The organism is Aeromonas sp. FL131 (assembly GCF_049860615.1).
Classification (GTDB): Bacteria; Pseudomonadota; Gammaproteobacteria; order Enterobacterales; family Aeromonadaceae; genus Aeromonas; species Aeromonas hydrophila.
Genome location: NZ_CP187595.1, coordinates 3,101,090 through 3,157,593, shown reverse-complemented (window position 1 = coordinate 3,157,593; position 56,504 = coordinate 3,101,090). Strand labels below are relative to the sequence as shown.

General features: G+C 58.0%; 51 protein-coding genes, 8 tRNA genes and 1 pseudogene (2 of these 60 running past the window's edge). 38 read left to right on the top strand and 22 right to left on the bottom strand.

The features are described from left to right. Positions 1-398 carry the 5' end (the start) of a hypothetical protein gene (locus ACPW75_RS14580; protein ID WP_077096000.1) on the bottom strand. Its footprint begins 457 nt before the window's first position, so 398 of the gene's 855 nt are visible here — the first part of the coding sequence; the start codon lies at positions 396-398; its stop codon lies beyond the left edge, outside the window. A 176-nt stretch (positions 399-574) separates the two neighbouring features. Here ACPW75_RS14580 and ACPW75_RS14575 point away from each other — a divergent pair, with 176 nt between their 5' ends. Further along, positions 575-1,351 carry a BPSS1780 family membrane protein gene (locus ACPW75_RS14575; RefSeq protein WP_077095999.1) on the top strand — a complete coding sequence of 259 codons (777 nt, stop codon included), beginning with the start codon at positions 575-577 and terminating at the stop codon, positions 1,349-1,351. An 82-nt stretch (positions 1,352-1,433) separates the two neighbouring features. Here the strand turns inward: ACPW75_RS14575 and ACPW75_RS14570 are convergent, their stop codons facing one another. Beyond that, on the bottom strand, positions 1,434-2,333 hold the full coding sequence (locus ACPW75_RS14570; protein ID WP_077095997.1) for a LysR family transcriptional regulator: 900 nt from the start codon (positions 2,331-2,333) through the stop codon (positions 1,434-1,436). Positions 2,334-2,459: 126 nt separating this feature from the next. Between ACPW75_RS14570 and ACPW75_RS14565 the strand changes: the two genes are divergently transcribed. The 4 genes from ACPW75_RS14565 to oxyR all read left to right on the top strand — a co-directional run bounded on the left by ACPW75_RS14565 (position 2,460) and on the right by oxyR (position 6,950). Beyond that, positions 2,460-3,320 carry a Vmh family MBL fold metallo-hydrolase gene (locus tag ACPW75_RS14565; protein ID WP_016351638.1) on the top strand — a complete coding sequence of 287 codons (861 nt, stop codon included), beginning with the start codon at positions 2,460-2,462 and terminating at the stop codon, positions 3,318-3,320. Between the two features lie 79 nt (positions 3,321-3,399). Then, a complete protein-coding gene (locus ACPW75_RS14560; protein WP_043121173.1) occupies positions 3,400-4,035 on the top strand; it encodes a DsbA family protein in 636 nt (211 codons plus the stop codon). A 222-nt stretch (positions 4,036-4,257) separates the two neighbouring features. Next, positions 4,258-5,898, top strand: coding sequence for a methyl-accepting chemotaxis protein (locus tag ACPW75_RS14555; RefSeq protein ID WP_029299360.1), 1,641 nt, complete (start codon positions 4,258-4,260; stop codon positions 5,896-5,898). 155 nt (positions 5,899-6,053) lie between these two features. Then, positions 6,054-6,950: a DNA-binding transcriptional regulator OxyR gene (gene oxyR / locus ACPW75_RS14550; protein WP_017409206.1), complete on the top strand. Its 897-nt coding sequence runs from the start codon at positions 6,054-6,056 to the stop codon at positions 6,948-6,950. Between the two features lie 75 nt (positions 6,951-7,025). Here oxyR and ACPW75_RS14545 read toward each other — a convergent pair whose 3' ends face one another. Then, positions 7,026-9,515 carry a penicillin-binding protein 1A gene (locus ACPW75_RS14545; protein WP_077095994.1) on the bottom strand — a complete coding sequence of 830 codons (2,490 nt, stop codon included), beginning with the start codon at positions 9,513-9,515 and terminating at the stop codon, positions 7,026-7,028. Between the two features lie 286 nt (positions 9,516-9,801). Here ACPW75_RS14545 and tapM point away from each other — a divergent pair, with 286 nt between their 5' ends. The 23 genes and pseudogenes from tapM to ACPW75_RS14430 all read left to right on the top strand — a co-directional run bounded on the left by tapM (position 9,802) and on the right by ACPW75_RS14430 (position 32,485). Further along, complete coding sequence (gene tapM / locus ACPW75_RS14540; protein ID WP_077095993.1) at positions 9,802-10,872, top strand: PilM family type IVa pilus assembly protein TapM; 1,071 nt, start codon at positions 9,802-9,804, stop codon at positions 10,870-10,872. After that, a complete protein-coding gene (tapN, locus tag ACPW75_RS14535; RefSeq protein ID WP_077095991.1) occupies positions 10,860-11,438 on the top strand; it encodes a PilN family type IV pilus biogenesis protein TapN in 579 nt (192 codons plus the stop codon). Before tapM ends, tapN begins: the two co-directional genes overlap by 13 nt. Then, positions 11,435-12,034, top strand: a complete 600-nt coding sequence (gene tapO, locus ACPW75_RS14530; RefSeq protein ID WP_011706968.1) for a PilO family type IV pilus biogenesis protein TapO — start codon at positions 11,435-11,437, stop codon at positions 12,032-12,034. Before tapN ends, tapO begins: the two co-directional genes overlap by 4 nt. After that, positions 12,031-12,561: a pilus assembly protein PilP gene (locus ACPW75_RS14525; protein WP_011706967.1), complete on the top strand. Its 531-nt coding sequence runs from the start codon at positions 12,031-12,033 to the stop codon at positions 12,559-12,561. Before tapO ends, ACPW75_RS14525 begins: the two co-directional genes overlap by 4 nt. Positions 12,562-12,575: 14 nt before the next feature. Further along, positions 12,576-14,778 (top strand): annotated as a pseudogene (locus ACPW75_RS14520) (type IV pilus secretin PilQ). A gap of 191 nt (positions 14,779-14,969) precedes the next feature. Then, entirely contained in the window at positions 14,970-15,488 is a 519-nt protein-coding gene (gene aroK / locus ACPW75_RS14515; protein ID WP_005298388.1) for a shikimate kinase AroK, read from the top strand. A 15-nt stretch (positions 15,489-15,503) separates the two neighbouring features. Next, positions 15,504-16,586 (top strand): 3-dehydroquinate synthase, encoded by a 1,083-nt coding sequence (gene aroB, locus ACPW75_RS14510; protein WP_077095990.1) that lies wholly within the window; start codon positions 15,504-15,506, stop codon positions 16,584-16,586. Next, the gene (locus ACPW75_RS14505; RefSeq protein WP_077095989.1) at positions 16,576-18,183 is read left to right on the top strand and encodes an SPOR domain-containing protein; all 1,608 of its coding nucleotides are present in this window, start codon (positions 16,576-16,578) and stop codon (positions 18,181-18,183) included. The genes aroB and ACPW75_RS14505 overlap by 11 nt, the downstream gene beginning before the upstream one ends. Positions 18,184-18,253: 70 nt before the next feature. Further along, entirely contained in the window at positions 18,254-19,126 is an 873-nt protein-coding gene (locus ACPW75_RS14500) for a Dam family site-specific DNA-(adenine-N6)-methyltransferase (RefSeq protein ID WP_011706963.1), read from the top strand. Between the two features lie 270 nt (positions 19,127-19,396). Continuing rightward, on the top strand, positions 19,397-20,071 hold the full coding sequence (rpe, locus tag ACPW75_RS14495) for a ribulose-phosphate 3-epimerase (RefSeq protein WP_016351625.1): 675 nt from the start codon (positions 19,397-19,399) through the stop codon (positions 20,069-20,071). Continuing rightward, on the top strand, positions 20,058-20,726 hold the full coding sequence (locus ACPW75_RS14490) for a phosphoglycolate phosphatase (RefSeq protein ID WP_077095988.1): 669 nt from the start codon (positions 20,058-20,060) through the stop codon (positions 20,724-20,726). The genes rpe and ACPW75_RS14490 overlap by 14 nt, the downstream gene beginning before the upstream one ends. Before the next feature lie 39 nt (positions 20,727-20,765). Then, the gene (trpS, locus tag ACPW75_RS14485) at positions 20,766-21,770 is read left to right on the top strand and encodes a tryptophan--tRNA ligase (protein WP_005298400.1); all 1,005 of its coding nucleotides are present in this window, start codon (positions 20,766-20,768) and stop codon (positions 21,768-21,770) included. Between the two features lie 123 nt (positions 21,771-21,893). Then, positions 21,894-22,109, top strand: a complete 216-nt coding sequence (locus ACPW75_RS14480; RefSeq protein ID WP_011706959.1) for a hypothetical protein — start codon at positions 21,894-21,896, stop codon at positions 22,107-22,109. Positions 22,110-22,129: 20 nt separating this feature from the next. Beyond that, positions 22,130-22,711 carry an aminodeoxychorismate synthase component II gene (locus ACPW75_RS14475; RefSeq protein ID WP_045527830.1) on the top strand — a complete coding sequence of 194 codons (582 nt, stop codon included), beginning with the start codon at positions 22,130-22,132 and terminating at the stop codon, positions 22,709-22,711. 277 nt (positions 22,712-22,988) lie between these two features. Further along, positions 22,989-24,206: an aspartate aminotransferase family protein gene (locus tag ACPW75_RS14470; RefSeq protein ID WP_077095987.1), complete on the top strand. Its 1,218-nt coding sequence runs from the start codon at positions 22,989-22,991 to the stop codon at positions 24,204-24,206. Positions 24,207-24,281: 75 nt separating this feature from the next. After that, a complete protein-coding gene (astA, locus tag ACPW75_RS14465; RefSeq protein WP_042064928.1) occupies positions 24,282-25,301 on the top strand; it encodes an arginine N-succinyltransferase in 1,020 nt (339 codons plus the stop codon). A gap of 70 nt (positions 25,302-25,371) precedes the next feature. Next, the gene (gene astD, locus ACPW75_RS14460) at positions 25,372-26,841 is read left to right on the top strand and encodes a succinylglutamate-semialdehyde dehydrogenase (protein ID WP_077095986.1); all 1,470 of its coding nucleotides are present in this window, start codon (positions 25,372-25,374) and stop codon (positions 26,839-26,841) included. 109 nt (positions 26,842-26,950) lie between these two features. Further along, entirely contained in the window at positions 26,951-27,748 is a 798-nt protein-coding gene (locus ACPW75_RS14455) for a DUF1338 domain-containing protein (RefSeq protein WP_077095985.1), read from the top strand. 230 nt (positions 27,749-27,978) lie between these two features. Further along, positions 27,979-28,401 (top strand): ABC transporter ATP-binding protein, encoded by a 423-nt coding sequence (locus tag ACPW75_RS14450; protein WP_077095984.1) that lies wholly within the window; start codon positions 27,979-27,981, stop codon positions 28,399-28,401. A gap of 230 nt (positions 28,402-28,631) precedes the next feature. Continuing rightward, positions 28,632-29,498 carry a leucine-rich repeat domain-containing protein gene (locus tag ACPW75_RS14445; protein WP_143238976.1) on the top strand — a complete coding sequence of 289 codons (867 nt, stop codon included), beginning with the start codon at positions 28,632-28,634 and terminating at the stop codon, positions 29,496-29,498. Between the two features lie 545 nt (positions 29,499-30,043). After that, positions 30,044-30,703: a hypothetical protein gene (locus ACPW75_RS14440; RefSeq protein ID WP_143238975.1), complete on the top strand. Its 660-nt coding sequence runs from the start codon at positions 30,044-30,046 to the stop codon at positions 30,701-30,703. A gap of 496 nt (positions 30,704-31,199) precedes the next feature. Then, positions 31,200-31,835 (top strand): hypothetical protein, encoded by a 636-nt coding sequence (locus ACPW75_RS14435; RefSeq protein ID WP_143238974.1) that lies wholly within the window; start codon positions 31,200-31,202, stop codon positions 31,833-31,835. Between the two features lie 299 nt (positions 31,836-32,134). Continuing rightward, complete coding sequence (locus ACPW75_RS14430; protein ID WP_077095982.1) at positions 32,135-32,485, top strand: hypothetical protein; 351 nt, start codon at positions 32,135-32,137, stop codon at positions 32,483-32,485. A gap of 478 nt (positions 32,486-32,963) precedes the next feature. On the opposite strand, the gene ACPW75_RS14425 is transcribed toward ACPW75_RS14430, so the two are convergent. After that, positions 32,964-33,560 (bottom strand): HAD family hydrolase, encoded by a 597-nt coding sequence (locus ACPW75_RS14425; RefSeq protein WP_024945922.1) that lies wholly within the window; start codon positions 33,558-33,560, stop codon positions 32,964-32,966. A gap of 177 nt (positions 33,561-33,737) precedes the next feature. Between ACPW75_RS14425 and ACPW75_RS14420 the strand changes: the two genes are divergently transcribed. Then, positions 33,738-35,102: an MDR family MFS transporter gene (locus ACPW75_RS14420; RefSeq protein ID WP_024945923.1), complete on the top strand. Its 1,365-nt coding sequence runs from the start codon at positions 33,738-33,740 to the stop codon at positions 35,100-35,102. Between the two features lie 67 nt (positions 35,103-35,169). Here ACPW75_RS14420 and nifJ read toward each other — a convergent pair whose 3' ends face one another. The 8 genes from nifJ to pnuC all read right to left on the bottom strand — a co-directional run bounded on the left by nifJ (position 35,170) and on the right by pnuC (position 46,321). Beyond that, positions 35,170-38,706 (bottom strand): pyruvate:ferredoxin (flavodoxin) oxidoreductase, encoded by a 3,537-nt coding sequence (gene nifJ / locus ACPW75_RS14415; protein ID WP_425904320.1) that lies wholly within the window; start codon positions 38,704-38,706, stop codon positions 35,170-35,172. A 486-nt stretch (positions 38,707-39,192) separates the two neighbouring features. Beyond that, complete coding sequence (locus tag ACPW75_RS14410; RefSeq protein WP_077095980.1) at positions 39,193-40,983, bottom strand: hypothetical protein; 1,791 nt, start codon at positions 40,981-40,983, stop codon at positions 39,193-39,195. Positions 40,984-41,407: 424 nt separating this feature from the next. Continuing rightward, entirely contained in the window at positions 41,408-43,048 is a 1,641-nt protein-coding gene (locus tag ACPW75_RS14405) for an alpha-glucosidase (RefSeq protein ID WP_077095979.1), read from the bottom strand. Positions 43,049-43,247: 199 nt separating this feature from the next. Then, positions 43,248-43,649 (bottom strand): DUF1622 domain-containing protein, encoded by a 402-nt coding sequence (locus ACPW75_RS14400; RefSeq protein ID WP_024941888.1) that lies wholly within the window; start codon positions 43,647-43,649, stop codon positions 43,248-43,250. A gap of 67 nt (positions 43,650-43,716) precedes the next feature. Further along, positions 43,717-44,034, bottom strand: a complete 318-nt coding sequence (gene yqfB / locus ACPW75_RS14395) for a N(4)-acetylcytidine aminohydrolase (protein WP_425904319.1) — start codon at positions 44,032-44,034, stop codon at positions 43,717-43,719. 43 nt (positions 44,035-44,077) lie between these two features. Beyond that, on the bottom strand, positions 44,078-44,749 hold the full coding sequence (locus ACPW75_RS14390) for a Crp/Fnr family transcriptional regulator (RefSeq protein WP_179101388.1): 672 nt from the start codon (positions 44,747-44,749) through the stop codon (positions 44,078-44,080). A gap of 127 nt (positions 44,750-44,876) precedes the next feature. Further along, positions 44,877-45,602: a nucleoside phosphorylase gene (locus ACPW75_RS14385; RefSeq protein WP_077095975.1), complete on the bottom strand. Its 726-nt coding sequence runs from the start codon at positions 45,600-45,602 to the stop codon at positions 44,877-44,879. Next, on the bottom strand, positions 45,599-46,321 hold the full coding sequence (gene pnuC / locus ACPW75_RS14380; RefSeq protein WP_077095974.1) for a nicotinamide riboside transporter PnuC: 723 nt from the start codon (positions 46,319-46,321) through the stop codon (positions 45,599-45,601). Before pnuC ends, ACPW75_RS14385 begins: the two co-directional genes overlap by 4 nt. Before the next feature lie 262 nt (positions 46,322-46,583). Here pnuC and ACPW75_RS14375 point away from each other — a divergent pair, with 262 nt between their 5' ends. Beyond that, positions 46,584-48,416, top strand: coding sequence for an SLC13 family permease (locus ACPW75_RS14375; protein ID WP_252410853.1), 1,833 nt, complete (start codon positions 46,584-46,586; stop codon positions 48,414-48,416). 242 nt (positions 48,417-48,658) lie between these two features. Here ACPW75_RS14375 and ACPW75_RS14370 read toward each other — a convergent pair. The 8 genes from ACPW75_RS14370 to ACPW75_RS14335 all read right to left on the bottom strand — a co-directional run bounded on the left by ACPW75_RS14370 (position 48,659) and on the right by ACPW75_RS14335 (position 49,595). After that, positions 48,659-48,742, bottom strand: a tRNA-Leu gene (locus tag ACPW75_RS14370). A gap of 8 nt (positions 48,743-48,750) precedes the next feature. Continuing rightward, positions 48,751-48,827: transfer RNA gene (locus ACPW75_RS14365), tRNA-Met, on the bottom strand. 36 nt (positions 48,828-48,863) lie between these two features. Further along, a tRNA-Gln gene (locus tag ACPW75_RS14360) sits at positions 48,864-48,938 on the bottom strand. A 45-nt stretch (positions 48,939-48,983) separates the two neighbouring features. Continuing rightward, a tRNA-Met gene (locus ACPW75_RS14355) sits at positions 48,984-49,060 on the bottom strand. A 38-nt stretch (positions 49,061-49,098) separates the two neighbouring features. Then, positions 49,099-49,173: transfer RNA gene (locus ACPW75_RS14350), tRNA-Gln, on the bottom strand. Between the two features lie 41 nt (positions 49,174-49,214). Continuing rightward, positions 49,215-49,289, bottom strand: a tRNA-Gln gene (locus ACPW75_RS14345). A 146-nt stretch (positions 49,290-49,435) separates the two neighbouring features. Next, positions 49,436-49,510, bottom strand: a tRNA-Gln gene (locus ACPW75_RS14340). Positions 49,511-49,518: 8 nt separating this feature from the next. After that, positions 49,519-49,595: transfer RNA gene (locus ACPW75_RS14335), tRNA-Met, on the bottom strand. 493 nt (positions 49,596-50,088) lie between these two features. Between ACPW75_RS14335 and ACPW75_RS14330 the strand changes: the two genes are divergently transcribed. Both ACPW75_RS14330 and ACPW75_RS14325 read left to right on the top strand, forming a co-directional pair. Continuing rightward, positions 50,089-50,301 (top strand): helix-turn-helix transcriptional regulator, encoded by a 213-nt coding sequence (locus ACPW75_RS14330; RefSeq protein WP_077095973.1) that lies wholly within the window; start codon positions 50,089-50,091, stop codon positions 50,299-50,301. Between the two features lie 41 nt (positions 50,302-50,342). Further along, complete coding sequence (locus ACPW75_RS14325; RefSeq protein WP_425904318.1) at positions 50,343-51,359, top strand: replication protein RepA; 1,017 nt, start codon at positions 50,343-50,345, stop codon at positions 51,357-51,359. 455 nt (positions 51,360-51,814) lie between these two features. Here ACPW75_RS14325 and ACPW75_RS14320 read toward each other — a convergent pair whose 3' ends face one another. After that, a complete protein-coding gene (locus ACPW75_RS14320) occupies positions 51,815-52,045 on the bottom strand; it encodes a helix-turn-helix domain-containing protein (protein ID WP_077095972.1) in 231 nt (76 codons plus the stop codon). 115 nt (positions 52,046-52,160) lie between these two features. Between ACPW75_RS14320 and ACPW75_RS14315 the strand changes: the two genes are divergently transcribed. Genes ACPW75_RS14315 through ACPW75_RS14300 form a run of 4 tightly spaced genes read left to right on the top strand, consistent with a single transcriptional unit; the run spans position 52,161 to position 54,290 of the window. After that, entirely contained in the window at positions 52,161-52,841 is a 681-nt protein-coding gene (locus tag ACPW75_RS14315; protein WP_205744194.1) for a hypothetical protein, read from the top strand. A gap of 19 nt (positions 52,842-52,860) precedes the next feature. Next, entirely contained in the window at positions 52,861-53,505 is a 645-nt protein-coding gene (locus ACPW75_RS14310; RefSeq protein ID WP_077095971.1) for a hypothetical protein, read from the top strand. A gap of 34 nt (positions 53,506-53,539) precedes the next feature. Next, on the top strand, positions 53,540-54,019 hold the full coding sequence (locus ACPW75_RS14305; RefSeq protein WP_218668660.1) for a putative molybdenum carrier protein: 480 nt from the start codon (positions 53,540-53,542) through the stop codon (positions 54,017-54,019). Beyond that, positions 54,006-54,290 (top strand): hypothetical protein, encoded by a 285-nt coding sequence (locus ACPW75_RS14300; protein WP_077095970.1) that lies wholly within the window; start codon positions 54,006-54,008, stop codon positions 54,288-54,290. Before ACPW75_RS14305 ends, ACPW75_RS14300 begins: the two co-directional genes overlap by 14 nt. A gap of 25 nt (positions 54,291-54,315) precedes the next feature. Here ACPW75_RS14300 and ACPW75_RS14295 read toward each other — a convergent pair whose 3' ends face one another. Next, positions 54,316-54,900, bottom strand: coding sequence for a hypothetical protein (locus tag ACPW75_RS14295; RefSeq protein ID WP_143238972.1), 585 nt, complete (start codon positions 54,898-54,900; stop codon positions 54,316-54,318). 795 nt (positions 54,901-55,695) lie between these two features. Between ACPW75_RS14295 and mads1 the strand changes: the two genes are divergently transcribed. Next, positions 55,696-55,911 (top strand): methylation-associated defense system helix-turn-helix domain-containing protein MAD1, encoded by a 216-nt coding sequence (mads1, locus tag ACPW75_RS14290; protein ID WP_077095968.1) that lies wholly within the window; start codon positions 55,696-55,698, stop codon positions 55,909-55,911. After that, on the top strand, positions 55,904-56,504 hold the start of the coding sequence (gene mads2 / locus ACPW75_RS14285) for a methylation-associated defense system DNA methyltransferase MAD2 (RefSeq protein WP_218668659.1). 1,442 nt of this gene lie beyond the right edge of the window; the window shows 601 of its 2,043 coding nt (coding positions 1-601); the start codon lies at positions 55,904-55,906; the stop codon falls past the right edge of the window. The genes mads1 and mads2 overlap by 8 nt, the downstream gene beginning before the upstream one ends.

Genomic DNA, 56,504 nt, shown 5'->3' with positions numbered 1-56,504 from the left:
TGGACCTGGCCGCGCACGTCTTCCACTATGTCGAGCCGGTCGAAGACGGTGGTGAGTTGGCTGCCCTGTTCGGCGTCATAGAGCCGCTCAATCAGCACGGATCCTTCGCTCGACTGGCTCCACTGGCTGATGGCGGCTTCCAGCTCGGGGTTGGGAGGCAGCACCTCCTGGGCGGGGGCGGGCTCGTTCTGACTTCCCTTGCCGGGCAGCTTGGCCAGCAGACTCTGCCCGGTGCTCTGGCCGCTGTTCTGGCTGGTGGCCGAATCGCATTGTGACGGGCTGTTGGCGGGGCTGGCGGTGTCGGATCCCGGCTGAGGTGCGACAGGGGCGGTCTGCCACTGCCAGAGGTTGAGCAACAGGGAGGCCAGCAGAATTGGCGCCAGGTGAGATGTACGCATCTTGGATTCTCTTGAATAAGTGAATGCCCCTTGCAAAGGGGTCTCTTATGATAACCGTAACGTCTGATACAAGCAGCCATGACATGCAAAACTGGCCTCGGCGGTGACCCGCCATTGAGTCAGTCGGCCCATGGCTCTAGAATCGGCAACCAGCCGTTTTGAACCGAGGAAATGTTATGAATGGATTGTCCCCCCTGCGCGCAGAACCTGCTCGTCACCCCATCGGGCGTGGCTGGGTCTGGGTGCGATCCGGTTTCGATGTCTTCAACAAGGGGATGGGGGTCAGTGTCGCCATGGTCCTCATCTGGTTTGCGGTCGGTCTGCTGCTGGAGCGTCTGCCGGCGGGCAGCCTCATCTCCCAGCTGCTTTACATGGTCTGGGGTGCCGGCTGGGTGGCGGTGGCCCGTCACGGTTATGAAGGCAATCCGCTGCGCTTTGCCGATTTCTTCTCCGGTTTTCGCCACAAGCTGACCCCGCTGATGCTGGGGGGCCTGCTGGTGCTGGCCCTGTTCAGCCTGATCGGCCTCATCTGCCTGGGACTGCTCTCCATGTGGGGGCTCACCTCCCTGCTGACCCAGGAGCCCGAATCTCTGGTGGTGACGGCGGCCCAGGCCCAGGCGCTGCTGCTCTGTCTGCTGCTGGGGCTGGCGCTGCTGATCCCGGTGCTGATGGCCATCACCTTCGCCCCCGCCCTCATCTTTTTCCACGATGTAGGGATCCTGCAGGCGGCCAAACTGAGTTTCAAAGGCTGCCTGACCAACATGTGGCCCTTCCTCTGGTGGGGGGTGGTTGCCGCCATCCTGATGCTGTTCGGTGCGGCGCTGATGCTGGTGGGTCTGCTGGTGGTGATCCCGGCGCTCAACTACTCCATCTATGTGGCCTACCGGGATATCTATCTGGACGTGACACAGGAGACGCCTGCCGAAGCCCCGCTGACTGGCTTCGAAGCCTGACGCCAACGAATGGGTGTGACATATGCGCGAAAGGGGCCTGCCGGCCCCTTTCGCATGTTTGCGTTGTCTCTTATTCCCGCCGCTACTCTCGCCACATGGGGTCGATGGCCATGCGTTCCACCAGAAAGTCGAGGAAGCTGCGCAACAGTGGTGACATCTGCTTGCGGGTGCCGTAGACGGCGTAGACGCCGAGTCGCTTGGGCTGCCACTGCGCCAGCAGCGGCACCAGGGTGCCGGTATCGAGGTGGGGTTGGACCGAGTAGCGGGGCTGCAGGCTGATGCCGGCCCCCTCCAGAGTCGCCTCCAGCAGCAGGTTGGAGATGTTGGCGCTGAGATTGCCGCTCACCGGTACCGATTCGGGTCCGTCCGGTCCCTGAAATTCCCACAGGCTCTTGCCGAAATAGGTGTAGGTGAGGCAGTTGTGCAGGGCGAGATCCTGCACCTTGTGCGGGGTCGGGTGCCTGGCCAGATAGGCCGGGCTGGCACAGACCACCGAGTGACAGGTGCCGAGCCGGCGGGCCACCAGGTTGGGGTCGAGGTCATTGGTGATGCGAACGGCGAGATCGATCCGCTCCTCCACCAGGTTGACGGTGCGGTCCAGCAGCAGAATGTCGATGGCGGTGCCCGCAAAGCGCGCCAGGTAGTCGTTGGCGGCGCCCACCAGCAAGGCTTCCGAGAGTGAATAGCTGCTGGTGATGCGCAATTGCCCCTTGGGGGCCTCGTCGCCGCGCACGGCGATCTGCTCCATCTCTTCCCCCAGCGCCAGCATGGCCCGGGCCCGGTTCAGCGCCTCTTCCCCAGGGCCGGTCAGACTGAGCCGGCGAGTGGTGCGGTGCAGCAGCCGTGCCCCCATCCACTGCTCCAGTTCCGCCAGGTAGCGCGTCACCATGGCGCGCGACATCTCCAGTTTCTCCCCGGCGCCGCTCAGGCTGCCCTGTTCGACTACGCTGACAAAGACCCGCAATGCGGTCAGTCGATCCATTTCAGACTCTCTATATGCTCGATTAATGCAACAGTGATGCGCTTATTATGCTGTATTTGTACCGTAATCGATCCAATAAACTGTGTCCATCTGATGAACCCCTGATGACTTGATGAGGAATACCCGATGAACAACACCCTGATCCGCAACCTGACCCTGGCCACCACCCTGCTGAGCGGTGCCGCCATGGCCGCCCCGCTCACCGTGACCGTCTACAACCCGGGCGAGAAGGCAATCTTCCCGGTCTCCTCCTCCCTGGTGACCGGCGACAAAGAAGCAATCCTGATCGATGCCCAGTTCGATGTGCAAAACGGCCAGGCGCTGGTCGACATGATCAAGAAGAGCGGCAAGAAGCTGACCACCGTCTATATCAGTGCCGGTGACCCCGACTTCTACTTCGGTCTGGAGCCCATCAAGGCAGCCTTCCCGGACGTCAAGGTACTGGCAGACCAGCATGTGGTCGACCATATCAACCAGACCAAGGACGCCAAGCTGAGCTACTGGAGTCCCATCCTCGGCAAGGGTGCACCGAAGAGCCTGACCGTGCCGCAAGTGATGACGGCCAGCCATCTGACACTGGATGGCGAGAAGATCGAGATCAAAGAGATGAACACCCCGAATGCCTACCTGTGGGCACCGTCCATCAAGACGGCGTTTGGTGGCGTACCGGTCTACAGCGGCGTGCACGTGTGGATGGCTGACAGCCAGACCAAGGCTGCTCGCAGCAACTGGGTCAAGGCGCTGAACAATCTGCTGGCACTGAAGCCCGAGCGCGTGGTGCCGGGTCACTTCCTGGGGACTGCTCCCAAGGGCAGCGCCGCCGTGACCTTCACCCGTGACTACGTAGAGCGCTTTGAGCAGGAGCTGGCCAAAGCCAAGAATTCCGGCCAGCTGATTGAAGCTCTGAAGAAGGCTTACCCGTCCCTGCCGGTCGACGACGGTCTGGCCATCGGTGCCAAGGTCAACACCGGCGAGATGAAGTGGTAACCCCCTGACGCCTACTTCCCTGTGTTTTTTACCGGGCCCGAGGGCCCGGTTTTTTTAGCCGAATGAACGAGTGAATGATATGAACGAAACGACTCTGCATTATGTATACGACCCCCTCTGTGGCTGGTGCTACGGCGCCGCCCCGCTGTTGAAGGCTGCGGCTGCCATCCCGGAACTGCGCATCGAGCTGCACGCCGGTGGTCTCTGGCTTGGCGGGCGCAGGCAGGCGATGGGCCAGGCCCTGCGTGATTACGTCCGTCCCCATGACGAGCGGATCCAGGCGCTGACCGGCCAGCCTTTCGGCGAGCGCTATTTCAACGAGCTGCTGCTGCGCGATGGTCTGCTGCTCGATTCGGAGCAGCCCATCCGCGCCATCCTGGCGGTGACGGCCCTGGGTGGCAACGGTCTGAGCCTGCTACACCGCATCCAGCAATCCCACTATCGCGATGGCATCTGGATCGGTTCGCTCGAGCATCTGACCAGCCTGGCGGCGGAGCAGAACATTGGCGCGGATGATTTTGTGAAGGCCTACCAGCAGGCCGACCTGGCGAGTCATCTGGCCGACAGCCAGCGCTGGATGCGCCGCCTCGGCGGGCAGGGCTACCCGACTCTGGGATTGGTGCAGGGCGACAAAGTGACCCCCTTGTCCGCCTCCTCCTTCCTGGGTGAACCAGAGGCGTTTGCTCGCCAGATCCAGCTCATGATGAATCGTTGAGCGAACTACAGGTCGTATCCGCTGGCGGATGCGCAGCGCCCGAGGTGCTCGTTGCAGATTTTTCCTACCTGTCCGGCACTCATGCTATCCCCTGGCGGGACGATATATTCAGTAGCGGACAGTTTGAAAATCATCCGCTTGCGATCATCGCGCTATGCTCTATGGGGATAGCCCGGGCGTTTGAGGCCACGGGCTTGCGTCTAGCCGCCAAGGATACCAATCATGTTCAAAAATATGTCTATAGGTCAGAAGTTGAGCGCCGGTTTTGCCGTATTGGCCCTGCTAGTGGTGGGGCTGGCGTGGTTCTCCATCACTCAGCTGTCCCGTCTTTATGCCGATACCGCCACCATCTCGGGCAACCTGTTGCCATCGACCCGCTATGCCAGCCAGATGCATGTGGCCATTCTCGATGCCCGTCGTTCCGAACTGGCGCAGGTGATTGGTGGCCTCAACAAGGATGCCCAGGAGGTGAGCGAACGCACCGTCACCTTCAACAAGGCCAAGCAGGAGTTTGACGCAGCGGCGCAAAAGTATGGCTCGTTGCCCTTCAGCACCGATGAGGAGAAGCAGACTTACGAACAGCTGGTGGCCGCTGGCGCCAAGTATTTTTCGGTGCACGAGGAGCTGGTGGCTGCGTTTTCCAACGGGGATCTGGAGAAGGTCAAGAGCCTGCGCAAGAACGAGACCCGGATTGCCCTGGAAGAAGTGGGTACCAAATCCTACCGTCTGCGCGAGATCAACAACGAGATTGCCGACGGCATGGTGAAGTCGGTGGCCGACCTTTACAGCAGCTCGCGCACCATGAGCATCATCGTCAGCCTCGTCACCGTCCTGTTCGTGGTGGTAGTGGCCTGGCTGCTGACCGGCCAGATCCGCAATCCGGTCATGGCACTGCTGGAGCAGACCCGCAAGGTCTCAGCCGGCGATCTGGCGGCTCATCTTGATGCCAGCCAGTTCAACAACGACGAACTGGGGCAACTGGCCAAGGGTTTTGGCGAGATGCAGAAGAACCTGCGTACCCTGGTCAGCGAAGTCTCCGGCTCCGTGGTGCAACTGAGCTCGGCAGCCGAAGAGATCAGCGCGGTGGCGCGCCAGTCCGCCAACAACATGAACAGCCAGCAGCACGAGCTGAACCAGCTGGCCACCGCCATGAACGAGATGCAGGCCACGGTGCAGGAGGTGTCCCGCAACACCAGCGATGCCGCCAGCGCAGCCAGTGCCGCCAGCAGCACCGCCGAACTGGGGGCTCGCACCGTCAACGACTCCATCAAGCGTATTGAGCAGGTGGCCGGCGCCATCGAGAGCACCGCCGTGGTGATCCGTCAGCTTGGCGACGACAGCCGCAACATCGGCATGGTGCTGGAGGTGATCCGCGGGATCGCCGAGCAGACCAACCTGCTGGCGCTCAACGCCGCCATCGAGGCGGCCCGGGCCGGCGAGCAGGGCCGCGGCTTTGCGGTAGTGGCCGACGAAGTGCGTACCCTGGCGAAGCGGACTCAGGATTCCACCTCCCAGATCAACACCATCATCGCCGAACTGCAGCAGCGGGCCGAGCAGGCCGGCACCACCATGCAGCAAAGCCAGGACATGATGAATTCCACCGTGAGCACGGCGCGGGAGGCGGGGGCCTCCATCTCCGAGATCAGCGGCTCGGTGGAGAGCATCTCCCACATGAATATCCAGATTGCGACCGCCACCGAAGAGCAGGGGGCGGTGAGTGAAGAGCTCAACCGCAACGTGGTCAATATCAGCCATGCCTCCGAGGAAGTGGCCGCCGGTGCAACCCAGATGGCACAGGCCTGTAACGACCTCAATCACCTGGCGACCCAATTGCAGGAGATGGTACGCCGCTTCCGGGTGTAAGGCGGGTTGGATGCTCGCTGTTGCGGGCCCGTATCCTGGATCCGGGCCCGCCTTGTTTTATCGGCCTGTCGACTCTCCCTCTTGTTCCATCCCTTGTTCGCTCCGCCGTTCTTGGGCATGCTAATGACCCCATTGGTTGGCAGGATTCTGGATGTATGAACCTTCGCGATCTCGAGTATTTGGTGGCGCTGGAAGAGGAGAAGCACTTTCGCAAGGCGGCGGAGCGCTGCTTCGTCAGTCAGCCGACCCTGAGCGGCCAGCTGCGCAAGCTGGAGGATGAACTCGGGGTGATCCTGATCGAGCGTACTTCGCGCAAGGTGCTGTTTACCCCGGCTGGCGATGCCATGGCCCAGCAGGCCCGCAAGGTGCTCAAAGAGGTGCGCGAGCTCAAGAGCATCGGCCAGCACTTTGCCGAGCCCATGTCTGGCGAAATCCATATTGGCTTCATTCCTACCGTCGGCCCCTATCTGCTACCTCACATCATTCAGGATCTGCGCGAGCACTTTCCCAAGCTGGAGTTCTACCTCTATGAAGAGCAGACCCAGGTGTTGCTCAAGCGGCTGGAAGAGGGGGAGCTGGATTGCTTGATCCTGGCCGAGCTGGAGGGCATGGACGGGTTTGGTTCGATCCCGCTCTATCAGGAACCCATGTGGCTGGCGGTGCCCCAACAGCACCCGGAGGCCAAGGCCAAGGCGGTGCCGCTCAGCAATCTCAAGGGCAAAAAGTTGCTGATGCTGGCCGATGGCCACTGTCTGCGGGATCAGGCGATGGGATTCTGCTTCGCCGCCGGTATCGGCGAGGATCAGCGCTTTAAGGGCACCAGTTTGGAAACGCTGCGCAACATGGTGGCTGCCGGCAGCGGCATGACGCTGGTACCCAGGCTTGCCGTGCCCGCCAATGCCGAAGAGGGCGGCGTCAGCTATCGGCCGGTGATAGACCCTGTGCCTGGGCGTACCATAGCGCTGCTCTATCGCCACTACTCGGTGCGCCGGCCCTGCTTCAACGAGCTGGCCGCTCGTATCTCGCGCTTGATGCAGAGCCTGCTTGGCTAACTGCGCATCGCTACGACAAGGCCACAAAAAAGAAAACCGGCGCATTGCGCCGGTTTTTTTATCTTCTGCTGTGGTTTAGAAGATATCGTCGGTGGAGACGGGGCCATCGGTGGGCGAGCCCTCACCGCCGTACACCTGATTGCCATCCGAGCTCTGTGTCGCGTAGCGGGTCGGCTCGGTGCCTTCCTTGAAGAACTCTTCCATGCTGCTGCCGTCGGTTCGGTTGGTCAACAGGCCGGTCTCACGATCGATCCGCACCGTGATGATCCCTTCCGGTACCGGCATCTTGCGCTCAGGCACCTGCTTGAGCGCCGTCTTCATGAAGTCGATCCAGATGGGCTGTGCGGCACCGCCGCCAAATTCGGCCCGGCCCAGACCACGCTGGTGGTTGTCAAAACCGATCCAGGAGGTGGCGACCAGATTCGGGGTATAGCCGGAGAACCAGGCATCACGAGATTCGTTGGTGGTCCCGGTCTTGCCGGAGATATCGTGGCGCTTGAGGTCACGTGCCGCCCGCCAGCCGGTACCGCGCCAGCCGTTGCCACCCCAGATGGCGGTGGTCAGGGTGTCGGTCACCAGGAAGGTGCTCTGGGCACTGATGGTCTGCGGTGCCATGTTGCCAGGAACCACCGGATCGATGGGGCACTGGGCTTTCCAGTCCGGCGCCGTATTGGCATAGGCATCCGCACTGTCGAGACCGGCGGCGGCCAGCACGCCACAGTCACGGCAGGCGGCTGCAGGGTTGGCCTGATAAAGAGGCGCGCCGAAGCTGTCGGTGACTTCGGTGATGAAGTAGGGGGTGACCTGGAAGCCGCCGTTGGCCATGACCGAGTAGCCGCGCACCACTTCCAGCGGGGTGAACTCGGCGGCACCCAGAGCCAGCGACTCGTTGGGCGAGATGGTATCGCGCGCAAAGCCGAAGCGGGTCAGGCCGTCGATGTAGGTATCCAGCCCGATGGCGCGCATCAGGCGCACCGACATCACGTTCTTCGACTTGGCGAGGCCGAGGCGCAGGGAAGTGGGACCTTCATAGATGGCCGGGGAGTTTTTGGGCTGCCACATGGGGCCCTTGGAGGGGTCCCACTGGTTGATCGGCGCATCGTTGATGAGGGAGGCCAGAGTGTAGCCCTGTTCCAGCGCGGTGGCATAGAGGAAGGGCTTGATGTTGGAGCCTATCTGGCGGCGTGCCTGATCGACCCGGTTGAATTTGGAGAGCTCGAAGCTGAAGCCGCCGACCAGCGCCTCGATGGCACCATCCTGCGGGTTCATGGCCACCAGGGCGGCGTTGACCTCGGGGATCTGGGAGAGCAGCAATTCTTCACCCTTTTCCCGAACCCAGATCTGGGCGCCCACTTTCAGCATGTCGCGGGCCGAGCGGGGAGCAAAGCCCTGACGGTCATCGGTGATGAAGGCGCGCGCCCACTTGATGCCGTTCCAGCCAAGCTCGGCCTGCTTGCCGTTCTTCAGCACTATGGTTGCACTCTTGTCAGCCAGCTTGGTGACGACGGCGGCCATCAGTGGCTCATAGGTGGGTTGCTTGGCCAGATGGGCCATGATCTTGTCATAATCCCAATCGGCTTCGCCCGCTTTCCACAGCTGGGCGGTCACGCCCTTGTAGCCATGACGGGTGTCGTAGTCGAAGACGCCGTCGAGCAAGGCCAGCCGGGCGGCGCGCTGGCGCTTGGCGGTGACTGTGGTGTAGACGTGCAGACCCATGGTGTAGGCATCTTCACCAAACTGCTCCACCATCTTCTGGCGCACCATCTCCCCCAGATAAGGGGCATTCAAGGTGATCTCGGCACCGTGATAGCGGGCCTTGACCGGCATCTTGGACGCTTCGTCAAACTGGGCCTGGGTGATCTTGCCGGTTTCCAGCATGCGGCCAAGTACCACGTTGCGACGGGCAAAGGCACGCTCCGGCGAGCGGATCGGGTTCAGCATGGATGGCGCCTTGGGCAGACCGGCAATGATGGCGATTTCGTCCAGCGTCAGGTCCTTGACCTCCTTGCCAAAGTAAACCTGGGCGGCGGCACCGACCCCGAATGCCCGGTAGCCGAGCGGGATCTTGTTGAGGTAGAGCTGCAGGATCTCGTCCTTGGAGAGATTCTGCTCGATGCGCCAGGCCAGGAAGACCTCTTTTATCTTGCGCACCAGCGTCTTTTCATTGCTCAGGAAGAAGTTGCGGGCGACCTGCTGGGTGATGGTACTGGCACCTTGGCGAGCCTGACCGGAGACGGCCCAGACGGTGGCTGCGCGAATGATGCCGATGGGGTCGATCCCCGGGTGCTCATAGAAACGGGCATCTTCGGTCGCCAGTACCGCATCGATCATCGACTGGGGAATTTCGTCCAGATGCAGCGGGATGCGACGAATTTCGCCAAATTGGGAGATCAATTCCCCATCCCGACTGTACACCTTCATCGGGGTGGCCAGCTTGACGTCGCGCAGCGCGGTCACATCCGGCAACTGGGGCTTGATGTAGAAGTAGATACCGATGAGGCTGGCAACACCCAGCACAGCACCCAGCATCATGACAATAAACAGGCGTACGAGCCATTTCAGCATGGAAGAACTACCAATCGTCTTAAAATTAGCCAACGGGCGCAGAGTATAGCCCTTTTGCCTCCGGAAATTCGAGGTTTTCCTGACGGCTGCCCGGCTCCTCGAGAAGAGGCGGGAGGTTAGCATTCTGTGGCTCAATAACCAAGGGGAGGCGAGGGGCAGCCGGAAAGCGAGTTGTATCACTTTTCGGCATAAACTTTATGACATTGATAGATAGAGCATTTAGGATGAGTTAAGTCATCATCTTCTGATTAGCTGTCCTACAATCAATCCTAAAACCCAATAACGCATGGATGTGTATATGTTTGGGCTATTCAACAAAGGTTCTCTGCTTCCTCTGGCGGGTATTGATTTTGGCAGCCAGACCATCAAGGCCGTGACCATTACCGGTCGTCCCGGCAAGCTGCATCTCGAATCGGTGGCCGAAGTCGCCACTCCCAAAGGCACTCTGGTCGATTATCAGCTGCAGGATATCGAGCGGGTCAGCCAGTCTCTCAAGGCCCTCAAGCGCCTCATCTCGGGCAGCAGCCAGTATGTTGCGACTGCCGTCACCGGTTCCAACGTGATCACCAAAGTCATTCAGGTGGATGCCGCTCTGGGTGAGAACGAGCTGGAGAATCAGGTTCAGCTCGAGGCCGAGCAACTCATTCCCTTTCCCCTAGATGAAGTGAGCCTGGATTTTGAAATTCTGGGCAAGGTCAACGATCAGGAGCGCCGCGAAGTGTTGCTGAGTGCGGCCCGCACCGAGAGCGTGAGCGGGCGGGTGACTGCGCTGGCGGAAGCCGACATGACCACCAAGGTGGTAGATGTGGGCGCCCACGCGCTGGGCCGCGCCGTGCTTGCCTGCCTGCCGGAGCTGCAGGAGTGGGAGAAACCGGTCGGCGTGATCGACATCGGAGCGAGCGCCATGACCTTTGCTGCGCTGGTAAAGGGAGAGGTTATCTACTCACGTCTGCAAAACTTCGGTGGCGATCAATATAGTCAGGCGCTGGCCTCCTTCTACAACCTGTCGCTGGATGATGCCGAGCAGGCCAAGTTGCAGGGCAATCTGCCAGTTGATCACGAACTGGATGTGTTGCTGCCCCATATGAATGCTCTGCTGCAGCAAGTCAGGCGGAACGTGCAGCTGTTTTGCAGCTCTTCCGGGCACAGGGAGCTTTCCAGACTGGTGCTCACCGGCGGTGGCAGTCTGCTGCCCGGGCTGGCGGCCCAGGTCGGCAGCGAGTTGAACTGTGAGGTATTGCATCCTGATCCCTTTGCTCTGTTCGGCAAGCCGAAAGGGGAGGGGGCGGTCCACGGTGCCAAGTTCATGACGGCGCTGGGTCTGGCATTGAGGAGCTTCACGCCATGTCAAATATAAACCTCCTGCCCTGGCGTGAGGCCAGGGCCCAGCGGCAGAAGAAGCAATTCGGGGTCATGCTTGGCATCTTCATGGCCATTACGGCTTCACTCGGCTTTGCTGCCGACTGGCTGGTGGAGCAGCAGATAGGCCATCAGCAGCAGCGCAACCAGCGTTTACTGCAGGAGATGACTATCCTCGATGCCCAGCTTGGCGAGATCCGCCTGCTCAAGGAGCGACGCAAGGAGTTGATCGACCGCATGCAATTGATCGAACACCTGCAGATGCGCCGCAATCTGCCGGTTCGCCTATTCAACCAGTTGCCTTCGCTGGTTCCCAACGGGGTTTACCTCAATACGCTTGCCTTGCAGAACAACCAAATAGATGTGAATGGCAAGACCGAGGCCTATGGCAGGGTAGCCAGCATGATGCGTCGCATCGACGGCTCCGGCTGGTTGGGGCAGTCGCAGATCAGCACGATTTTTGCGGCCGATGTGGCGCCAGTTTCGCTCAGCCAGTTCTCCATGATGTTCCAGGTCGCAGGTGCGGCAGGTGCCACGGTCGATGTGACTAAGGGGCAGCAATGAATCTACAACAGCTCAACGAACTGGATCTCAACAACATTGCCAGTTGGCCCAAGCTGGCCAAGGGGATTTTCATCCTGTTCTTCTGTGCCTTGCTGGGGGGAGCCATCTATTACTACGTGATTGCCAACTCACTGACCCTGTTGACCCAGGAGACCAACAAGGAGGCCGAGCTCAAGGCGCAGTTCGAGAGCAAGGCGATGCTGGCTGCCAACCTCGGTGCATACAAGACTCAGATGGTGCAGCTTGAACAGCTGGTGGATACCCAGCTCAAGCAGTTGCCCAATACTCACGAAGTGGCCGGATTGCTGGATGACATCAGTTTCATTGCTACCGACAATGGGCTCAAATTGAATCGCATCAATTGGGAACCTGAGATCAAACACGAGTTCTCCACCGAGCTGCCCATGCGAATCGAAGTGGTGGGCACTTATCATGAGATAGGCAAGTTCACGGCCGACATGGCGGCCTTGCCGCGTATCGTCATCCTGGAATCGTTCACGCTGGGACAGGGCAAGGAGCAGGGTGACATGATTGCCATGTCGATGCTGGCCAAAACCTACAAATACAATGGCAAAACCGTGGGGCAGACCAAATGAAGCTACTCTGCGTGTTGTTGCCTGCCCTGTTGTTGACCGCCTGCGGTGGGCAGGACGACATGGACAACTATGTGGCCGCAACCAAGGCCAGAAAACCAGTACCCATCGAGCCTCTTCCCGAAATCAAACCCTTTTCCCCGATGGCTTATCACCTCAGCGATCAGCGCAGCCCCTTCATCGCCCCCCAGCCTGAAACCAGCAGTGCAAAGGTGGATGCCAAGGTGAAGCCGGATTGCGCCCAGATCGTGGCCAACAGAGAGAAAGAAGTACTGGAGCGCTATTCATTGGCCAGCCTGAGCATGCAGGGCTCACTTGGCAAGCAGGGACAGTTGTGGGCCTTGATCAGGACTCCTGATGGTCAATCCATCCGGGTGGGTCTCAATCAACATATGGGACTGGATCAGGGACGGGTGATCAGGATCACTGACACCTACGTGGATTTGATTGAGACTATACCGGATGGCAAAGGATGCTGGGTGACCCGAGAAACTCAGCTGGGCATGGCCAATCTTGAAGCAAAACGATAATCAGGGATGATGCGATGAAAACAACAATAGGTATGGTAGCCCGAGTTACCCTGCTGTTTTGCGCCGGAGCATGGAGCCAGGCCTGGGCCGTGGCAACCCTGCAGGAGGTCAAGGTCAATCCGCTGATGGCCGATCAGTTGTTGCTGGAGCTGAGCTTCAGTGAACCGGTCAGCGGATTTACCGATCGTCTCTCCTATGAACCCAATCAGCTGCTGCTGCATGTGCCTGGGGCGGTGGGAGCGCTCAACGTGAACCCGTTGCCCATCAAGCAGCAGGGGGTAGATAACCTCAAGGTCGAGGGCAAGGGGGCAGGTCTCGATATCAAGATCGCCCTCGATCAACTGACCCCCCTATCAGGTGCATCAGCAGGGCAACAAGTTGTTGGTGGCACTGGGAGAAAAAGCAGCCATGCCGCTGCCAGCCACCACAGCATCCTCCGGGCTGGTGGCCCCCCAGCCGACCTCGTCTGCACTTATCAATACCCAGCCGACAGCCTCGTCCGCCCTGATCAACAGTCAGCAGCTTGCTCGCCAGAGCGCTCCAGTGGCTGCGCCCGTGGCCAGCAAGCCAGTCTTGCCATCACCACAGACCGCGGCCAGCGGTGCCTATTTCAATTCCGTGAAGGGGGTCGATTTCAGGCGTGGCAAGGACGGGCAGGGGGAATTTCTGGTGACGCTGGACAACAGCTCCGCCGCCGTTGACGTCAGCAGCCGTGGCCAGACGGTGCTTGCCAAGTTTCACGGTACCCGGGTACCGGACGATTTGCTTAATCTGATCAACGTGCAGGATTTTGCTACCCCTGTCTCTCAGGTTGAGGTGTTCCGCCAGGGTAACGACACCCTGTTCGAACTCTCGGTCAACGGCCAGTTTGACTACCGTTATGATCAGGCGGACAAGATGTTCATCGTCGAGGTGAAAAAGCGCACCGCGGCGACTGCCGGCAAGCAGTATCAGGGCAAACCCATCTCTCTCAACTTCCAGGATATCCCGGTGAGAACCGTGCTGCAGCTCATCGCGGATTTCAACAACCTCAATCTGGTGACCACGGATTCGGTGTCGGGCAACATCACCCTGCGGCTGGACGGGGTGCCCTGGGAGCAGGCACTCGACATCATCTTGAAGGTGCGGGGACTCGACAAGCGGTTGGACAACAACATCCTGCTGGTCGCACCGGCCGAAGAGATTGCCGCTCGCGAGAAACAGCAGCTGGAGAGCCGCAACCAGGTCGCCGACCTGGCACCGCTTTATACCGAGTATCTGCAGATCAACTATGCCAAGGCATCCGAAGTGGCGGCGCTGCTCTCGTCCGAGAGCACCAAACTGCTTTCGTCCAAGGGGGCGGTGAGTGTCGATGAGCGGACCAACGTGCTGGTGGTCAAGGACACTGCCGACGTCATCAGCAACATCAAGCGGATGCTGGATATCCTGGATATTCCGGTCAAGCAGGTGGTGATCGAGGCGCGCATGGTGACCATTGATGACGGCTTTGACGAGGCGCTCGGGGTGCGTTGGGGGGTAACCAAAAACGATGGGCACGGCAACAGTACCTCGGGCACCATCGAGGGCAATGACGGTTCCGGCAACAACAATGGTGGCTCGACCATCACCCGACCTGGGGTGGACGATCGGCTTAACGTCAATCTGCCGGTGACCAACGCCGCTGGCACTCTGGCCTTCCAGGTGGCGCGGCTGGCAGATGGTACCTTGCTGGATCTCGAGCTGTCGGCACTGGAGAAAGAGAGCAAGGCCGAGATCATCGCCAGTCCCCGGGTCACCACGGCCAACCAGAAACCGGCGCTGATCGAGCAGGGTACCGAGATCCCCTATGTGGAGTCCTCTTCCAGCGGGGCAACCTCGGTCACCTTCAAGAAGGCGGTGCTGAGCCTCAAGGTGACGCCGCAGATCACCCCCGACAACAGGGTGATCCTGGACTTGACCGTGACCCAGGATACCAAGGGTGAAACCGTGCCGACCGGTACCGGTGATGCCGTCTCCATCAACGCCCAGTCCATCACTACCCAGGTGCTGGTCAACAATGGCGAGACCCTGGTGCTTGGTGGCATCTATCAACAGACCATCAAGAGCGACGTCAGCAAGGTGCCCCTGCTGGGCGATATCCCGGGTCTGGGGGTGTTGTTTCGCAAGACAACCAGCGAGAACAAAAAGCGCGAGTTGCTGATTTTCGTGACGCCGAAGATAGTCACCGACGCCTTCTGAAGACTTTACATGTGAAGGTAAAACACATATAACCTTACGCCCCAATGAGGCTGGGGCGTAAGGGCTGCGGTTGCCAGTCCTGATTTCTATTGAGATAATCCCCCTCCTGATCCATCGCAAGATAAGGTTCATAGGTACCCCGATCGAGAGTTTGTCGGGGTCGTACAGTTTGTAATTACTAACGAAAAGACATGGCTGAGAAACGCAATATTTTCCTGATAGGTCCCATGGGTGCGGGCAAGAGCACCATAGGTAGACATCTGGCAGAACAACTGCATATGGAGTTTTTCGACTCAGATCATGAGATTGAGCGCCGCAGTGGTGCCGATATCGGCTGGGTGTTCGATGTTGAAGGCGAAGAGGGTTTCCGGATCCGCGAAGAGAAGGTCATCGGTGACCTTTCCGAACAGCAGGGTATCGTGCTGGCGACGGGTGGCGGTGCCATCAAGAGCCGTGAAACACGCAACAAGCTCTCTGCTCGCGGCATCGTGGTGTACCTCGAAACCACCATTGAGAAGCAACTGGCACGTACGCAAAGAGACAAGCGTCGCCCCTTGCTGCAAACCGAAGAGCCGCCGCGCGAAGTACTCGAGCGTCTGGCACAAGAACGCAACGCCCTGTATGAAGAAGTGGCTGACTTTGTCATCCAGACTGATGACCAGAGCGCTAAAGTTGTTGCCAATCAAATCGTTAAGTTGATCGGCATGTAATAATAGAGGACGTCCATGGAAAGGTTGAAGGTCGAACTGGGTGAACGCAGCTATCCCATCGAGATAGCCGCAGGTCTGTTGCAGCATGCAGAGGTGCTGACGCAAACCATCAAGGGCAAGCGGGTCATGATTGTGACCAACACAGTGGTTGCGCCCTTGTATCTTGAGCGGATTGTCCAGTTGCTGTCGGGCTATCAGGTTGAACACCTGATCCTGCCGGATGGCGAGGCCTACAAGACCCTGGCTACCTTTGAGCGGATCATGTCCGCTCTGCTGGAAACCAACCATGGTCGTGATACCACTCTGATTGCCCTGGGTGGCGGTGTGATAGGGGACGTTGTCGGCTTCGCTGCTGCAAGCTATCAACGTGGCATTCCGTTCATTCAAGTGCCTACCACACTGCTCTCCCAGGTTGATTCCTCCGTTGGTGGCAAGACTGCCGTCAACCATCCCCTCGGCAAGAACATGATCGGGGCCTTCTATCAGCCCAGACACGTCGTGATCGATACCGAGTGCCTCCAGACCCTGCCTGCCCGCGAATTTGCCGCCGGCATGGCCGAGGTGATCAAATACGGCATCATCTGGGATGTCGAATTCTTCTGCTGGCTCGAAGCCAACATGTTCCGTCTGCAGGCGCAGGAGCCGGCCGCGCTGGCTTATGCCATCCGCCGCTGCTGCGAGATCAAGGCCGATGTGGTTGGCCAGGACGAGACCGAACACGGTGTGCGTGCCCTGCTTAATCTGGGCCACACCTTTGGCCATGCCATTGAAGCCGAGAAGGGTTATGGCAACTGGCTGCACGGCGAAGCCGTGGCGGCAGGCACCATGCTGGCCGCCAATACCGCCTTGGCCCGTGGTGACGTGACCGAGCAACAGGTAGATCGTATCCGGGCCTTGCTGCTGGCGGCCAATTTGCCGGTGCAGGCGCCGCCAGAGATGGATTTTGCGGCCTTCATTCGTCACATGCGCCGCGACAAGAAGGTGCTGGAAGGCAAATTGCGTCTGGTGCTGCCGGTCGGCATAGGTCATGCCCAGGTGGTGGCCGATGTCTCCGATGCTGAACTGCTGGCGGTGATCGAGTCTGGTCGTGACGAATAAACTGCTGAAATTTCCCTCCCAGCGGCAGCTGGTTGACCGGCTGCTGCATCTGATTGAATTCAATCATCCTTTTATCTTTCTCTCCGGCAAACCCGGCAGTGGCCGTGGCACGTTGTGCGAATCCCTGCTGGGAGCGCTGCCGGAAAAAGTGCGGGTCGTCAGCCTGATTGGCAGCCCTGCCATGAAGATGGTGGACGTGCGCCAGCTGTTGCTTCCCCAGGTGGTGGCCCGGCCGTTGTTCAATCCGCAGGATGCGCTGGCAGACAGCTTTTTCCGCATGCTGGAAGGCAAACCCGCCACCCTGCTGCTGCTGATCGAGCGGGCGGATGAGCTGCCTGCCGAGCTGGTCGGCGAACTGTGGAGCCTGTGTCGTCACAACGATACCCTGAAGATCCCCCATCAGTTGGCCATCGTGCTCTCCGGCAGTGACGTCTGGTGTCGCAATCAGAAGGCGCAGCTGAAAGGGCGGGCCATGCCCGCGCTGGAGCTGGAAGTCGCGCCGCTTGGCGCGCCCGAACAACGCATCTTCTTGTATGAGAAGGCCAAAGAGCTCAAGATCCCGACAGCCCTCTTGCCCAAGCCGAAAGTGGAAGAGATCCTGAAAGTGGCAAATGGACATCCGTCCACCATCATGCAGTTACTGGAGGATATCATGACCGACAGAAGGTCCAAGAAACGTCAGGCCGAGTTGCCCGTCAAGAAGATTGCGACCCTGCTGGCCCTGTTGGCCGGCGGTCTGCTGGCGCTGAGTTATCTGCTGCCGGCCCTGTTTGGCGGCGACAGCAAGAGTACTGCCCCCGAGCCCACCCAAACCACGGCGTTGCCTATCCCCGTCTCGGGTGGCGATCCGCTGACCATCGGCGGCAGCAACACCAGTCAGAACGGCAGCCAGAGTGCGGCCAGTGATGGTACCGCCAGCAATCCCAGCGGCGTGGTACGCGACTGGCAGCCGGATGCCAAGGTATTGCCCAAGGCGGTGGAGAGCGACACCGTGACCACCGAATCGACCAACTACGAAGGGCGCCGGGTGGTGATCTCCGACGAGGTGGTCGAGAAGCTGATGAAGCAGCCCAACGTCAGCGGCGCCCTGCCCACTGCGGTGGTGGATGAGCTGACCGGCGCCGATTCGCAAGCAGCGGCCACTCAGGGGGCCTCCGCCGAGAAGGCTGTTACACCCAATGCCACTGCTCAGACTGCCCAGCCGGCAAACACCGCCAAGGCCCAACCCACGTCAGCAGCCAGCAAGCCGGTGGTCAAGCCAGTCGCGGTTGAACCGGTGGCGGCACCTGCTCCCAAGGTGGCGCTGACCCCCGCTGCCACTCTGAACAAGAAGCCCAGAAACCACTACAGCATCCAGCTGATGGGCGCGAGCAACACCAAGGCGGTCGACAAGTTCGTGGCCGAAAATGGTCTGGCCGGTAAGATCTGGGTCTATCAGACCAAGTTCCGCGGCAGCCCCTGGTACGTGGTGCTGCAGGGGGACTACGCCAGCAGCAACCAGGCCAAGGCCGCCATTCGCAAGCTGTCGCCCGCCTTGCTGAAGGGTCAACCCTGGCCCAAGTCGTTTGCGCAGGTACAAAAAGAGTTGAAGCAATAGCCATTTTGGCCGGGAAGGGGGTAGAATCGTCCCCCTTTTTTGGTCGATGCCTTCTTAACACCGGATTTCCATGAAAAAAACACGCGCTTTTTTAAAATGGGCCGGGGGAAAATACTCCCTGGTTGAAGAGATTGCCGAGCGTTTGCCGGCCGGGCGTGTGTTGCTGGAGCCCTTCGTCGGGGCCGGGTCCGTGTTTCTCAACACCGACTACGACGCCTATGTGCTCAACGACATCAATCCGGATCTGATCGGTCTTTACAATCATCTCAAGTTGACGCCGGATCGGTTCATCGCTGAGTCGCGCAAGCTGTTCGTGACCGAGCACAACCACAAGGCGGCCTATTACCGGCTGCGTACCCAGTTCAACCAGACCGACACCAGCTTCGAGCGCGCCCTGCTGTTCCTGTTTCTGAATCGACACGGTTTCAATGGCCTGTGCCGGTACAACAAGAAAGGGGGCTTCAACGTCCCGTTCGGTTCCTACAAGAAGCCCTATTTCCCGGAAAAAGAGCTGTGGGCCTTCGCCGAGAAGGCGCAGAAGGCGACCTTCATCTGTGAAAGCTATGCCGATGCCATCCAGCGCGCCGAAGAGGATTGGGTGATCTATTGCGATCCCCCCTATGCTCCGCTTTCCACTACCGCGAGCTTCACCACCTATTCGGCCGGCGGTTTCACCCTGGACGATCAGGCCGTGCTGGCCAGGCTGGCCCGCCACACCGCGGCGCGCAAAGGGGTGCCCGTGCTCATCAGCAACCATGACATCGAGCTGACCCGCGAGCTTTATCGCGGCGCCCGCCTCGACGAGATCCTGGTCAAGCGCACCATCAGTCGCAACGGTGGCACCCGCAACAAGGTGGCCGAGTTGCTGGCGCTCTATCCGCCCGGCATCGAGCCGGAGCAGGGCTACTACCCGAGCGACGCCGAACTGGCGCCACTCGGCTGACACAGACGGCACCTCGGGGTGCCGTTTTTTATGTCTGCCGCGGCCGATGACGGCGTTCGCTTTCTCCGTGCCCTGTGCGGGTCGTTTTCAGTGCCTGTTTGCGGTGATGATGACGTTCGCTTTTTCCGTACCGTGTGCGGGTCGTTTTCGGCGCCCGTTTGCGGTGATGATGGTGTTCGCTTTTTCCGTACCGTGTGCGGGTCGTTTTCAGCGTCCATTTGCGGTAAAATTGCGCCGCTTTTTCTGCCACGCTGCCAATGGATGACGCTGATGAAAGACTTTCTGATTGCCCCCTCGATCCTCTCCGCCGACTTTGCCCGTCTGGGGGACGATGTCGCCAAGGTGCTGGCCGCCGGTGCCGACGTGGTCCATTTCGACGTGATGGACAACCATTATGTGCCCAACCTGACCATAGGCCCCATGGTCTGCCAGGCCCTGCGTGACTACGGTATCGAAGCCCCCATCGACGTGCACCTGATGGTCAAGCCGGTGGATCGCATCATTCCCGATTTTGCCAAGGCGGGTGCCTCCCTCATCACCTTCCATCCGGAAGCGTCCGACCACGTCGACCGCTCCCTGGGCCTCATCAAGGAGCAGGGCTGCCAGGCCGGTCTGGTGCTGAACCCGGCCACGCCGCTCACCTGCCTGGAGTACGTGATGGACAAGCTGGACGTGATCCTGCTGATGTCGGTCAACCCGGGCTTTGGTGGCCAGAGCTTCATCCCAGGTACCCTCGACAAGCTGCGCCAGGTGCGCCGCCTCATCGACGAGAGCGGCCGCGACATTCGCCTCGAGATCGACGGCGGGGTCAAGGTCGACAACATTCGTGAGATTGCCCAGGCTGGTGCCGACATGTTCGTGGCTGGCTCGGCCATCTTCAGTCGTCCGGACTACAAGGCGGTGATCGACGAGATGCGGGCGGAGCTCTCTCATGTCAAACGCTGAACGTGATTTTGACCTGGTGCTGTTCGATCTGGACGGCACCCTTATCGACAGTGCCCCGCAACTGGCGCTGGCGGTCAACCGTACGCTGACCGAACTCGGGCTGGACGAGGCCGACGAGGCCGTGGTGCGGACCTGGGTCGGCAACGGTGCCGACAAGCTGATCCAGCGTGCGCTGGACTATCGCGCGGCGCCCGAGCTGTTTGCCAGCGCCCGTCCGCTGTTTGACCGTCACTATCAGGCCTGCCTGCTGGAAGGGCTGGCCATGTATGACGGGGTCGAGCAGAGCCTGCGTCGCCTGCAGGCGCTGGGTTACCAGCAGGCGATCGTGACCAACAAGCCGAGTCACTTCGTGCAGCCGATCCTCGATGCCCTCGGCATCGGCGACTGTTTCGCACTCTGGCTGGGGGGCAACTGCGTGCCCGTCAAGAAACCAAGCCCGGAGCCGCTGCTGCTGGCCTGTCACGAGCTGGGCGTCAGCCCGTCGCGCACCCTGATGGTGGGCGACTCCGAAAATGACGTGCTGGCCGCCCAGGCTGCCGGCATGAAGGTGGTGGGACTGACCTATGGCTACAACTATGGCCGTCCCATTGCAGATTCCCGCCCGGACTGGGTATGCGAACAGTTTGCCCAGCTCGACGCGCTGCTGGCCGAATAAGCTGGCCAGGCAGGCCGAATAACAAGGATCAACACTCTGATGACTAAACCTATCGTATTGAGCGGGGCCCAACCGTCGGGCCAGCTGACCATCGGCAACTACATGGGGGCCCTGCGTCAGTGGGTCAACATGCAGGATGACTTCGACTGCCTCTACTGCATCGTCGATCTGCACGCCATCACCACCCGCCAGGATCCGGCTGCCCTGCGCAAGGCCTGCCTGGACGCCGCCGCCCTCTATCTGGCGGTCGGCATCGATCCGGCCAAGAGCACCGTGTTCATCCAGTCCCACGTGCCGCAGCATGCCGAGCTTGGCTGGATCCTGAACTGCTACACCCAGATGGGCGAGCTGTCGCGCATGACCCAGTTCAAGGACAAGTCCGCCCGTTTCGAGAACAACGTCAACGTCGGCCTGTTCGGTTATCCGGTGCTGATGGCGGCCGACATCCTGCTCTATCAGGCCAATCAGGTGCCGGTGGGCAACGATCAGAAGCAGCATCTGGAGCTGACCCGCGACATCTGCACCCGCTTCAACAACCTCTACGGCGAGGTGTTTACCCTGCCGGAGCCCTTCATTCCGACCGAAGGCGCCCGGGTGATGAGCCTGCAGGATCCGACCAAGAAGATGTCCAAGTCGGACGACAACGAGGCCAACTTCATCGGCCTGCTGGAAGATCCCAAGCAGATCGTCAAGAAGATCAAGCGCGCGGTGACCGACTCCGACGAGCCGGCGGTGGTGCGTTTCGATCCGGAAAACAAGCCGGGGGTTTCCAACCTGCTGACCCTGATGTCCGGGGTGACCGGCCGTTCCATCCCCGAGCTGGAGCAGCATTTCGAAGGCAAGATGTACGGTCATCTCAAGACCGAAACCGCCGAGGCCGTGGTCGCCCTGCTGGAGCCGATTCAGGCCCGCTTCCACGAGCTGCGTCAGGATGAGGCTCATCTGCAGGCCATTTTGGCGGCCGGTGCACAAAAGGCGCGGGAAAGGGCTGAAAAAACCCTGGCCAGCGTATATGATGTAGTCGGCTTCGTTCCTCGAGCCTGACATACTGGGAAGGTGTAGTAGAAGAGAGCTGGGTATTTGCCTGGCTTTCTTTGTTTTACCCGACCTGCTATTCGTTATTTCATCTTCCAATTTCAAACGCGGGCGTCTGCCCCAAGAGTTAGCATGTCTGTCGAATCAAATACCACGATTGAAGAGTTGGGTGACAAGGGTCACTGGCTGCGCAAGTTTCGCAAGGCCAAAAACCTCAATACCCTGCAACTGATGGTCTCCAATGCCATCGACAAGCACCACAAAACCCCTGCCATCGCCGCCGCCATCTACCTGGCCGAGTGCCAGCGCGAGCGTGAAATGGAACAGGGTCGCTATCTGGATCGTTAATTCTCTGCCCTGGTTGACCCATGCTGTTGTTGATCGATAACTACGACTCCTTTACCTGGAATCTGGTGCAATATTTTGGAGCCCTGGGACAGGAGGTAGTGGTGAAGCGCAATGACGAGCTGACGCTGGACGCCATTGCCCGGCTCTCTCCCCGTTATCTGGTGATCTCTCCCGGTCCCTGCACCCCCAATGAGGCGGGTATTTCGCTGGCGGCCATCTCCCGTTTTGCCGGCCAGCTTCCCATTCTCGGCGTCTGTCTCGGCCATCAGTCACTGGCGCAGGCCTTCGGTGCCAGGGTGGTGCGCGCCCGTCAGGTTATGCACGGCAAGACTTCGCTCATTCGCCATCGCGGCGAGGGGGTATTCAAGGGGCTCAACGACCCGCTGCGGGTCACTCGTTACCATTCGCTCATCGTGGAGCGCGATACCTTGCCCGATTGTTTCGAGATCACCGCCTGGAGCGAACATGCCGATGGCAGCCCGGACGAGATCATGGGGCTGCGCCATAAGCAGTTGAATATAGAGGGTGTTCAGTTCCATCCGGAGAGCATTCTGAGCGAGCAGGGTCATCAGTTGCTGGCCAATTTTTTGGCTAATCCCTGAATAGTTGTGATCGGCCTCCCAGAATTGAAAGGAGGCCAAAAATATTTTCCCTGACACTTTATTCACCTCCCTCCCTGTCCAAATTATCTCTTGCCAACACCCCCTGAGCCGTTATGCAATGCGGTTGCCTAAAATCTCACGGGCAGTCGAACATTGTTCCCTGTAACGCGCTTTGTTGCAGACTTTTAGCTTTTTTTCTGTGACAATGCCGATGTGTTTACATGGATTTAACTTTTGGGCGGTGGATTATTCTGTCGCCAGATCGAAGGAGAGCAATATGTCAGAGTTGTTGGCAGTGACACGTGAAGTGTTTGATGAAGTGATGGTTCCCAACTATGCGCCCGCCAAGATCATCCCGGTGCGTGGTGAAGGGTCACGTGTCTGGGATCAGGAAGGCCGTGAGTATGTGGATTTCGCCGGCGGGATCGCCGTCAATGGCCTGGGCCATTGCCATCCCAAGCTGGTCGAGGCCCTGAAAACCCAGGGCGAGAAGCTGTGGCACCTCTCCAACGTGATGACCAACGAGCCGGCCCTGCGCCTGGCCAAGAAGCTGGTCGCCGCGACCTTTGCCGACAAGGTCTATTTCTGCAACTCCGGTGCCGAAGCCAACGAAGCCGCTCTCAAGCTGGCCCGTCGCTACGCCATCGAGAAATTCGGTGCCCACAAGACCCAGATCATCGCCTTCCACCAGGGTTTCCACGGTCGTACCTTCTTTACCGTCAGCGTCGGCGGCCAGGCTGCCTACTCCGATGGTTTCGGTCCCAAGCCCGCAGACATCACCCACGTGGCCTACAACGATCTGGCGGAGCTGGCTGCCGTCATCTCCGACAATACCTGCGCCGTGGTGATGGAGCCGCTGCAGGGCGAGGGCGGCATCATTCGTCCCACCGACGAGTTTGCCAAAGGGGTGCGCGAGCTGTGTGACAAGCACAACGCCCTGCTGATCTATGACGAAGTGCAATCCGGCGTCGGTCGTACCGGCGATCTGTTTGCCTACATGGGTCTGGGCGTCACGCCGGACATCCTCACCAGCGCCAAGGCACTGGGCGGCGGCTTCCCCATCGGCGCCATGCTGACCACCACCGACATCGCCTCCCACCTGAAAGTGGGCACTCACGGCTCCACCTACGGCGGCAACCCGCTGGCCTGCGCGGTGGCCGAGGCGGTGATCGACGTGGTCAACACCCCGGAAGTGCTCAATGGCATCAAGCAGCGCGAACAGCTGTTCCGCGAAGGGATCGAGGCCATCAACGCCAAGTACCACTGCTTCAGCGAAGTGCGCGGCAAGGGTCTGCTGCTGGGCGCCGTGCTCAACGACGACTACAAGGGCCGCTCCCGTGACTTCCTGCTGGCCTCCATCGATCAGGGTCTGATGGCGCTGGTAGCCGGTACCAACGTGGTGCGTTTCGCGCCGTCGCTGGTTATTCCGGAAGCGGACATCAAGGAAGGGCTGGCCCGGTTCGAGAAAGCGGTTGCCCAGGTGGTTAACGCCTGATCCAAATTGAGGTGGGGAGCCCTCCCGGCAGGAGCCGGGACCCCACCTGTCGTCAATGAAAGGGAGTTGTCATTTATGTTGGTTATCCGTCCCATCGAGCAAAAAGATTTTGCCGGTCTCAAGACCTGTGCCATCGAATCCGGCACCGGCATGACCTCGTTGCCCGTCAACGATGAACTGCTGCAGCGCAAGATAGACGCTTCCACCCAGACCTTTTCGGACAAGCCTGCGGGCAAGGGTGACTGCCTCTATTTCTTCGTCGCCGAGGATCTGGAGACCGGCGAAATGGTCGGTACCTGCGCCATCGATGCGGCCGTGGGCCTGTCCCAGCCGTTCTACAACTATCACATCGGCAAGGTGGTCCACTCTTCCCCCAAGCTCGGCATCTACAACGTCGTGGAAACCCTCACCCTCTCCAACGACTACACCGGCAATTCCGAGCTCTGCACCCTGTTTCTGCGCGAATGCGCCCGCGAGGGGCTCAACGGCCGTCTGCTCTCCAAGCACCGCTTTCTGTTCATGGCCGAACACCCCGAGCTGTTTGACGAGACCGTCTTCGCCGAGATGCGTGGCGTCTCCGATACCGATGGTCACAGCCCCTTCTACGAGTGGCTGCAAAAGCATTTCTTCTCGATGGATTTTCCCACCGTCGACTATCTCACCGGCATCGGCAAGAAGCGCTTCATCGCCGAGCTGATGCCCAAGTACCCCATCTACGTCAATCTGCTGAGCAACGAGGCGCGCGCCGTCATCGGTCAGACCCACGAGAAGACCCGCCCGGCCATCAAGATGCTGCAGGACGAAGGCTTCGTGAATCGCGGCTATGTTGACATCTTCGATGCCGGCCCCACCGTCGAGTGCGACGTGAAGAACATTCGCAGCGTGCGCCGCAGCCAGAAGCTGCGGGTGCTGGTGGGTGAGCCCATCGGTGGCAAGACCCATCTGGTCTGCAATACCCGCTACGAGCACTACCGTGCCTGCTACGGCAACATCCGGGTCGATCTGGACAAGCACGAGGCCATCATCCCGCCCAAGATGGCGGCCGCACTCAAGGTGCAGGATGGCGACATGGTGCGCGCCGTCGATCTCGATTGAGCCATATCAGCAGTAAAACCGCATATGAAACAGGCAGCCAAGGCTGCCTGCGAACCACAGGGAGTGAAGGATGAGCCAGTTAGTTCAGTTTATTGACGGTCAGTGGCTGGCCGGAGCAGGCAAGCCGTTCGAATCAAAGGACCCGGCCAAGAATCAGGTGATCTGGCAAGGGGAGGCCGCCAGTGCCGCCCAGGTGGAGGCCGCCGTCAAGGCCGCCCGCCATGCCTTCTATCATTGGTCCGATCTGGCCCTCGAGGGTCGTCTGGCCATCGTGCGCCGTTACGCCGACCTGCTCGGCGAGCACAAGGAGGCGCTGGCGCTGACCATAGCCCGCGAAACCGGCAAGCCGCTGTGGGAGACCCGCACCGAAGTGGCCGCCATGCAGGGCAAGATCGCCATCTCCATCCGCGCCCATGACGAGCGCACCGGCACGGTGGAGAACCCCATGCCCGGTGCCAAGGCGTTCGTGCGCCACAAGCCCCACGGCGTCGTGGCCGTGTTCGGCCCCTACAACTTCCCGGGCCACCTGCCCAACGGCCATATCGTGCCGGCGCTGATCGCCGGCAATACCGTGGTATTCAAGCCCTCCGAGCTGACCCCCATGGTGGCCGAGGCCATGCTGAAGATCTGGCAGGAGGCGGGACTGCCCAAGGGCGTGCTCAACCTGGTGCAGGGCGAGGTCGACACCGGCAAGGCGCTGGCCGGCAATCCGGACATCGACGGCCTGTTCTTCACCGGCTCGTCCCGTACCGGCCATTTCCTGCATCAGCAGTTTGCCGGCCAGCCGGGCAAGATCCTGGCCCTCGAGATGGGTGGCAACAACCCGCTGATCGTGAAAGACGTGAGCGACATCGATGGCGCCGTCCATGCCATCGTGCAGTCCGCCTTCATCACCTCTGGCCAGCGTTGCACCTGCTCGCGTCGCCTGTTTGTCGAGCGCGGCGAGCGGGGCGATGCCCTGGTCAAGCGCCTGGTAGCGGTGGTCGGTCAGATCAAGGTCGGCCTCTATGACGCCGCCGAGCAGCCGTTCATGGGCGCCATGATAAGCGAGAAGGCAGCGCTCGGCATGGTCGAAGCGCAAGCCAACCTGCAGCGCCTCGGTGGCGAGAGCCTGCTCACCCTCACGCACCTGGAAGCGGGCACCGGTTTTGTCTCCCCGGGCATCATTGACGTGACCGCGGTCAGCGCGCTGCCGGACGAAGAGTACTTCGGCCCGCTGCTGCAGCTCATTCGCTACGACGACTTCGATGCCGCTATCGAGAAGGCGAATGCCACCAGCTTCGGCCTCTCGGCCGGCCTGCTCGGCGACAGCGAGGCGGACTGGCAGCACTTCTTCAAGCGCATTCGCGCCGGCATCGTCAACTGGAACAAGCCCATCACCGGCGCTTCCAGTGCCGCGCCGTTCGGTGGCATCGGCGCCTCCGGCAACCACAGGGCGAGCGCCTACTACGCCGCCGACTACTGTGCGTATCCGGTGGCTTCCGTCGAAGACAGCAAGGCCGCCATGCCGGATCAGCTGTCTCCCGGTCTGACGTTCTAAGCAAGACAAAGGCGGGCGCTCTCTGCGTTGGCGCCAGCGCCTGACCACGACAATAAAAGGGGCACTGAACTGGTGCCCTTGTCTGTACCCGCAATCAAAGGAAAGAGAGATGCAAAAGGATATCGACACCCTGTTCGGTCATTTGTGGGATAACTACATTCAAGTCACCCCGAGTGCCCACAAGGTTCATCAACTGCTGGGGGGCGGCGAGCCCATCGTCAACGACCACGTGGCGTTTCGCACCTACAACCTGCCCAAGCTGGGGCTGGAGAAGCTGGCCGCCCATTTCCTGGCGCTCGGCTACGAGCAGAAGGGCGAGTACGTGTTCAAGGCCAAGAAGCTCTATGCCAAGCACTTCGAGCATCAAGATCCGGACGCGCCCAAGGTGTTCATCAGCGAGCTGAAGGTGGAAGAGCTCTCTGAAGCAGCCCAGGCCATCATCCACAAGCTGGCGGCTCAGGTGCCCGATCACCTGACCGACACCCAGGCCTTCCTCTATGCCGGCGCTCCCTGGCAGGTCTCCTGGGCCGATTACCAGACCCTGCTGGCGGAGAGCGAGTATGCGGCCTGGATGGCGGCCTGGGGTTATCGTGCCAACCACTTCACCGTCAACATCAACCGCCTGAAGGACTTCGACACCATCCAGCAAGTCAACGCCGCCCTCAAGGCCGCAGGCTTCGTGCTCAATGGCGTGGGTGGCGAGGTGAAAGGGGACCCGCAGGTGATGCTGGAGCAATCGTCTACCATGGCCGACAAGGCGGACGTGGCCTTCACCGACGGCGTGCGCACCATCCCGAGCTGCTTCTACGAGTTTGCCCTGCGCTACCCGCAGGCCGACGGCGTACTCTACCCAGGATTCGTCGAAGCCTCGGCCGACAAGATCTTCGAATCCACCAACGCCATGTAATGGCCGCCATGAAAACAACGCCCCGCCTGGGGCGTTTTTATTTTGGGTTAAATACGGTCAAATTATTGCTGTTGTGTGGTGCCCTGTCGGGCTAAGCGCTTACCCAAAGGAACAAATAGAGTCATTTTGTATGCATCATTGAAAATGATATTCCATTAAACAGATGATGCCAAACTTAAATGCTGAACTGTGTCTATAGCCTATGACTGATTTTTAACTGAGGGTATTTTATGAGATTTTTAATCATCCCCTTTGTGGGGGCAGGAAAAATCAAGTTTGGCATGACTCCTGAACAAGTGAGATTATTATTAGGCGGAGTATTTGATTCTTTTAAAAGAACGGAGGAGTCTGTGTTCCCATGTGATTACTTTGAGAATTTAGGCGTGTTCGCATATTACAACTCCTCTGGAGTTTTGGAGGCGATAGAGTTTACTGAACCAGCGGTTCCAGAGTTCGAAGAAATGGACTTGCTAAAAATTCATTTCAAGGATTTGATAAAGTATCTTTCAGATAAAGACAAAGGTCTAGAAGTAGAGTCTGAATCGCTAACATCTCATGTGTTGGGCATAGGTGCATACGCTCCTGATGTAGATGACAACACGTCATCACCTGCTGAAAGTATTATTGTCTTTGAAAATGGCTATTATGATTGATTAGAGTCAGTTGATATTTCGATAAGCATTTGTTGCCTATGGTTATTAAGATAAGTGTAAAAGTTGGCTAGGCTGCAATCAATATGTTCATGTTACAGGGCTCTACTTGGAAGATAGATGAAGAGTAGGCGGAGGAACATCGAATTAAGAACCATGAGTGGTATGCTTGCCCATTTCTATAAAACGTATCAAAAAAGTTGTCCCCATTGGCCCAAACAGGAACTAATTCCTTGATAAATAATGACAAGTATTTTATCGATGAGGTTGAAAATGGAATGGGACGTTGCCTTGTCTTGACAGCTCCTTGGTCGGATGATTTTAAATCTTTAATCGATAAAGAAAACATTTCAGTACTCCGTTTAAGTCAATCCGCTGGCTGGAGTGGAAATGACATTTCATTTATTAGTGATTTGACGTGTCTTTCTGGTGTTGAAATTTATTCTTGGGGTGTCAAGGATATCACTCCATTAGAGTCTATCAGTAATCTTGAATATTTAGGATTACAGTGTGAGTTTACGAAGGCCCCAGACTTTTCCAAGCTAAAAGAATTAAAAGTATTTAAGGTGCTGTGGAGGCCTAAAGCGAAGACGATTTTCTCTTGTGATGAATTGAATCTGCTAAATATTGTTAACTATCCGTCAGAAAACTTGACAGAACTTAATAGGATGCCTTTATTAAGACGTCTACAACTAACCTCCAAAAAAATAAAATCATTGTCAGGGATAGAAGAACTTAGCTCGTTATCTATTCTAGATTTGGCCGAGTGTCCTAAGCTAGAAGATCTTTCAGGCATAGATAAGTGTCAACAGATAGAGATTGTAGAAATTGAAAACTGTAAAAGAGTTTATGATATAGCTATTCTGAGTGAACTAAAAAACCTCAAAGAGATTGTATTAATTGACTGTGGGAAAGTTAAATCTTTGAGGCCACTTGCACACAGCCAATCATTGGAGAGTATCACCTTTATAGGGGACACAACCATTGAAGATGGAGATCTGACTTCCTTATTGGATATTCCAACACTAAAGAAAATGTGGTTTGCTAATAAACGTCACTACACCCATACCCGAGAAAAGGTGATGGAAGTGTTATCTTGAGTTATCAATCATGAATGATATTTATGCATTTTTTGAGGGTAGCCTACACCCGGCAGAAAAGTTATGTATGTCAAGATTGCTCACAATCTTATCTTGCCGATTATCTGCTGAGCATGTTGCCAGCACTCGAACTGGTATCAGATACCTTGTCAATGACGTTGTTCGGAAAATAAGAATAACCGTGATGATGCAAGGTGCCTTCGTATCAGCTTGCTGGGGGGGGGCTACTAGTGTTGCAGTCAAGGAAGAGAAACCAGCTGAGTTGAAAAGAAGTACACTGAGATGCGACTATGAGTACTTAAAATCAGTTTCTCTATCTGATTCAAGATACGGACACCGATAGTGAAAAGAAAGACATCAGCGGTCAGTGACTTAATGAAAGTAGTGCTTCCCATGGAGTCAATTCTCAACTTGAAGATGATGGCTCATCAACTGAATTTGGAGCAATATCCAGGGAAGGAAAAATCCACTTTGAAGAAGGCATACGCCAACCCGGGTATGAACTGCCAGATCAAAAAGGCCAAACAATATAGGTTTGTATGAATATGAAACTGACAGAATTTAGTTTGTGGGCATTTAAACTTGAACTTGGTTTGGCACGAAAATTCACGCTGTTTAGCAGATGTGTGTGTGCCCATTTTGAGCGCAACTTTGTTCCTATAGAAACAGATGGTATTTATAGGGTTGTTGTAAAACTTTGTGGGCCAGATGAAAGAGTTGGTACCACTGAGTCAAGTAGCTCAGTGATTAAGTATTATAAGACGTTCGATTTTGACTATTTTGAGGGGTTGAATATAATCGCCAAGAAAAGGTTTCTTCTTGATGCACTATATAGCTCACTTATTTCATTGTGCGATATGGAAGGATGGCCGAAGAGCCCCTTTCATGAAGCGTACGAGAGAGTTATTCGAGAAAATTTCGTCAATATATATACTATTAAAAGTAAATTGAGTCGGAATAAAAACATGTCAGCTGAGTTGGTGGTAAGTCATGATGAAGAAATATTTAATTGCTTCATTGTGATAAAAGATAAGGATGGTAGAGCACTTATTAAGGAACATCTCTTCTCTGAAGAGCCGGATGAATTTATATTTAATGCTCGTATTGGTGATATTAGATGGGTTGACAAAACGACCGTTCGGTATCAATCAAAGGATAAAAAAGAATTAGGTCTGTTTGATGTTGGATATGTAACCTCCGATTAAATGACATTGCAAAGAGTTGCGATGATTGTGTAGATATAGTTATCAATTAAGTAGTTCACGAAAAGAAAGATCACTGTGATAATGGCAAGATGTCTCCATTCCCCATTGCTGGGAGCTGTAGTCGAGTTGGTTGGGTGTTGTTGAAAATCTGGTTGATGCCTGACTGTATAGCATTCAGCGTGATGTATGAGGCGCTGCCCTTGAGTAGTATCGGCAGAGCTTCCCTCTCCCAGGGCTGGATTCAGGAGCCAAGATCCTTCATATTGGTTCCATCAACACCAAGGCTACCGAATAAACGGCGAGTGCAGCTAACGTTGTCAGCAATACATAGAGGCGACGGGGGTTGCAAAGAAGGTGCGTTGCAACATGAGATATTGGGCCTGAGATAAATATCAGAACGGTAAAATCAGTGATAATACTGGAGATCATGAACAGGCCCCATGGCGATCATGAAAATAGATGGCCCACTTGAATGACGAGGTTGGTGAATACATTGATGACTAATATTAATGTTGTAAGCACGATGGATGTTTCAAAAGAAAACGAAACGTACAATCTCAGTGAAAATTCTCAAATGGTTAATTTGAAGGTAGCTGCTGTTCGATGGCAGCTACCTTCTCGAAATCGCCTTGAAGCGCGAATTATAGTTTTAAGATTTATTTTTAGTATTCTTGTAAAGAAAATACCTAGATTTAAATTGTGGTGTGTTGTTGGTGACTCAGTTTGGCAAAGTGATACACGGATTATAAGACACAAGAAACTTTTTAAGAGATTAAAGGAACGAGGGGTAGAGATAAGCCACGCAGCTCACTTTTTGGAAGAACTAGTAGAATCAGACAGAAAGTTGAAGTTATTTGGTGCTGCTCAATTATCTGAGTTGTCAATTGAATCAGTGGTGAGTTTGATGGAGGAGGAATCATGTTCCTATCTTATTGCTGTGCCAGAAGAGTTTGAAATTCATGCATTAATATGCCGAGGGTGGAATACTAGTGAATTGATAGATACAAGGTTATTGCACGAGATTGTTGAAAGTAATGGTCTAGTTCTTAAAATGGTTGGTGCTTTTGATGATCCAGAGTCAGGGTTCGTCGGAATAGGGAAGCCAGAGCTGGTGAAGGTGTTAGTTGCGTAGTGTTATAAAGAAGGCAAGGGAGACAGCAGGATGCTTATATAATAAATAAGAAAGGTATGGTGACGAATTTCGTCTTTGTGGGTATTTGATGTGCAAATTTTTATACAGACATGGGTAGATCTAAAATCTTGACTGTGTGGGTAGTCGAGATTTTTTGAAGAGAGTATGTAGAAGTGCATTGATTTATATTTTTATTTTTAATATGTTCATAAGTATAGATAATGATCTCGGAGAAGTTAGAACTCTTCTTGAATGTAATGTCAGGATGTTTTGGGTGGTGTCGAAATTAGGGATTGATTATGTCTTATCGTGATGCACTGAATGAGGCTATTCAGCATTGGAGCTCAGATTCCATAGAAGATGAGTGGTTTTTTGAAAAGTTTAGAGATGATGCCATCGGCAAAATGAGTCCATCTGAAGCATTTTGTTTTATAAGTGAAACTGTCGAATTTTTAATCATGGAAGATGATGAGTCTACCGCTTGCGAAATATTGCAAACAATTATTAATCTTGCAGGGAAAAGCCAAACAACTGAAGTGCCGAACGCTCTTGTAGATAATAGGAAAGTAATTGAAAGTCAGTTTGGTCAGAGGGGGGAGTACTCAAAAGGTAAGCTTGCAGAGCTGTTTAGATATTATAGGATTTCGTGATGGAATGATGAAGCGTCAACCTTTCAGTACGAGAAGCAGCTTTCCGAGTGGCTGACGAAAATGTAAGGGAAAGTTCTGAGGTCATCTGGTTTGATAAACATGAAAATACTCATTATGTCCCAGAGATTTAGACGCATTTCATAGTGCGTGTGGTGGTGTGAAGTTCTTTTTTAATCGTGACTATGTCATGGATAAAGTTAGTCTGGATAGGTTTGTTTTATCTAATCCACTAATACTGCTAGAAGGATGGGAGCAAGACTTACCTGGACATGACAGTTCAGATGCATGGTATATCATCGAGAAAGCGGAGCCTAAATAAAAATATCGATTGACCTATATAAAAGTTGTATTGGTACAATGAGCACAGGTCTAGGTGTGATCCGCATCACATGGCCTTGAGAACATCCAGCCAATGGTTCGAGATATAGAAGCGCCTCCTTTGTGGAGGCGTTTTCATTGGTGGCAGGGGCAGTGTGGCCTAGCGCTGGTAGAGCACCCCCTCCAGCGCCAGCACCGTCTCCATCCCGGCGGCGCGGCCCGCCTGCAGGCCGATCTGGGTATCTTCGAACACCAGGCAGTTGGCCGGGTTGGCGCCGAGCAGCTCGGCCACTTTCAGGAAGGTGTCGGGGTGGGGCTTGTGGTTGTCGATGTCATCGGCACTGACCAGCACGGGGATATAGGCATCCAGACCGGTGTTTTTCAGGATGTGCAGGGCGTGCTCGCGCGATGAACCCGTGCCTATGCCCATCGGGACCTTGCCGTGGCAGCGCTTGACCAGCTCCCACATGGTGGGAAACACGCTGACCTTGTCGATATGCTCAAGATAGAGTGCCACCTTGCGCCGGGTGAAGGCGTCCACATCGATATCCAGCCCATGCTGCTCGGCCAGGATGGCGACTATCTTGCGGGTGGGAATGCCGCCGAATTCATTGAGCTGGGCACGATCGAAGGGCAGGCCGAACTCGGCGCTGGTCTCCTCCCAGGCATCCAGATGCAGGGGCATGGAGTCGACCAGGGTGCCGTCCATATCGAAAATCAGGGCATCGTATTGCTCAAACCGGAACTGCTCGGACATGGGACTGCTTCCTCTTGGGGGGTGAACAGCCAGCCTATCAGAATGCAGGAGGCAATGCCGCGACCGGGGTCATGCTTGCCGCTCAGGGGCGGTTTTGGCCATCGGCTGATGATTTATGAGACAATAATAAGTTCTGCGTTGCAGATCCCGGCATTTTCAAATGAGCGAGCCCGTCATATGTCCCCAAAAACCATCTTCTCGAGCGTGGCCCTGGTGATCGCCCTGGGTTCACTGGAAAAGAGCATAGTCACCACCCCCTTGCCCATCATAGGGGCCGAGCTGAACGCCGGCGCCGCCCTTACCTGGGTGGTCACCGCCTACCTGCTGGCGGCCACCGCCGCCCTGCCCATCTACGGCAAGCTGAGCGACATGTTCGGCCGGGTGCGCATGCTCAACATCGGCATCGGTCTGTTTCTGGCCGGCTCCGTGGCCTGCGGCCTGGCCCAGGATCTGCCGACCCTGCTGGCGGCCCGCGTGCTGCAAGGCTTGGGGGGCGGCGGCCTGATCGCGCTCGCCTTCACCGTCATCGCCGACAGCATACCGCCGCGGGAGGTGGGCAAGTATCAGGGCTACATCTCGGCGGTCTATGCAGTCTCCAGCATCGCCGGGCCCCTGCTCGGCGGCTACTTCACCGAGCAGCTCAGCTGGCGCTGGATCTTCTGGATCAACCTGCCGCTCGGGGCGCTCGCGCTCTGGCTGGTGAACCGCAACCTGGGTCACCTCAATGTGCGTCGCCACAGTCGCTTCGACTGGAAGGGGGCGGCATTGCTGATCACCGTCACCACCCTGAGCCTGCTGCTGCTCTCGCCGGAGACCGCCCTGCCCGCCATCTGGCTGGCGGCGGGACTGGCGCTGGCCCTGCTGCTGCTGATCCTGGTGGAGCGGCGGGCTCACGATCCCATACTGCCGGCCCACCTGGCCCGGCTGCCCGGTTATCTGGTGAGCGTGCTGCTGGCGCTGGCCTCGCAGCTGCTGATGTTCGCCGTGCTGGTCTATCTGCCGCTGCAGATGCAGTGGCAGAAGGGAATGGGGGCCAGCGAGAGCGGACTCTACATGGTGATCTTCATGGTCTGCATCACGGCGGGGGCCTTCGTCGGCGGCAAGCTGATCGGCCGCACCGGCTACTACCGGCGCTTCGTGGTGGTGGGGTTCGCCCTGTCGGCGCTGGCGCTCTGGCAAATCCACTTCGACGTCTGGGCCAGACTGGGACTGGGGTTTGCCGGATTGGGGCTGGGCCTGGTGCTGCCGGCGCTGTCGGTGGTGGTGCAAAACGCCCTGCCACGGGAAGATCGCGGCATCGGCATGTCGCTGTTCAACTTCGGCCGCGAGTTGGGTGGTGCGGTCGGGGTGGCCATCTGCTCCGTGCTGTTTCACTCCGCCCTGCCGGCGGGCAGCAGCCACAATCTGGCCAGCCTGAGTCCGGCCGAGCTGGCACCCGGTTTCAGCGCCACCTATATCGGCATGGCGCTGATCGCCACCGCCGCGCTGCTCATCACCCTGCTGGCGTTGAAACGCCACGAGCTGGCCAGCATCCACGCCTGATGGCGTCACGGCGACATAGCAACAGGGCTCCCCATGGGGAGCCCTGTTTGTTGGTGGGTTTGCGTTGCTACTCCTGGGCTGGCGCCTCCTTGCCCGCCAGCTGGCTCAGCCAGGCGAAGCGGCGGTTGGCGTCCAGCTCCGCCTCCCGATAGAGCTGGCTGGCGATTTCCGGCAACTGGCGCTCGAGGCGCTTGAAGCGGGGCTCCTGCTGCAGGGTCTCGGCCAGCGATGCGCTGGGGGCCCGGGAGTCCAGTGCCAGCGGCGCCTTGCCCTCCTCGCTGCGGCGCGGGTCGTAGCGATAGAGCGGCCAGAAGCCGGTGGCGGTCAGCTGCTTCATCTGCTCGTGGCTCTGGGCCAGATCGTAGCCGTGCTCCTCGCAGGGGCTGTAGGCGATGATGAGCGACGGACCCGGGTAGGCTTCGGCCTCCTGAATCGCCTTCACCGTCTGGTTCATCTGGGCGCCGAGGGAGATCTGCGCCACGTAGACATGACCGTACATCATCACGTTGGCGCCAAGATCCTTGCGCCCCTTGCGCTTGCCCTGCTCGCCAAATTTGGTGATGGCGCCGAGCGGGGTGGCCTTGGACTGCTGGCCGCCGGTGTTGGAGTAGCACTGGGTGTCGAGCACCAGCACATTGATGTTCTCCCCCAGGCTCAGTACGTGATCCAGCCCGCCGTAGCCGATGTCGTAGGCCCAGCCGTCGCCGCCGATGAGCCAGACCGATTTCTCCACCAGGTAGTCCGCATCACGGGCCAGCTCCTGGGCCGCGGCGTCGGTGCGCCCCTGCAGCAGGTCGCGCAGTTGCTCGATATGGGCGCGCTGCTCGGAGACCGGCAGGCTGGTGTCTTGCAGCCCCTGTTGCAGCCCGGCCGGGACGGCGTCCCCCAGGCTCGCCAGCAGGCGGCGTACCCGCTCGCGATGTTGATCCACGGTGAGCCGGAAGCCCAAGCCAAATTCGGCGTTGTCCTCGAACAAGGAGTTGGCCCAGGCCGGCCCGCGCCCGTCCGCATTGGTGGTGTAGGGGGTGCTGGGCAGGTTGCCGCCATAGATGGAGGAGCAGCCGGTGGCGTTGGCGATCAGCAGCCTGTCCCCGTAGAGCTGGGTCAGCAGCTTGATGTAAGGGGTCTCGCCGCAGCCGGAGCAGGCACCCGAGTATTCAAGCAGCGGCGAGATGAGCTGGGAGGTGCGGATGTCGATGCGCTCCAGCTGCTCGGCCGTGCGCTCGGGCAAGTCCAGGAAGAAGTCGTAGTTGGCCTTCTGGGCCTCGAGGTGATCCAGCCTGGACTCCATGTTGATCGCCTTGCGGCTCGGCTCGGTGCGATCCTTGGCCGGGCACACCTCGACGCAGAGGTTGCAGCCGGTGCAATCCTCAGGCGCCACCTGCAGTACGTATTGCTGGCCGCGCATGTCGCGGGCCTTCACATCCAGTGCATCCAGGGTGGCGGGGGCACCCTCCAGCGATTCCTTATCCACCACCTTGGCGCGGATGGCGGAGTGGGGGCAGGCCGCCACGCAGTAGTTGCACTGGGTGCAGAGGTCTGCCTGCCAGATGGGCACCTCCTTGGCGATGTTGCGCTTCTCCCAGCGGGTAGTGCCCACCGGCCAGGTGCCGTCCGGCGGGAAGGCGGAGACCGGCAGGCTGTCACCCAGCCCCGCCAGCATGGCGGCGGTGACGGTCTGCACGAAGTCGGGGGCCTTGGTCGATACCACGGGGGGACGCTGGTGGCTGGCGGGGTCAAGCGCCTGCAGCGGCACCTGAACGAGGGCCTCGCAGGTGGCAGCCAGGGCCTGCCAGTTGCGCTCCACCAGCGTCAGCCCCTTGCTGCCATAGCTCGATGCGATGGTCTGGCGCAGCAGCTCGGTCGCCTCTGCCGGCGGTATGATGGCGGTGAGCTGGAAGAAGGCCATCTGCATCACGGTATTGATGCGGTTGCCGAGCTGGCACTCGCGGGCAATTTTGGCGGCGTTGATGGTGTAGAGGCGCGCACGCTTCTGGAGCAGGGCCTGTTGCACCTCCTGGGGCAGCCGCTGCCAGATCTGATCGGCGTCGTAGGGGGTGTTCAGCAGGAAGATACCGTCGGGCCTCAGCCGCTCCGCCATCTGGTACATGTCGATGAACTGCCACTGGTGGCAGCCGATGAAGTCCGCCTCGTCCACCAGGTAGGCCGACTGCAGCGGCCGCTCGCCGACCCGCAGGTGGGAGACGGTGAGGCCGCCCGCCTTCTTGGAGTCGTAGACGAAGTAGCCCTGGGGGTAGAGGTCGGTGTGGTTGCCGAGGATCTTGATGCTGTTCTTGGCCGCCGACACGGTGCCGTCGCTGCCAAGGCCGTAGAACAGTGCCTCCAGCTTGTGCTGGTTGCCAATGCCGGGATCCAACGTCGGCAGCGGCAGGGAGAGGCCGGTGACGTCGTCGAAGATGCCGACGGTGAAGCGCGGCCGTGGGTTATCCAGCGCCAGCTCATCGAAGATGGCCTGCACGCAGGCCGGGTTGAACTCCTTGGAGGAGAGGCCGTAGCGCCCGCCAATGACCCGCGGCAGGCTGGCACGATCCCCTCGGCTGACCGCCTCGGCCAGCGCACTCATCACGTCCAGATAGAGCGGCTCGGCCAGGGCGCCCGGCTCCTTGGTGCGATCCAGTACCGCAATCTTGCGGGCGCTCTCTGGAATGACCGCCAGCAGGTGCGCGGCCGAGAAGGGGCGGTAGAGCCGTACCTTCACCAGCCCCACCTTCTCGCCCTGTGCAATCAGCTGCGTGATCACCTCCTCGCAGGTGCCGATGGCGGACCCCATCAGTACCAGCACTCGCTCGGCCTCTGGGTGACCCACGTATTCGAACGGCCGGTAGTGGCGGCCGGTGCGCTCACCGAAGGCGTTCATCGCCTCGCTCACATGGCGATACCCATCGTCATACCAGGGGTTGGTGGCCTCCCGGCACTGGAAATAGGTGTCCGGGTTGGCGGCGGTGCCGCGAATGACCGGCTTGTCGGGGGTCAGCGCCCGCTCCCGATGGGCACGGATCGCCTCGGCGGGCAGCAGGGCGCGCAGGGTGTCGTCATCGAGCGGCACTATCTTGGCGATCTCGTGGGAGGTGCGAAAGCCGTCGAAGAAGTGGATGAAGGGCAGTCGGCTGTTGAGGCTGGCCACCTGGGCGATCAGGGCAAAGTCCTGGGCTTCTTGCACATTGCTGGCGCAGAGCAGGGCGCAACCGGTCTGGCGCACCGCCATCACGTCCGAGTGATCGCCGAAAATCGACAGGGCATGGGTCGCCACGGTGCGCGCCGCCACATGGAGTACGAAGGGAATGAGCTGGCCCGCCAACTTGTAGAGGTTGGGGATCATCAGCAGCAGGCCCTGGGACGAGGTAAACGAGGTCGCCAGCGCCCCGGTCTGCAGCGCGCCGTGGACGGCGGCGATGGCGCCGCCCTCCGACTGCATCTCGACCACGCGTGGCACGTCGCCCCACAGGTTCAGGCCCCGCTCGCTCGACCAGGCCGACGCCTGCTCCGCCATGCTGGAGCTGGGGGTGATGGGGTAGATGGCGATGACTTCGCTGGTACGGTAGGCCACCGAGGCGACCGCGTTGTTTCCGTCTGTGGTGATCATGAATTGCCCACTTGCTATGCCAGTTTGAATGACCGCTGCGATCAGCCGGCCATGGATAGGTCGTCGTCATAGTAAGAGTGGAAATTAACGCGGAACAAACGGGATAAATAATCAGGCCGAAGGCAGCGGCGGCGCGGGATGGCGGCTCACGGCCGATGACGGGGACAAGCCGGCAGAGGGGCGGGCGGGATGGTTGTTGAGGGTAATTCGATTAACTGGATCGGGCGCAAAACGGGTCGATCCGGCCCCGTCAATAAATAATCAAGCAGCAAATAAATTTGCGCCGTCGGGCGATGCGAGAGTGTTTCATGGCCGGGATGACAGGGTCATGGTGCGGAGGGTAACGCTTACCGGTATCAAAAAAAGGCTCCCGAAGGAGCCCTTTTGAATCATCTTGGCGGCTCTCTGCCACCACTATTTCCCTTGGATCTGGCGTTGGGAAATGGACCGGCCTGATGCGATGCCGGCCCGTGAGAGGGGTTTGCCCTACTCGTGGTGCAGGGTGATGCAGTCCAGCCCGCCGCTGCCGCGCAGCAGGGCTTCCGCCTGGTTCAAGTCGTCTCGTCGGTTGCTGGCAGCCTGTCCCACGAAATAGGGGGTGAGCCCGGCTACCTCGCGTTGCAGCCAGGCGGCGAATGCCTGATTGAGGGGGGCGATGCTGGTGGCATTGGTGATGTAGAAGGGCTGCTGGCGGGTGCCCATGATGCCGTTCATCCAGTTCACCGGCCGCTTGCCCACGCTGAACACGCCAGGGGTGGCGATGGGGGTCAGGCCGGCATCGCTCAACTGCTGGCGGATGAGGGCGTGGATCTTGTGCCAGCGCTCGCTCTGCTGACGCAGGTCGGTCACGCTCTGGCGAAGTGCTTGCCGCTCGCTCTCGCTGAGGCTGCCGTCCTCGGCCAGCACCTGTTCGATCAGCGCTGCACTGGCCCCGTGATCGTTCAGCAAGATGCGACCGTCGGCCAGCGGGCGCATGGCCATGTCGAGGTGGAAACCGGGCTGGGCCAGGATCACCAGATCCCGTTCGGCCACCTTGAGCTCCTGCGCCATCAGGCGCTGGCTGATGGCCATCATGGCGAGGAAGCGGCGGGTCTGATGATCTTGCTCGGCGCCAGTCAGCCCTGTTCGCTGGTAGCCACCGGCCTGCAACATGTGACCCAGCCGGGCCAGGGTGGCAGCATCAGCCGCCAGCGTCGGCAGTGCCTGGGCTATCTGCTCATCATTGAACTCGGAGTGAAGCTCGGCGGTTACCACCAGGCTGGCGTACTCCTGCTTGAGGCGGGTCAGCAGATCGAAGGAGGCCGGCAGCGGTTGGCCATGGATGGCGCGATAGCGCTCGGCAATCCGCTCCCCTTGCTGCGGGCTCAGAAACATCCGCTGCTCCGCCGCTTCCCGGGTTGACCCGTCCACTTCGTACTTGGCGAGCTCGGCCTTGGCGCGCGCGGTCTTGGCAAAGGCGTGGCGCTGCGGCTCATCCAGCCCTTGCGGCAGCAGGTTGGCCGCCTCCAGCAGTATGAGGTCCACCTCGGTGTCATGGCCCTTTTGGAAGGTATTGGGTCTGCCCAGCCACTCCTCTTCGCTGAGTTGCAGCCGAAACTCGCCGTCGCGCTCCATCTTCTCCTGCAGAGCGGCAATACGCTCACTGTCCAGCCGGCTGTGGTGCAGGGTGGTCTGCAGCAGGGCATCGCGGCCGATCAGGGCATAGGGGGTGCCGTCGGCTCGCTGGCCGGTCAGCATGTTGCCGCCATCGATGATGGAGAAGGTGGGGATGAGCTCGCGCCCCTGCGCCTCGGCGAAGGTGTTGGCCTGGGAGAGCATGTAATCATCCAGCCCCTGGGAATCCTGGCTGCCGAGGCTGTGGTGCCCCTCCTGCTCGGCCTCCGGGCTCTGCTCGGTCAGGGCGGTGACGAAGGCGTGGTAGCGCCCCTTGTTGGCCAGCGGTGCCCGGGGGCGGAAGATGAGGGCGCCATCGCGCGACAGCCACATGTTGTCCTCGGTCCAGGTGTACATGTCAGCGTGGGTGCTGACCGAGAACCCCTGTTCCCTGCCGATCTGCTCCAGCTCGGCCACCAGTTCCGGTTCGGTCTGGAGGGGCAGGTGGAGCTGGTGGATCCGGTTGCCCAGATCGTCCTGAGCCAGCTGGAAACTGCGAGAGAGGGCGGGGGAGTGCTGGCCGTCGGTGAGGGTCGGATCGTCCGGGAAGATCAGAGGGGCCGCCATGGCCGAGTGGAACCAGAAGAGGGTGGAGAGGGCGAGTGCCACGCCGGTTTTGCGCATGATGATTTCCTGTTGTTATGGCGGGAGAGTGCCCGCGAGCCTGAACGTCGGCGTGCGGCGCCGTGCCGCACGCTTCGGATGGAAACCATAAGGAGCCGGCGAAGAACCACAAGGGCGCAAATCTGAATTGACTTTTAACCCTGACTAAACAGCGCTTAATATCGCCGCTTGATGATAAAAACGTCGTTTTTGATGGCAGTTATTGCCAATAAAAACAGGGTGTTGAACTATTTCAATTGTCGATAGCGAGCCGTGGTTGGATATTGCCTGGCAAGGCGGTGCGGGCCTGAAAATGCGAAGTTTTTAAGTGAGTAAATCACCGGGGCGTATCGACCGCCCAGGGGAGGGGAATCATCGGGGGGCAGGGGCCGCCTCCCGTGGCGGAGGATGGCGCGAGGGATAGAGCGAGGGATAGCGCTGCCCGTTACTCCCTTGCTCGCAGCAGCCAGGCGGCCGCCTGATAGGGGGCAAAGGTGGCGGCGGGTTGCCCCGGGTAGTTGCTCATCAGCAGGGTGGCACCTGCCTCCACCTGATCAAAGTGCGGCATGATCAGGGGGTGCTCGGTGAGGTTGGCGAGCAGCAGCAGGGTGTGCCGCTCTGCGCTTGCCGGATCCTGCCAGCGGCGGCGATAGCTGATGCGTTCTGGGTCGTCCCCATCCAGTAGCTCGAAACCGCCGTGGCGAACGACAGGGTAAGCCTTGCGCAGGGCGATGAGCTGGCGATAGCAGTGAAACGGCGAGTCGGGGCGGGCCAGCTGCTCGGCGGCGTTTATCTCGACGTGGTTGGCGTTGAGGGCAATCCAGGGCGTGGTGGTGCTGAATCCGGCGTGGGGGCCGGCGTCCCACTGCATCGGGGTGCGGGCGTTGTCGCGGCCGATGGCATCGAGCCGCCGACTCAGCTCGGCAGGCGCCAGTCCCGCCTGGCTGGCGCGGTAGTTGATCGCCTCCACATCGCGCAGTTCGTCCGGCTGCCAGTGGCGGTTGGTCATGGCCAGCTCCTCCCCCTGATAGATGAAGGGAGTGCCCTGCATCAGCTGCAGCACCATGGCCCACAGCTTGGCGCTGGTTTCACGCCACTTAGGGCTGTCATCGCCAAAGCGGGAGACGGCGCGGGGCAGGTCGTGGTTGCCGAGAAACAGGCTGTTCCAGCCCCGCCCGTGCAGCCCCTGCTGGTGGCGGGCCATGGCCCGTTTGAAGGCGAGGGGGTCGAAGCGGGAGGTCCACTTGTCACTGCCGAGCCCCAGATGCTCGAAGTTGAACACCATGCTGAACTCGCTGCCATCGGGGTTCGAATAGTTCTGCATATGGGCAAGGTCCGCTCCCCAGGTCTCCCCCACGGTGATGATCTCCTGGCCGCCGAAGCTCTCGGCATTGAGCTCGCGGATATAGTCGTGCAGGCGCGGGCCGTTGCTCATGGCAAGTCTTCCCCAATCCTTGCTCACCATGTCGATCACATCGAAGCGAAATCCCTTGATTCCCTTACCCAGCCAGAAGTTGATCACCTGTGCCATTTCGGCGCGCACCGCCGAGTTGTCCCAGTCCAGATCGGCCTGACTCGCATCGAAGTTGTGCAGGTAGTAGCGATCAAGCGCCGGTACATACTGCCAGCCGCTGCCGCCAAAAATCGAGGTAATGGGGTGGGCATCGACGAAGGCCTGATCGCGAAACACGTAATAGCCCTGATAGCGGGGATCGCCGGCCAGCGCCTGCACAAACCACTCATGCTCGGTGGAGGTGTGGTTGGCGACGATATCCATCATGATGCCGATGCCGTGAGCGGCCGCGTCGGCTACCAGCTGCTCCATCTCGGCCAGGGTGCCGAAGGCGGGGTCGATGGCGCGGTAGTCCGCCACGTCGTAACCGTTGTCCCGCTTGGGGGAGCGATAGAGGGGGGTGAGCCACAGCATATCGACCCCCAGGGTGGCCAGATAACCGAGACGCTGACGAATGCCGTTGATGTCGCCCATGCCGTCGCCATCGCTGTCCTGAAAGCTCATGGGATAGATCTGGTAGATAACACAACTATCGAGGTCGATGTCGGGTGTGTGGAGAGGTCGCGGGTTCATCAGCTGGGCCGGTTGGGGGACGTGATGGTTTATCTTACGCAGATGCGCGGGCCCTCGACAGAGCGGGGAAAGGCTTGAAAAGGGTTCCATAGTTGGCTGATTGCCAAAAGTGAGGGGAGGGTCACAACTGGGCCATCCCGAGCCACGGCGGTGGTCGGGATGGCTGGCACTTCTTGCTGATGCAGTGCAAGGAAACTGGCTACTGGGCCGCCTTGGCCTGCTCGCTGCGCTGCTCCTGCTGGCGCTCTGCCTTGTCTTGCTGGCGCTCGGTCTGGGCTTCCAGCTCCTTGCCGAGGAAGTAGTTCAGGAAGGTGCGGATCACCGCGATGATGGCGAGGCGGATCAGCTCCTCCTTGCTCGGCGCCACCGTGGTAGCCAGGATGTCGGCCGCGAGCTGGAACTCCAGCGCCAGAATGAGCCAGCTGCCGAAACAGAGCCGGATATGGGGAAAGCCGGGCTCGTGATCCCGCACCCGCGCCGCCAGCCAGAGGGTCTTGCCCAGCCCAATCACCACGCAGGCGATGGAGATGATCTCCAGCAGCAGCTGGAACAGCTCGACCCCGTGCATCATGCCCTCTCGCAGGCTCGCTATCTCAAACACTCGGGTCACCTCTCTGATTCAAAAGAGGACACTATTAACACATCGCTCGGCAAAGACCAAATCCGGCTCAGGCAAGCAGTTTGAATTCAATGACATAGAGTGGCGGCAGTGCGGGGTAGATGTCGCGGATCACCTGCTTGAGCTCGGGGAGGGTCATGTTCTCCTGGCGGGCGTGTTCGTCATTGAGCTCATCGAAGGCGACCGCCTTGACCGAGAGCACCTCTATGGTGCCAAAGGGCTGGTGCTCCGGGTTGGTGAACAGCGCCAGACGCTGGCCGGGTTGCCAGTTGGCCTCGTTCTCGTCGCGGATGGTGATGGTCTTGCGGCCGGCCTGGATGTCGGCGACGAAGCGGCTGAAGAAGGTGAACTCGGGATAGGTAGACATGGCACTCTCCTGACAGGGTGAATCGAAATGGGGTGAATGGAAATCAAAGGTCGAGGTAGGCGCGCAGCCTGGCCAGATCGGCGATGACCGGGCCGTCGCTGCCGTCGGCGACTATGCCCTGTTCGATCAGCTCCTTGAGGGCGCGCCGATAGACCCGCTCGGTGGTACCGAAGCGCGCCGCCTCGTGGGCCCGCTTGCGCGAGCCGAGCATGGGGGTGCGCTGGCGCTCGCGCCACAGCTCGAAGGCGATGTTGTAGGCGATGGGGTGCAGCAGCCGGCTGGTGGTGATGTCCAGGGTATCCAGATAGTCGCTGGCAAGCGCCGCGGCGAAGAAGAGGGTCAGCTCGGGCTCGGCCAGCAGCCGTTTGGCCAGCTTGTCGGCGCAGATGACGGCGGCGTCCAGCTCGGTCTCGGCCACCACGCTCCACTGCACCGGGGTGGCGCTGAAGAACTCCATCTCGCCGAAGATCTGCTGGTGGCACTCAATCTCGCCGAGCTGAAACAACCGCCCTGAGTGGACCGCGCTATTGAGGGAAATCCGGCCCTGGGCCACCAGATAGAGCTGCTCGCACAACTCCCCTTGGCGCATGATGGGGTCACCGGGCAGATAGCGGCGCGAAAACAGGGTGCAGTCTGCCAGCGCCGCGGCAAAGCGCGGTTCGAGTGCGGCAAGCTCGGCGTGAAAGCGACCGAGCGGATAGGGTTGTTGCTGCATGGTGAAGGCCCGGCTTGACGAGGGCCATGAGGCTAGCAAGAGCGCAGGCTGGATGCCAGCTTTGGCGCCTCTGAATGTGCCGGGCTTAACGTTTTGCCGGGGCCGTTGCGGCCCCGACAGACCCGGTCTATTGCGTCAGGGCGTGGAGGGCGGCGGCGATGGCCAGCCGCTCGCCGGTCATCATGGCGGCTTCGCTGGCTGCGTAGTCGCTCACCCCCGCTTGCACGTCCTGCTCGAAGGCCACCACGTTGCAGAGCACGGCGGCTACCCGCACCTTGCGCAGGCGTCCCACGGCGAGCAGGGAGGCGGTCTCCATGTCCGCCCCGAGCACCCCGCGCTGGTGCCAGTAGCGACAGACTTCCTGCTCGTCATCCCGGTAGAAGCTGTCGTGGGAGCGCACCAGACCGTGCCAGTGAGGCTGGCCGCTGGCGCCGAGATGGGCGAGCAGGGAGGCCTGCAGGCGGATGTCGGCGCAGGCGGGGTACTCGGGGGGCAGGTAGGCCAGCGAGGCGCCTTCGCTGCGCACCGCTCCCTCCACCACGATGAGATCCCCCAGCGCGACCTCATGCTGCAGGGCGCCGGCGGAGCCGACCCGGATGAGCGAGCGGGCGCCCGCCTGCACCAGCTCCTCCAGCGCGATGACGGCGGAGGCGCCGCCGATGCCGGTGCTGCACACAGTGACGGGCAGCCCCCGGTAGCGGCCGTTGATCAGGCGAAACTCCCGGTGCTGGCCCAGCACGTCACACTCGTCGAGCTGGCCGGCGATACGGTCAACCCGGGCCGGGTCGCCGCACAGCACCACCCGTTCGGCGATCTGGTCCGGGCGGCATTGCAGATGGGGCAGCAGGCTCATACGATCGCTTCCTGTTGCGGGCGCTTGGCGCTGACCATCCACAGGCGAGTGCCGTTGGCGGCGATGAACAGCAGGATCAGGTACTCAAGGGACATGGCATAGACCCCCTGAGCGGCATAGACGCCGATGCTGATGATGTTGATGACCACCCAGAGGATCCAGTTCTCCACGTACTTGCGGGTCATCAGGATCTGGGCTACCACGGAGAGCACCGTCATGCTGGCATCCCAGAAGGGGAAGGCATCGGGGGAGGGCTCAGGAGTGGCGAGATTGGCGCCAAACAGGTTGAGCAGGGCGACCGAGGTACGGGCCAGGGCGGCGAACACCGGGTCGATGTAGCGGGTCAGCAGGGCGATGGCCAGCACGCTCACGGCGGCGGTGGCGATGAGCTTGGACTTGCTGAGCCAGCGGATCTGCAGGGTGTCCCCCTGGGCGTTGGCCGGCCGGGTCCAGGCGTACCAGCCATAGAGGTTGGCGCAGAAGAAGAACAGCTGCAGCAGCAACAGGCCGTAGAGCTGGATCTGGAAGAAGATGATGGCGAACAGGCTGACGTTGATGAGTCCGAACAGGTAGTTGATGGTCTTCTCCTGACTGGCGCACCAGATGCAGGCCAGCCCGAACAGGGTGCCGACGGCTTCAATCCACGACATGGCGTAACCACCGCCCAGCGGTATGGTCACCAGGGTGTGATTGATGCTGAACCACTCGAATATGCTCATTTTCGTTTCCTTTGAAAATTGGGGGCGTTAACCGGGCCTATTCTAGGGGCGACGGGGGGAGGCTGGCAGGACTTTTGTCCGACCCGGGCCGAGCCACCTCAAAGAATGGAGAAACAGCAGGGGCAACTTTAGGCCCCCGATGGCGCCCTGATATGCGATGATGCCCTGCCCCTTTATTGATATGTAACAAATCGGGGAGAAATGAGCTGTGGTCTGATGGAATCCGCTCCGGCCGGGGTGGAGCTGAACAAAAGGAGCAAGTGTGAATTCCGAGTTGGTCTGGGTCCTCTGCATGCTGGTGGGCGCCATTTATCTGTTTATGAGCAACAAGGTCCGCATGGACGTGGTTGCCCTGCTGATCATCATATTGTTCGTGCTGAGCGGCACCCTGACCCTGCCGGAGGCGCTGGCGGGGTTCAGCGATCCCAACGTCATCCTGATTGCAGCCCTGTTCGTGGTGGGGGAGGGGCTGGTGCGCACCGGCATCGCCTATCAGGTGGGGGATGCGCTGGTGAAGGTGGCCGGCAGCAGCGAGACTCGCCTGCTGGTGCTGCTGATGGTGGCGGTCGCCCTGCTGGGGGCCGTGATGAGCAGCACCGGGGTGGTGGCCATCTTCATCCCGGTGGTGTTGAGCGTGGCGAACCGGATGGGGATCCCGGCCGGCCGGCTGATGATGCCGCTCGGCTTTGCCGGCCTCATCAGCGGCATGATGACGCTGGTGGCGACGCCGCCCAACATGGTGGTCAACAGCGAGCTGATGCGCCACAACATCCACGGCTTCGGCTTCTTCGGCTTCACCCCCATGGGGGTCATCATCCTGGGGATGGGGATCCTCTACATGCTGCTGATGCGCACTTCCCTGGTGCGTGACGGGGAGGAGGGCAAGAGCAAGCAGATCGGGCGCAGCACCATGCGCGATCTCATTCGCGACTACCGGCTGGCTGGCCGGGCGCGCCGGTTGGCGATCCGGCCCGATTCACCGCTGATCGGCCAGACTCTGGACGAGCTGCAACTGCGGGCCCGCTACGGCGCCAACGTCATCGGGGTGGAGCGCTGGCGCAAGTTTCGGCGGGTGATGGTCACCGTCTCCGGGGTGACCGAGTTCCAGGCCAAGGATGTGCTGCTCATCGACATGTCCGACCCCGAGGTGGACGTGCGTGAGTTCTGCAGCGAGGCACGACTCGAGCCCATGATCCTGCGCGGCGAATATTTTTCTGATCAGGCGCGGGAGGTGGGCATGGCGGAGGTGTCGCTCATCCCCGAATCCCGCCTGCTCGGCAAGAGCATCCGCGAGGTGGCGTTTCGCTCCCACTACGGCCTCAACGTGGTGGGCATTCGCCGCGCTGGCGAGGCGCTTGGCGGCAAGCTGGTGGACGAGGCGCTGCAACTGGGGGATACCCTGCTGGTGGTGGGCAACTGGAGCCTGATCCGCCTGCTGCAGACCCACAGCCGCGACTTCCTGCTGCTGGGGTTGCCGGCCGAGGTGGACGAGATGGCGCCGGCCCGCAGCCAGGCCATTCACGCCCTCATCTGCCTCGGCGTGATGATCGCCCTGATGGTGACCGATCCGGTGCCCAACGTGATCGCGGCGCTGATCGCCTGCCTGCTGATGGGCAAATTCCGCTGTATCGACATGGAGAGCGCCTACAAGTCCATCCACTGGCCGACCCTGATCCTCATCGTCGGCATGCTGCCGTTCGCGCTGGCGCTGCAAAAGACCGGCGGGGTGGATCTGATCGTCGGCGCGCTGATCTCGGCGGTAGGGGATATGGGGCCGCGGGTGATGTTGGCCAGTCTGTTCGCCCTGTGCGCCATCATAGGGCTGTTCATCTCCAACACCGCGACGGCGGTGCTGATGGCGCCGATTGCGCTGGGCACGGCGCAGCAGATGGGGATCTCCCCCTATCCGTTCGCCATGACCATCGCCATCGCTGCCTCGGCGGCCTTCATGACGCCCGTCTCCTCGCCGGTCAACACCCTGGTGCTGGGCCCCGGCAACTACCGGTTCGTGGACTTCGTGCGTATCGGCGTGCCCTTCACCCTGCTGGTGATGGTGGTGAGCGTCATCACCATTCCCTGGTTCTTCCCGTTCTGACGACAGCAAACGACATGGCGGCCTGCGGGCCGCCTTTTTATTGCCCGTAGTACTCTGACATGAAGAGGGATGAATAAAGCGGGAGCCGGGCATCAGCGCCGTCGTAGAGGAGAGCACAAGACGCAGCCGTTGATACATGGCAGGGGTTGCCGGCGTGCGATGAGATGGAGAGGGGAAGGAGAACGGCAAACGCCGGATACAAAAAAACCAGCCTGAGCTGGTCTGTTTGGTACTGCTTTTGATGGTGCGGAAGGAGAGACTCGAACTCTCACGCCTAGGGCGCCAGAACCTAAATCTGGTGCGTCTACCAATTTCGCCACTTCCGCAGGAGTAATGGTGGCTATGACGGGATTCGAACCTGTGACCCCCGCATTATGAGTGCGATGCTCTAACCAACTGAGCTACATAGCCGTCTTGTGCACGACTCGCGTCGAATACAAGCAAAAATGGCTGGGGCACTAGGATTCGAACCTAGGTATGGCGAGATCAAAACCCGCTGCCTTACCGCTTGGCGATGCCCCAACAGTGTTCTTTGCAATCAGATGATTGAAGGAACGTTTTTAAAAATGGTGGCTATGACGGGATTCGAACCTGTGACCCCCGCATTATGAGTGCGATGCTCTAACCAACTGAGCTACATAGCCGTTTGTTGTCAACCACGGTGTGGAAGAGAACACAATAATGGCTGGGGTACTAGGATTCGAACCTAGGGATGGCGAGATCAAAACCCGCTGCCTTACCGCTTGGCGATACCCCAACAGCGATGCCTGACAGAGACTATCAAACATCTTTTAAAAATGGCTGGGGCACTAGGATTCGAACCTAGGTATGGCGAGATCAAAACCCGCTGCCTTACCGCTTGGCGATGCCCCAACAGCGATGCCTGACAGAGTCTATCAAACATCTTTGAAAAATGGCCGGGATACCAGGATTTGAACCTGGGCACATTGACGAGCTCAACACCCATCACTGCTTCCCTTGACCTGTCACCGACATCTAAATGTCGACAACTGAAATAATGGCTGGGGTACTAGGATTCGAACCTAGGGATGGCGAGATCAAAACCCGCTGCCTTACCGCTTGGCGATACCCCAACTAGAGATGGTGGCTATGACGGGATTCGAACCTGTGACCCCCGCATTATGAGTGCGATGCTCTAACCAACTGAGCTACATAGCCAACCTTGCTTCCAGTGCCTCGTTGCCTCGTCACTGTGCGGGCCGAATTATGCGTATCTGGCTCTGGGGCGTCAACCCTTTTTTTGTTTGAAAAACCGAATTTGGGTGCGTTTGGCGAGTTATTGGTCGCTGTCGTGCAAAAGCCCAACAATCTGGTTTTTTTTACGACATTTGCCAGCAGATACGAGCCTTGGCCAGTTAAAAAAGAGGCCAGCAAATGCTGGCCTCTCATGGGATTAGACGTTGAACGGTAAATGTGGCGTCGAAGTCTTATGATAAAAGGGGTTGTCATCATTGCTGTTGGTTTGTAGTCACTTTTATATACACTTTTGTGGCTACTGCTTTAGTCGATGATTAAAGCAGTGCTGAATCCCATGTATGACCCGATTCGGATTTTGGGCTGCAAAAATTAGCGGTTGGGAATCCGTGACCACTACTGGTCTGCCATCTGAAACTTCCTGCATCGACTTTCAATATGTAGGAAGGGAAAGGCTATGAAAATTTTACGCCGCAAGGCTGTGTGTGAAAAGCTTGGCGGCATCAATGATGTAACGCTCTGGCGAATCACCCGTGATGATCCGACGTTCCCTAAATCTATTCAAATAAACAAGCGGGTTGTGGGATGGTTGGAGCATGAGCTTGATGCATGGCTTGGGCAGAAGGCTTCTGCTGCTCGCACTACTAGCAAAACCCTTGTTTCCCCCTGAGTACTGCAATTACGCAGGCCAAGGTTTGGGGAGCTGCATTGGTGTACAGCCTAGATTATTTGCTGGATGCAAGAGCTGCGGATTGCGTAGCTAAGCAGGGTGAACTCGAAGTGGCGGGGCCGACTCCCTCTGGGGTGGGGGGGCTCTCTGATTGGGAACGGAGCGAAGATACCTGTGTTTTGACACCACGGGCTCGTCACTTGATAGATGAATCTCTGGCGCTTGAGCTAGAGCAGGCCCGCAGCGCAGGTGCGACAGGCTATATTGCGCACTTTCTGGCGCAGGCCACGCTTCCTCATACAGACCCCAAGACCAACTTTTTTAAACGTGGCACGGGTAAGCTGACCCTTTCAATCATAGCCAATCCCGAGTACGGGATGCCGTACGGTGGGCTGTCGCGTCTTCTGCTAGCGTGGATGTGTACAGAAGCTGTCCGAACCGACAGTCCAGAGTTATCATTGGGGCGCTCGCAGGCTGAATTCCTGCAAAAACTCGATCTGCACAATGATGGTCGGTACATTGCTCGAGTGCGTGATCAGAGCTTGCGTCTAGTTCATTCAACGATCTCCGTCAACAGCTTAGATGGGCGCGTCAGAAATATTCTCATCACCGAAGAGGCGTTCGTCTTCTGGAACGTTTGCAATGCGGAACAGCGCGGATGGGAAAGCTCGATTACCTTAAGCTCGGATTTTTTCAAACGGCTGATTAGCGCTCCCGTACCGATCAGGATGGAGGCGTTGCAAGCACTCAAGAAATCGCCTCTGGCAATGGACATCTACACATGGCTGGTTTACCGCATGTTCTGCCTGAACGTGGCGGAAGCCAGAGGCGGCAAGCGGCTTGCTCAGGTGCCATGGGCTGGCTTAATGATGCAGTTTGGTTCTGGTTACGCCGATACGCTACAAGGGATGCGAGACTTCAAAAAGTCATTCCGAAAACGACTGAAAGAGGCTCTGTTGTTCTATCCCGAGGCAGCCCGGCACATTCAGGAAACCAAGGATCATCTGATCCTCACTCCAGCCCGTCTGCATATCGCAGCCACCAAAAAGAGGCGATAAGCCTGTAGGTTCTCTTGGTTATCCACGTGACATCACTCCCGCTCACTGAAAGCCCCGCCAGTACTGGGTTAGAGCAAGATTACCGAACTTATTCACGTGACACCGTTCCCGCTCTTACGTGACATCACTCCCGCTTTCGCGTGACATCGCTCCCGCTTCAGATGTTGCAAAATCGTCTGCAAGCCCCGCTGGGTTTGGGATTCAGCGATATGGGGGAACGGCTCCTAGTAGCTCTGCTTTTAGGCTTTTCTAGTATCTATTAAAAACTAGTAGTTGAACCTGTGCTGCTGTGGAAATCCTGTCGAGGTTTCGTTATTCCCTTTCGCTATTGAGCTCTACTTCAAGTCAGTAGCAGTTGGATGACGCGCAGCATCAATTATGTAGGGGAGTAGAAAAGACAAGTTATCAGGAGCGGTCAGCATCGTTACGATAACGTAACGATGTTACGGTCGAGATTAATGCTGCTCGACAGCTGGAGCCTCGAACAACACTGATGGTTCAACCTCCAGTGTCTCGGCCAGTTTGAATATATTGAGCAGCGCAATGTTGCGCTTGCCGCGCTCGACTTCGCCCAGATAGCTGCGGGCAAGACCACTTTCTAGCGCCAAACGCTCCTGTGACCAACCTCTGGTCTTTCTTATTTCAATCAGCTTCAAGCCGAAACGTACTCTGGGATCGAGGGCCATATTTCTCTCTTTTTAAAGAGAATTGACTCTATGAGTACCCTCGCTATAAGGCCACGCTCTATAAGTGCACCCTCTATGAGTGACATTTCTTTTCTCTCGACATAGAATGAACCATATGAGTAGCAATGCGGGAGCAGATATGGCGAGTGTTTGGAAAACGGCTGGATTGGGCGTTGCTGCAGCTCTAGCTGTTCCTGTCGCAGGGCTTTCTGGTCTTGCTAGTGTTGGTCTTACATTGATTCTTTTGCTGGCTGCGTTTGGCTTCGGTCCCGCGCGCTCGTCGCAGGAATCGATTTTGGGGCTGCTGACCAGTGAGTCCATGTTCTATTTGTTGGTTTCGCTTGCGATCTTTACGTTATCTTTTTGCTTTCTGGCCTACCTTCGATCGCGCTGCCAAGCGCTGGTCGCCAAAATCAACGCTGAACTGGGTCTTCTATTCGATGCCGGCCATCTTCTTGGTTACCCCGCTCCTGGTTTCGTGGTTTTCGACTGCTCCCATCGCAAGCTTGCTGTCTGTTCGGTTGTCGACGAAACCTGGCGCATCTATGACTTTTCTTGGTTGCTCGGATGGCAAATGACTTGGCGTGAAGTTGAGCGCATGGAGATGAATGGGGGGAGTCGTCAGGTCAATGCTAGCGGCATGAGCGTCCCAACTTTCCAGCGTACTGTGCGAGCAAAGAATTTCGCTATTGAACTGCAAGTGGCTGATCCTCTGCAGCCACGGCTCTATTTTCCGATGAGTCGTCGAGCAGCTGAAAGCTGGTGTGCGCGGCTTAGTGCCATCTTCAACAATTAAACTCTTGCGAGGGATTGCGATGAAAATACATTCAAGTGTACTGCTTTTACCATTTTTGTTAGCTGGCTGCGCTGCAACTGATATGCAAGGTGCGTTCAATTCGTTGAACAGACTCGGCAAAACCACTGGTTCAAGTCAGAGTGAAATGGCACCCATAACAGCCTCTGTAGGTAATAGCATATTGCGAACACAACTCCACAATGCATTGCGACAAAACCTTTCAGCAGATGGTCGTGCGCCAGAATGGCCCAAGGTGGTGATCAACAATCTGCAGATCCCTGCCGATCAAATGACCTTAACCCGCAGTCTAAAACTCAAGGCGAGCGACTGTATCCAATTCGATGCTGTACTTTGGCATGATGCCAAGCGTTCCGAGCGATTTGACAAGGTATCGCTCTGCGCATCAGAGTTGCCCAAGCAATCGAATAACTTTGTATTGACTTGGAAAAGTTTCTCTATATCTGGAGATACCACTGGCCAAGTTCGCGGCGAGGGGCCTGTGCCACCCTACAGTAAGCTGCCAAGTGATCCTGTTATGGAGCAGTGGTTGATGAACCAGTTTGGACTTTATTATGTTGGATCCTTGCTGACGCTGGTCGGGTATGATCCTAACTTCACGGTTGATGATCGTCGATTTTGGATACGTAATTTGGCAACACAATAGGTTCGCGTTAGCAATCTGCTCTGGAGAGTTGCAAGTGAAGCCGATAAGACAGGTTATATCAGGTGGGCAAACTGGAGTAGATCGTGCAGCGTTGGATTTTGCCATCGCCAATAGGATCAAGCATGGTGGTTGGTGTCCCCAAGGGCGCAAAGCTGCGGACGGCGTGCTTGATCCTAAATATGTTCTGCAAGAAACAGAATCGCCGGGGTACAGTCAGCGAACTAAACGCAATGTGCAAGATAGCTCGGGCACCCTGATTGTCTACCGAGATATGCTGATTGGCGGCAGTCTGCTCACGAAGAGGTTCGTACTTCAATTGAGTAAACCTTGTTTCGAGTGGGCGTTAGATCGTCCTTTTAATGAACAGTACCCCGGATTTTGCGTTTGGTTGCAACAACACCAGATTGAGATCCTTAATATCGCAGGGCCAAGCGAAGCTAGAGCCAAAGATATTTATCGTGATAGCAGGGCTCTGCTGCATGAGATCTGGAGCAAGATGAATGAAGAACAATGACATTCGGTGTGGAACCTTATCGGTTTATTCAGGGGAGCTGACGATAAGGCCTGAGCTGGATGTGGCGATAAGGGTTCTAGGTCATCAACCTTACGCTGCAATACCCAGTCAGGATCAAGAAGGAGCCTGGGAGTTATGGGTTGCTTATGGTGGCGACTCGTCGCATCGAACTATTTGTGGAATGAACAAAACCTATGCAAGTCAAGAAGAGGCATTAGCCGCCGGAGCTTCCTGGCAAAAAGATAAAATGATCGACAAAACATCTCGTTAATCAGGGGGCGTCGCCCCCCGAACAGTTAGAATCCTGCGCGTTTGAAAAGCCAGGCCCCATCTGACTGTTTGACCAGTTCGTAGCGATACTCTTTGCTTTCATCGCTTGCGCCAGACACATAGACCCCGCGGAATGCAATGGCATTTTTCGCAGGCATAGACCAATTATCAAGCCGCGCAACATTCAGACACTGCTCTTGCGGGTGATAGTGCATACCACTCATCGGCGCCAATACACTATAAGACACCCCCTCCATCAGATAGGGGCCTAGGTATTTACCTGGGTTGGTGTCAGGGAAGCAGGCTAATGTGCCAATAACCTTCTTGATAGTTGGTTCAGCCTCAGCTCTTGCCGCCAAAAGATTTTTGTCTGTTGTAGCGGTCTTGAGTTGTATGTCCAACGCTTGGATCTGAGCTGCAGTAGGTTGAGCAGTTGGTGCGCCGGATAGGGTATTGCTATTGCTCACCGCATTTGCTCCTTGAGCTGGAGCTGCCAATACCTGGTTTACGCCCGCCAAGGTATCGTTGACCTTTTTTAATTCATTTGCACAACCAGTTAGACCAGTGATACCGATACAAGCCAAAAGGAAGGGTGTCAACTTCATATCCATGTCTTCAGTTATCCCGATAGAAAATTGAATTTATGATGCAAAAACCGCATTAACTCATTGTTTATAAATGGAATAACACAATGAGGCTGTTTATTGTACTCATATGGGTGTTTTTTGATGTGTTCATATTCACAAATGCCTGGATTGTTTCCAGTGCGCTTGGCTGCATTCGGATTACAGTGCGGCCATGCCGCCAAAATTAGTGGACAACGAGGTGCTGATCTCAATCACCACAGTTTCCAACCGGATTCACACTGATCGCAATAGCCGTGCACTGGTCACATGCTCCGTTACTCCCTACAGAAGCGCACGTGCTTTCCGTTAGTCGCGGTACGTTCATCCCGCGACTGTTGTTGTTCGGGCGCAAAGTGAGATACCAAAAAACTCGTTTCTGATTACGTACATTCCAACCCGTTTGATTGTTATTGCCTATCATGCGCCCAGAGTAGGGAGTAACGGAGAATGGGCTATTTGTGACCAGAAAATTTGTCAATGCGATCAAATTAGTACGGCATCTACTGTGTGAACACTGTGGTACAACGGTGGTAACAGTGTGGCAGGTTTGTGGTCATAGAGTGTTGGGATTGTGGCAAGGATGGTGGTGATAATGTGGTTACAGGTTGGCAGCAATGTGGCACTACACCCATTGTAGTTACATTGACCATCAGTAGTAGGAACCATCTCCCGATAAAACCCGTTTAAACCCGTTTAAACCCTACCAGGACGGTTCTGCTTGGCGTAGACTCTTGTTTGATACCCCCAAACGCTGGGATACATTTTTGCTTGGATGTCTCTATGGAAGATCGTTGGCTCTCTGTCGATGAAATTGCTGACTACCTTGGTGTTGCCAAAGACACCATCTACACCTGGGTAACAGCCAAAGGCATGCCTGGGCACAAGGTTGGACGCTTCTGGAAATTCAAAAAAGAAGACGTTGATGCATGGGTGCGAGCCGGTGGAGCCGCCTCTAGTAGTGATGATTTTGACAACAAGGAGCCTCGTAGTGAATAAGCAGCGCTCCGATCAGGAAAACGACAAGATGAACGACCAGGCTCAAGTGAGCAAAGCCCCTGAGTGTGCGCTAGAAGAAGGGAAGATCTTTGATTACATCACTGGCAAACCAGTAAAAGATAGTGATAAGGAGCAGGTTCGTCAGCGCATTGCGCGAGCCATCATTCACGAGTACGGCATTGCAGCCGAAGACATCGAGCCTGACTTCAAACTTAAAGCTCAGGGTAAGAACCGTAAACTCGATCTTGCGATTTTCAAGCCAGGGCAGCCTCATACCGTCGATAACTTGTATCGCATGGTCGTTGTTGAAAAAGAACCCAAAATTGGTACTAAAGGCGCTTACCGGATGCGTGACCCTGACGAGGCACGCAAGGAGTTCGAGCTGTTGGACGTCGTCATGGCTGAAGTTGAAAGCTGTGATTACGGTCTCTGGACTAATGGTCTTGAGTTCTTCTTCTTCAAAAAGGAGGTTAGCCGTTTCGACACCGATCTGATTCCTATCGGTGATTGGCCTATGGGCGATGACACATTCAGTGTCGAAGGGCGTTCCATTGGGAGAATGCGACGAGCAGATCCGGTGATGTTGCGCACGG

Excerpts from the sequence above, each read along its gene's own strand:
- ACPW75_RS14410 (WP_077095980.1), bottom strand. The coding sequence starts at position 40,983 with ATGCGCAAAACCGGCGTGGCACTCGCCCTCTCCACCCTCTTCTGGTTC.
- ACPW75_RS14570 (WP_077095997.1), bottom strand. The coding sequence starts at position 2,333 with ATGGATCGACTGACCGCATTGCGGGTCTTTGTCAGCGTAGTCGAACAG.
- ACPW75_RS14480 (WP_011706959.1), top strand. The coding sequence starts at position 21,894 with ATGTCTGTCGAATCAAATACCACGATTGAAGAGTTGGGTGACAAGGGT.
- ACPW75_RS14490 (WP_077095988.1), top strand. The coding sequence starts at position 20,058 with ATGTCAAACGCTGAACGTGATTTTGACCTGGTGCTGTTCGATCTGGAC.
- ACPW75_RS14315 (WP_205744194.1), top strand. The coding sequence starts at position 52,161 with ATGAGTAGCAATGCGGGAGCAGATATGGCGAGTGTTTGGAAAACGGCT.
- ACPW75_RS14430 (WP_077095982.1), top strand. The coding sequence starts at position 32,135 with ATGTCTTATCGTGATGCACTGAATGAGGCTATTCAGCATTGGAGCTCA.
- astD (WP_077095986.1), top strand. The coding sequence starts at position 25,372 with ATGAGCCAGTTAGTTCAGTTTATTGACGGTCAGTGGCTGGCCGGAGCA.
- nifJ (WP_425904320.1), bottom strand. The coding sequence starts at position 38,706 with ATGATCACCACAGACGGAAACAACGCGGTCGCCTCGGTGGCCTACCGT.
- astA (WP_042064928.1), top strand. The coding sequence starts at position 24,282 with ATGTTGGTTATCCGTCCCATCGAGCAAAAAGATTTTGCCGGTCTCAAG.
- ACPW75_RS14450 (WP_077095984.1), top strand. The coding sequence starts at position 27,979 with ATGAGATTTTTAATCATCCCCTTTGTGGGGGCAGGAAAAATCAAGTTT.
- ACPW75_RS14300 (WP_077095970.1), top strand. The coding sequence starts at position 54,006 with ATGAAGAACAATGACATTCGGTGTGGAACCTTATCGGTTTATTCAGGG.
- mads1 (WP_077095968.1), top strand. The coding sequence starts at position 55,696 with ATGGAAGATCGTTGGCTCTCTGTCGATGAAATTGCTGACTACCTTGGT.
- ACPW75_RS14555 (WP_029299360.1), top strand. The coding sequence starts at position 4,258 with ATGTTCAAAAATATGTCTATAGGTCAGAAGTTGAGCGCCGGTTTTGCC.
- ACPW75_RS14455 (WP_077095985.1), top strand. The coding sequence starts at position 26,951 with ATGCAAAAGGATATCGACACCCTGTTCGGTCATTTGTGGGATAACTAC.
- ACPW75_RS14565 (WP_016351638.1), top strand. The coding sequence starts at position 2,460 with ATGAACAACACCCTGATCCGCAACCTGACCCTGGCCACCACCCTGCTG.
- aroK (WP_005298388.1), top strand. The coding sequence starts at position 14,970 with ATGGCTGAGAAACGCAATATTTTCCTGATAGGTCCCATGGGTGCGGGC.
- ACPW75_RS14435 (WP_143238974.1), top strand. The coding sequence starts at position 31,200 with ATGACTAATATTAATGTTGTAAGCACGATGGATGTTTCAAAAGAAAAC.
- ACPW75_RS14525 (WP_011706967.1), top strand. The coding sequence starts at position 12,031 with ATGAAGCTACTCTGCGTGTTGTTGCCTGCCCTGTTGTTGACCGCCTGC.
- ACPW75_RS14385 (WP_077095975.1), bottom strand. The coding sequence starts at position 45,602 with ATGAGCCTGCTGCCCCATCTGCAATGCCGCCCGGACCAGATCGCCGAA.
- ACPW75_RS14575 (WP_077095999.1), top strand. The coding sequence starts at position 575 with ATGAATGGATTGTCCCCCCTGCGCGCAGAACCTGCTCGTCACCCCATC.
- ACPW75_RS14470 (WP_077095987.1), top strand. The coding sequence starts at position 22,989 with ATGTCAGAGTTGTTGGCAGTGACACGTGAAGTGTTTGATGAAGTGATG.
- pnuC (WP_077095974.1), bottom strand. The coding sequence starts at position 46,321 with ATGAGCATATTCGAGTGGTTCAGCATCAATCACACCCTGGTGACCATA.
- ACPW75_RS14310 (WP_077095971.1), top strand. The coding sequence starts at position 52,861 with ATGAAAATACATTCAAGTGTACTGCTTTTACCATTTTTGTTAGCTGGC.
- ACPW75_RS14390 (WP_179101388.1), bottom strand. The coding sequence starts at position 44,749 with ATGCAGCAACAACCCTATCCGCTCGGTCGCTTTCACGCCGAGCTTGCC.
- ACPW75_RS14440 (WP_143238975.1), top strand. The coding sequence starts at position 30,044 with ATGAAACTGACAGAATTTAGTTTGTGGGCATTTAAACTTGAACTTGGT.
- ACPW75_RS14330 (WP_077095973.1), top strand. The coding sequence starts at position 50,089 with ATGAAAATTTTACGCCGCAAGGCTGTGTGTGAAAAGCTTGGCGGCATC.
- ACPW75_RS14500 (WP_011706963.1), top strand. The coding sequence starts at position 18,254 with ATGAAAAAAACACGCGCTTTTTTAAAATGGGCCGGGGGAAAATACTCC.
- tapO (WP_011706968.1), top strand. The coding sequence starts at position 11,435 with ATGAATCTACAACAGCTCAACGAACTGGATCTCAACAACATTGCCAGT.
- yqfB (WP_425904319.1), bottom strand. The coding sequence starts at position 44,034 with ATGTCTACCTATCCCGAGTTCACCTTCTTCAGCCGCTTCGTCGCCGAC.
- ACPW75_RS14545 (WP_077095994.1), bottom strand. The coding sequence starts at position 9,515 with ATGCTGAAATGGCTCGTACGCCTGTTTATTGTCATGATGCTGGGTGCT.
- oxyR (WP_017409206.1), top strand. The coding sequence starts at position 6,054 with ATGAACCTTCGCGATCTCGAGTATTTGGTGGCGCTGGAAGAGGAGAAG.
- tapN (WP_077095991.1), top strand. The coding sequence starts at position 10,860 with ATGTCAAATATAAACCTCCTGCCCTGGCGTGAGGCCAGGGCCCAGCGG.
- ACPW75_RS14475 (WP_045527830.1), top strand. The coding sequence starts at position 22,130 with ATGCTGTTGTTGATCGATAACTACGACTCCTTTACCTGGAATCTGGTG.
- trpS (WP_005298400.1), top strand. The coding sequence starts at position 20,766 with ATGACTAAACCTATCGTATTGAGCGGGGCCCAACCGTCGGGCCAGCTG.
- ACPW75_RS14295 (WP_143238972.1), bottom strand. The coding sequence starts at position 54,900 with ATGGATATGAAGTTGACACCCTTCCTTTTGGCTTGTATCGGTATCACT.
- rpe (WP_016351625.1), top strand. The coding sequence starts at position 19,397 with ATGAAAGACTTTCTGATTGCCCCCTCGATCCTCTCCGCCGACTTTGCC.
- ACPW75_RS14405 (WP_077095979.1), bottom strand. The coding sequence starts at position 43,048 with ATGAACCCGCGACCTCTCCACACACCCGACATCGACCTCGATAGTTGT.
- ACPW75_RS14560 (WP_043121173.1), top strand. The coding sequence starts at position 3,400 with ATGAACGAAACGACTCTGCATTATGTATACGACCCCCTCTGTGGCTGG.
- ACPW75_RS14420 (WP_024945923.1), top strand. The coding sequence starts at position 33,738 with ATGTCCCCAAAAACCATCTTCTCGAGCGTGGCCCTGGTGATCGCCCTG.
- ACPW75_RS14320 (WP_077095972.1), bottom strand. The coding sequence starts at position 52,045 with ATGGCCCTCGATCCCAGAGTACGTTTCGGCTTGAAGCTGATTGAAATA.
- tapM (WP_077095993.1), top strand. The coding sequence starts at position 9,802 with ATGGATGTGTATATGTTTGGGCTATTCAACAAAGGTTCTCTGCTTCCT.
- aroB (WP_077095990.1), top strand. The coding sequence starts at position 15,504 with ATGGAAAGGTTGAAGGTCGAACTGGGTGAACGCAGCTATCCCATCGAG.
- ACPW75_RS14425 (WP_024945922.1), bottom strand. The coding sequence starts at position 33,560 with ATGTCCGAGCAGTTCCGGTTTGAGCAATACGATGCCCTGATTTTCGAT.